Annotated in this window: 56 protein-coding genes (2 of these 56 cut by a window edge); all 56 read left to right on the top strand. The window is 41.5% G+C overall.

What is annotated here, in order from left to right; genetic code table 11:
* Window positions 1-715, top strand: the 3' portion of a protein-coding gene (sucD, locus tag C6W18_RS10030) for a succinate--CoA ligase subunit alpha (RefSeq protein ID WP_003212080.1). Its footprint begins 188 nt before the window's first position; the window shows 715 of its 903 coding nt (coding positions 189-903); its start codon lies beyond the left edge, outside the window; its stop codon occupies window positions 713-715.
* A gap of 63 nt (window positions 716-778) precedes the next feature.
* Complete coding sequence (dprA, locus tag C6W18_RS10025) at window positions 779-1,681, top strand: DNA-processing protein DprA (protein ID WP_105927491.1); 903 nt, start codon at window positions 779-781, stop codon at window positions 1,679-1,681.
* 193 nt (window positions 1,682-1,874) lie between these two features.
* Window positions 1,875-3,950 carry a type I DNA topoisomerase gene (gene topA, locus C6W18_RS10020; RefSeq protein WP_034317776.1) on the top strand — a complete coding sequence of 692 codons (2,076 nt, stop codon included), beginning with the start codon at window positions 1,875-1,877 and terminating at the stop codon, window positions 3,948-3,950.
* A 70-nt stretch (window positions 3,951-4,020) separates the two neighbouring features.
* Window positions 4,021-5,325, top strand: a complete 1,305-nt coding sequence (gene trmFO, locus C6W18_RS10015) for an FADH(2)-oxidizing methylenetetrahydrofolate--tRNA-(uracil(54)-C(5))-methyltransferase TrmFO (protein ID WP_034317774.1) — start codon at window positions 4,021-4,023, stop codon at window positions 5,323-5,325.
* Between the two features lie 62 nt (window positions 5,326-5,387).
* Window positions 5,388-6,305, top strand: a complete 918-nt coding sequence (gene xerC / locus C6W18_RS10010; protein WP_034317771.1) for a tyrosine recombinase XerC — start codon at window positions 5,388-5,390, stop codon at window positions 6,303-6,305.
* Window positions 6,306-6,319: 14 nt separating this feature from the next.
* On the top strand, window positions 6,320-6,865 hold the full coding sequence (gene hslV / locus C6W18_RS10005) for an ATP-dependent protease subunit HslV (protein WP_105927490.1): 546 nt from the start codon (window positions 6,320-6,322) through the stop codon (window positions 6,863-6,865).
* 16 nt (window positions 6,866-6,881) lie between these two features.
* Window positions 6,882-8,282 (top strand): ATP-dependent protease ATPase subunit HslU, encoded by a 1,401-nt coding sequence (gene hslU, locus C6W18_RS10000; protein ID WP_034317768.1) that lies wholly within the window; start codon window positions 6,882-6,884, stop codon window positions 8,280-8,282.
* A 34-nt stretch (window positions 8,283-8,316) separates the two neighbouring features.
* A complete protein-coding gene (codY, locus tag C6W18_RS09995) occupies window positions 8,317-9,096 on the top strand; it encodes a GTP-sensing pleiotropic transcriptional regulator CodY (protein WP_034317765.1) in 780 nt (259 codons plus the stop codon).
* A 287-nt stretch (window positions 9,097-9,383) separates the two neighbouring features.
* Window positions 9,384-9,773, top strand: coding sequence for a flagellar basal body rod protein FlgB (flgB, locus tag C6W18_RS09990; protein ID WP_189318074.1), 390 nt, complete (start codon window positions 9,384-9,386; stop codon window positions 9,771-9,773).
* A complete protein-coding gene (gene flgC, locus C6W18_RS09985; protein ID WP_024424179.1) occupies window positions 9,773-10,225 on the top strand; it encodes a flagellar basal body rod protein FlgC in 453 nt (150 codons plus the stop codon). Before flgB ends, flgC begins: the two co-directional genes overlap by 1 nt.
* A gap of 11 nt (window positions 10,226-10,236) precedes the next feature.
* Window positions 10,237-10,554, top strand: coding sequence for a flagellar hook-basal body complex protein FliE (gene fliE / locus C6W18_RS09980; protein ID WP_105927488.1), 318 nt, complete (start codon window positions 10,237-10,239; stop codon window positions 10,552-10,554).
* Between the two features lie 49 nt (window positions 10,555-10,603).
* Entirely contained in the window at window positions 10,604-12,196 is a 1,593-nt protein-coding gene (fliF, locus tag C6W18_RS09975) for a flagellar basal-body MS-ring/collar protein FliF (RefSeq protein WP_105927487.1), read from the top strand.
* Window positions 12,197-12,207: 11 nt separating this feature from the next.
* Window positions 12,208-13,224, top strand: a complete 1,017-nt coding sequence (fliG, locus tag C6W18_RS09970; protein ID WP_034317753.1) for a flagellar motor switch protein FliG — start codon at window positions 12,208-12,210, stop codon at window positions 13,222-13,224.
* Window positions 13,217-13,981 carry a flagellar assembly protein FliH gene (fliH, locus tag C6W18_RS09965; protein ID WP_105927486.1) on the top strand — a complete coding sequence of 255 codons (765 nt, stop codon included), beginning with the start codon at window positions 13,217-13,219 and terminating at the stop codon, window positions 13,979-13,981. The genes fliG and fliH overlap by 8 nt, the downstream gene beginning before the upstream one ends.
* Window positions 13,978-15,294, top strand: a complete 1,317-nt coding sequence (gene fliI / locus C6W18_RS09960; RefSeq protein WP_034317747.1) for a flagellar protein export ATPase FliI — start codon at window positions 13,978-13,980, stop codon at window positions 15,292-15,294. Before fliH ends, fliI begins: the two co-directional genes overlap by 4 nt.
* A gap of 7 nt (window positions 15,295-15,301) precedes the next feature.
* Window positions 15,302-15,745 carry a flagellar export protein FliJ gene (fliJ, locus tag C6W18_RS09955; protein WP_034317744.1) on the top strand — a complete coding sequence of 148 codons (444 nt, stop codon included), beginning with the start codon at window positions 15,302-15,304 and terminating at the stop codon, window positions 15,743-15,745.
* Window positions 15,746-15,757: 12 nt separating this feature from the next.
* Window positions 15,758-16,444, top strand: a complete 687-nt coding sequence (locus C6W18_RS09950; RefSeq protein WP_105927485.1) for a MotE family protein — start codon at window positions 15,758-15,760, stop codon at window positions 16,442-16,444.
* Window positions 16,445-17,767 (top strand): flagellar hook-length control protein FliK, encoded by a 1,323-nt coding sequence (locus tag C6W18_RS09945; RefSeq protein ID WP_105927484.1) that lies wholly within the window; start codon window positions 16,445-16,447, stop codon window positions 17,765-17,767.
* Window positions 17,767-18,210 carry a flagellar hook assembly protein FlgD gene (gene flgD / locus C6W18_RS09940; protein ID WP_034317736.1) on the top strand — a complete coding sequence of 148 codons (444 nt, stop codon included), beginning with the start codon at window positions 17,767-17,769 and terminating at the stop codon, window positions 18,208-18,210. The genes C6W18_RS09945 and flgD overlap by 1 nt, the downstream gene beginning before the upstream one ends.
* A 21-nt stretch (window positions 18,211-18,231) precedes the next feature.
* Window positions 18,232-19,023, top strand: a complete 792-nt coding sequence (flgG, locus tag C6W18_RS09935; RefSeq protein WP_105927483.1) for a flagellar basal body rod protein FlgG — start codon at window positions 18,232-18,234, stop codon at window positions 19,021-19,023.
* Between the two features lie 37 nt (window positions 19,024-19,060).
* A complete protein-coding gene (gene swrD / locus C6W18_RS09930; RefSeq protein WP_034317730.1) occupies window positions 19,061-19,276 on the top strand; it encodes a swarming motility protein SwrD in 216 nt (71 codons plus the stop codon).
* Window positions 19,273-19,701 carry a flagellar basal body-associated protein FliL gene (gene fliL, locus C6W18_RS09925; protein ID WP_105927482.1) on the top strand — a complete coding sequence of 143 codons (429 nt, stop codon included), beginning with the start codon at window positions 19,273-19,275 and terminating at the stop codon, window positions 19,699-19,701. Before swrD ends, fliL begins: the two co-directional genes overlap by 4 nt.
* 32 nt (window positions 19,702-19,733) lie before the next feature.
* Entirely contained in the window at window positions 19,734-20,732 is a 999-nt protein-coding gene (gene fliM, locus C6W18_RS09920; RefSeq protein ID WP_034317724.1) for a flagellar motor switch protein FliM, read from the top strand.
* Entirely contained in the window at window positions 20,722-21,846 is a 1,125-nt protein-coding gene (gene fliY / locus C6W18_RS09915) for a flagellar motor switch phosphatase FliY (protein ID WP_034317721.1), read from the top strand. The genes fliM and fliY overlap by 11 nt, the downstream gene beginning before the upstream one ends.
* A gap of 27 nt (window positions 21,847-21,873) precedes the next feature.
* The gene (gene cheY / locus C6W18_RS09910; protein ID WP_007499584.1) at window positions 21,874-22,236 is read left to right on the top strand and encodes a chemotaxis protein CheY; all 363 of its coding nucleotides are present in this window, start codon (window positions 21,874-21,876) and stop codon (window positions 22,234-22,236) included.
* An 18-nt stretch (window positions 22,237-22,254) separates the two neighbouring features.
* Complete coding sequence (gene fliZ / locus C6W18_RS09905; RefSeq protein WP_034317719.1) at window positions 22,255-22,914, top strand: flagella biosynthesis regulatory protein FliZ; 660 nt, start codon at window positions 22,255-22,257, stop codon at window positions 22,912-22,914.
* A complete protein-coding gene (gene fliP, locus C6W18_RS09900; RefSeq protein ID WP_007499580.1) occupies window positions 22,907-23,572 on the top strand; it encodes a flagellar type III secretion system pore protein FliP in 666 nt (221 codons plus the stop codon). Before fliZ ends, fliP begins: the two co-directional genes overlap by 8 nt.
* A 16-nt stretch (window positions 23,573-23,588) precedes the next feature.
* Entirely contained in the window at window positions 23,589-23,858 is a 270-nt protein-coding gene (fliQ, locus tag C6W18_RS09895) for a flagellar biosynthesis protein FliQ (RefSeq protein ID WP_003211206.1), read from the top strand.
* A gap of 6 nt (window positions 23,859-23,864) precedes the next feature.
* Window positions 23,865-24,644 (top strand): flagellar biosynthetic protein FliR, encoded by a 780-nt coding sequence (gene fliR, locus C6W18_RS09890; protein ID WP_034317716.1) that lies wholly within the window; start codon window positions 23,865-23,867, stop codon window positions 24,642-24,644.
* On the top strand, window positions 24,641-25,729 hold the full coding sequence (flhB, locus tag C6W18_RS09885; RefSeq protein WP_034317712.1) for a flagellar biosynthesis protein FlhB: 1,089 nt from the start codon (window positions 24,641-24,643) through the stop codon (window positions 25,727-25,729). Before fliR ends, flhB begins: the two co-directional genes overlap by 4 nt.
* A gap of 29 nt (window positions 25,730-25,758) precedes the next feature.
* Entirely contained in the window at window positions 25,759-27,792 is a 2,034-nt protein-coding gene (gene flhA / locus C6W18_RS09880) for a flagellar biosynthesis protein FlhA (RefSeq protein ID WP_034317709.1), read from the top strand.
* The gene (gene flhF / locus C6W18_RS09875; protein ID WP_105927481.1) at window positions 27,792-28,907 is read left to right on the top strand and encodes a flagellar biosynthesis GTPase FlhF; all 1,116 of its coding nucleotides are present in this window, start codon (window positions 27,792-27,794) and stop codon (window positions 28,905-28,907) included. Before flhA ends, flhF begins: the two co-directional genes overlap by 1 nt.
* The gene (locus C6W18_RS09870; RefSeq protein ID WP_105927480.1) at window positions 28,904-29,809 is read left to right on the top strand and encodes a MinD/ParA family protein; all 906 of its coding nucleotides are present in this window, start codon (window positions 28,904-28,906) and stop codon (window positions 29,807-29,809) included. The genes flhF and C6W18_RS09870 overlap by 4 nt, the downstream gene beginning before the upstream one ends.
* Window positions 29,806-30,879: a protein-glutamate methylesterase/protein-glutamine glutaminase gene (locus C6W18_RS09865; protein ID WP_034317702.1), complete on the top strand. Its 1,074-nt coding sequence runs from the start codon at window positions 29,806-29,808 to the stop codon at window positions 30,877-30,879. Before C6W18_RS09870 ends, C6W18_RS09865 begins: the two co-directional genes overlap by 4 nt.
* A 5-nt stretch (window positions 30,880-30,884) precedes the next feature.
* On the top strand, window positions 30,885-32,915 hold the full coding sequence (locus C6W18_RS09860; RefSeq protein WP_105927479.1) for a chemotaxis protein CheA: 2,031 nt from the start codon (window positions 30,885-30,887) through the stop codon (window positions 32,913-32,915).
* 24 nt (window positions 32,916-32,939) lie between these two features.
* Window positions 32,940-33,401, top strand: coding sequence for a chemotaxis protein CheW (locus C6W18_RS09855; RefSeq protein WP_034317693.1), 462 nt, complete (start codon window positions 32,940-32,942; stop codon window positions 33,399-33,401).
* Window positions 33,402-33,413: 12 nt separating this feature from the next.
* On the top strand, window positions 33,414-34,040 hold the full coding sequence (locus tag C6W18_RS09850) for a chemotaxis protein CheC (protein WP_034317690.1): 627 nt from the start codon (window positions 33,414-33,416) through the stop codon (window positions 34,038-34,040).
* Entirely contained in the window at window positions 34,040-34,540 is a 501-nt protein-coding gene (locus C6W18_RS09845) for a chemotaxis protein CheD (RefSeq protein WP_034317688.1), read from the top strand. Before C6W18_RS09850 ends, C6W18_RS09845 begins: the two co-directional genes overlap by 1 nt.
* A 24-nt stretch (window positions 34,541-34,564) precedes the next feature.
* Entirely contained in the window at window positions 34,565-35,332 is a 768-nt protein-coding gene (locus C6W18_RS09840) for a FliA/WhiG family RNA polymerase sigma factor (protein ID WP_105927478.1), read from the top strand.
* 21 nt (window positions 35,333-35,353) lie between these two features.
* The gene (locus C6W18_RS09835) at window positions 35,354-35,893 is read left to right on the top strand and encodes a hypothetical protein (protein WP_034317686.1); all 540 of its coding nucleotides are present in this window, start codon (window positions 35,354-35,356) and stop codon (window positions 35,891-35,893) included.
* A gap of 154 nt (window positions 35,894-36,047) precedes the next feature.
* On the top strand, window positions 36,048-36,782 hold the full coding sequence (gene rpsB, locus C6W18_RS09830) for a 30S ribosomal protein S2 (protein ID WP_034317684.1): 735 nt from the start codon (window positions 36,048-36,050) through the stop codon (window positions 36,780-36,782).
* A gap of 91 nt (window positions 36,783-36,873) precedes the next feature.
* A complete protein-coding gene (gene tsf, locus C6W18_RS09825) occupies window positions 36,874-37,755 on the top strand; it encodes a translation elongation factor Ts (RefSeq protein ID WP_034317682.1) in 882 nt (293 codons plus the stop codon).
* Window positions 37,756-37,889: 134 nt separating this feature from the next.
* Window positions 37,890-38,612, top strand: a complete 723-nt coding sequence (gene pyrH / locus C6W18_RS09820) for a UMP kinase (RefSeq protein WP_003210919.1) — start codon at window positions 37,890-37,892, stop codon at window positions 38,610-38,612.
* A gap of 1 nt (window position 38,613) precedes the next feature.
* Window positions 38,614-39,171 (top strand): ribosome recycling factor, encoded by a 558-nt coding sequence (gene frr, locus C6W18_RS09815; RefSeq protein ID WP_034317679.1) that lies wholly within the window; start codon window positions 38,614-38,616, stop codon window positions 39,169-39,171.
* 129 nt (window positions 39,172-39,300) lie between these two features.
* Entirely contained in the window at window positions 39,301-40,083 is a 783-nt protein-coding gene (uppS, locus tag C6W18_RS09810) for an undecaprenyl pyrophosphate synthase (protein ID WP_034317676.1), read from the top strand.
* 12 nt (window positions 40,084-40,095) lie between these two features.
* Entirely contained in the window at window positions 40,096-40,890 is a 795-nt protein-coding gene (locus tag C6W18_RS09805) for a phosphatidate cytidylyltransferase (RefSeq protein ID WP_034317673.1), read from the top strand.
* A 39-nt stretch (window positions 40,891-40,929) separates the two neighbouring features.
* Window positions 40,930-42,081 carry a 1-deoxy-D-xylulose-5-phosphate reductoisomerase gene (gene dxr / locus C6W18_RS09800; protein WP_105927477.1) on the top strand — a complete coding sequence of 384 codons (1,152 nt, stop codon included), beginning with the start codon at window positions 40,930-40,932 and terminating at the stop codon, window positions 42,079-42,081.
* A 6-nt stretch (window positions 42,082-42,087) separates the two neighbouring features.
* Window positions 42,088-43,353, top strand: a complete 1,266-nt coding sequence (rseP, locus tag C6W18_RS09795; RefSeq protein ID WP_105927476.1) for an RIP metalloprotease RseP — start codon at window positions 42,088-42,090, stop codon at window positions 43,351-43,353.
* 80 nt (window positions 43,354-43,433) lie between these two features.
* Window positions 43,434-45,131, top strand: coding sequence for a proline--tRNA ligase (locus C6W18_RS09790; RefSeq protein ID WP_105927475.1), 1,698 nt, complete (start codon window positions 43,434-43,436; stop codon window positions 45,129-45,131).
* Window positions 45,132-45,204: 73 nt separating this feature from the next.
* Window positions 45,205-49,518 carry a PolC-type DNA polymerase III gene (locus tag C6W18_RS09785; protein ID WP_105927474.1) on the top strand — a complete coding sequence of 1,438 codons (4,314 nt, stop codon included), beginning with the start codon at window positions 45,205-45,207 and terminating at the stop codon, window positions 49,516-49,518.
* A gap of 413 nt (window positions 49,519-49,931) precedes the next feature.
* Window positions 49,932-51,782 carry a glycoside hydrolase family 9 protein gene (locus tag C6W18_RS09780; RefSeq protein ID WP_105927473.1) on the top strand — a complete coding sequence of 617 codons (1,851 nt, stop codon included), beginning with the start codon at window positions 49,932-49,934 and terminating at the stop codon, window positions 51,780-51,782.
* Between the two features lie 33 nt (window positions 51,783-51,815).
* Window positions 51,816-53,924: a glycoside hydrolase family 48 protein gene (locus C6W18_RS09775; protein ID WP_105927472.1), complete on the top strand. Its 2,109-nt coding sequence runs from the start codon at window positions 51,816-51,818 to the stop codon at window positions 53,922-53,924.
* Window positions 53,925-53,998: 74 nt separating this feature from the next.
* Window positions 53,999-55,225: an endo-1,4-beta-xylanase gene (locus C6W18_RS09770; RefSeq protein ID WP_105927471.1), complete on the top strand. Its 1,227-nt coding sequence runs from the start codon at window positions 53,999-54,001 to the stop codon at window positions 55,223-55,225.
* A 21-nt stretch (window positions 55,226-55,246) separates the two neighbouring features.
* On the top strand, window positions 55,247-56,377 hold the full coding sequence (locus tag C6W18_RS09765; protein ID WP_105927470.1) for a glycoside hydrolase 5 family protein: 1,131 nt from the start codon (window positions 55,247-55,249) through the stop codon (window positions 56,375-56,377).
* Between the two features lie 240 nt (window positions 56,378-56,617).
* Window positions 56,618-57,091, top strand: a complete 474-nt coding sequence (gene rimP / locus C6W18_RS09755; protein WP_003211398.1) for a ribosome maturation factor RimP — start codon at window positions 56,618-56,620, stop codon at window positions 57,089-57,091.
* A gap of 32 nt (window positions 57,092-57,123) precedes the next feature.
* On the top strand, window positions 57,124-57,671 hold the 5' portion of the coding sequence (gene nusA, locus C6W18_RS09750; RefSeq protein WP_105927469.1) for a transcription termination factor NusA. The gene runs 568 nt beyond the window's last position; the window shows 548 of its 1,116 coding nt (coding positions 1-548); it begins with the start codon at window positions 57,124-57,126; its stop codon lies off the right edge, out of view.

Here is a 57,671-nt window from a genome sequence, read left to right as displayed (position 1 = left end):
AACTGGAGCAAACGCTTCTGTTATCTATGTACCAGCACCATTTGCAGCAGATGCTATTTTAGAGGCAGTTGATGCAGAGGTGGATCTAGTCATTTGTATTACTGAACATATTCCAGTACTTGATATGGTCAAAGTGAAACGGTATATGGAAGGGAAAAAGACAAGACTTGTTGGGCCAAACTGCCCTGGTGTGATTACACCTGAAGAATGTAAGATTGGCATCATGCCTGGATACATTCATAAAAAAGGTCATGTTGGAGTTGTTTCTCGTTCTGGAACGCTTACATATGAAGCGGTACATCAGCTTTCAGAGGCTGGTGTTGGTCAATCGACAGCTGTAGGAATCGGTGGAGACCCTGTAAATGGGACGAACTTTATTGATGTATTAAAAGCCTTCAATGAAGACCCTGATACGCATGCTGTCATTATGATCGGAGAAATCGGTGGTACGGCTGAAGAAGAAGCAGCTGAGTGGGTAAAAGCAAATATGACCAAACCAGTTGTAGGCTTTATTGGCGGTAAAACGGCGCCTCCAGGAAAACGCATGGGACATGCTGGTGCAATTATTTCCGGTGGTAAAGGGACAGCTGATGAAAAAGTAAAAACAATGCGTGAATGTGGAATTGAAGTGGCAGAGACTCCATCTGTCATGGGAGAAACCTTAATTAAAGTGTTAAAAGAGAAGAATCTCTTCGAAGCTTGTAAAACGCATTAATGACACAAGAAGGCTTGTTCTTTGACAAGTCTTCTTCTTTCTATCTTAAACTGGAGGAATTGTATGCACAACGTGTCCGAAAGAATGATTTTTCACCGCTTAAAAGGCCTCATCTCACCCTCTTTGTTAATAAAATGGTGGAAAGTCGATCCTGAGTTATATATAAATGAAGAAACACATCATTTCAAACAGGATCGATCATTACAAACGATCGACTTTACCCGCTTAAAACAAGCTGAAGAAAATGAATTCCCCATTTTTCAACACATCGTTCAAGCCTATTTAAAGCAAAACATTCACATGATTCCCATCACATCACCCTTATATCCCAGTACACTAAAACATATTTATGATCCTCCCCCTGTGTTATTCCTAAAAGGTAACGTGTCATATTTAAATGAAGAAAAAAGTTTAGGTGTAGTAGGCACGCGTGTTCCATCGTCTTATGGAGAAGCATGTGTGAAGAAAATTGTTGGTGAACTTGTTAAGGAAGATTGGATGATTGTCAGTGGCTTAGCAAAAGGAATCGATGGACTTGCACATAAGGAGTGCATCAGAAGAAAAGGGAAAACCATAGGTGTTGTAGCAGGCGGTTTTCAGCATGTATATCCAAAGGAACATGTGCAAATGGCTCAATATATGGGAGAGCATCATTTGCTTTTGTCAGAGCATCCGCCTTATATCAAACCAGAAAAGTGGCAATTTCCAATGAGAAATCGTTTAATTAGTGCACTGACAAAAGGAACTATCGTGATTCAGTGTAAAGAAAAGAGCGGTTCGCTCATTACAGCCTACCAGGCGCTTGAGCAAGGAAAAGAAGTGTTTGCTGTGGCAGGATCAATCTTTGATCCTAATTCCACTGGTCCAGCTAGACTCATTCAACAGGGAGCAAAGCTTGTTCATTCAACGAAGGATATTTTAGAGGAATTCTCCTTCCGTGGCGTTCAATATACTGAACCCTCATAAAAATATCGTTTGACAAACGACACAGGAATATTTAATAATAGTGAGGATTTAAGTTTACACTTTGTTTTTCGTGTTTATAATGATGTTCATCATAAAGAATTTTTAACGATTGCCTGTTAGATAGGTGCAATTAACATAAATATGAATTGTGAAATGTATAAAGAGAGAACACCTCTTAAGGGGGATTTTGAGTATGGCTGATTATTTAGTCATCGTTGAGTCGCCAGCAAAGGCGAAAACGATTGAGCGTTATTTAGGAAAAAAGTATAAAGTAAAGGCATCAATGGGACATATAAGGGATTTACCGAAAAGTCAGCTAGGTGTTGATACTGAGCATGACTTCGAACCGAGATATATTACGATTCGCGGAAAAGGTCCAGTTTTAAAGGAATTAAAAACAGCGGCGAAAAAAGCAAAGAAAGTCTATCTCGCAGCTGACCCCGATAGAGAGGGAGAAGCAATTGCTTGGCATTTAGCACACAGTCTTGACCTTGACCTCTCTTCAGATTGCCGCGTTGTTTTTAACGAGATTACAAAAGATGCGATTAAAGACTCCTTTAAGCATCCACGCATGATCGATATGGACTTGGTTGATGCGCAGCAAGCCAGACGAATTTTAGATCGTCTAGTTGGGTATAAAATCAGTCCGATTTTATGGAAGAAAGTCAAAAAAGGATTAAGCGCTGGGCGTGTTCAATCTGTTGCACTCCGCCTAATTATTGATCGCGAGAATGAAATTAATGAATTTAAACCAGAAGAATACTGGACAATTGATGGTACATTCCTAAAAGGAAAAGAAACCTTCGAAGCTAGTTTCTTTGGCATCAATGGCAAAAAGCATCCATTGAAAACAAAAGAAGATGTAAAAGAAATCCTTTCTAAACTAAAAGGTAGCAAATTCTCTGTAGAAAAGGTGACGAAAAAAGAGCGTAAACGCAATCCAGCTGTTCCGTTTACGACATCTACCCTACAGCAGGAGGCTGCAAGAAAACTAAACTTCCGTGCGAAAAAGACGATGATGATTGCACAGCAATTATATGAAGGAATTGATCTTGGTAAAGAAGGTACAGTCGGACTCATTACATATATGAGAACGGACTCAACACGTATTTCTAATACGGCGATTGAAGAAGTATCTGCTTTCATTGATCAAACGTATGGCAAGAATTTCTTAAACACAACAAAACGAACCGCCAAAAAGAACGAAAATGCACAAGATGCTCACGAAGCCATCAGGCCGACTTCTACGCTAAGAAAACCGGCAGATGTCAAACACGTGCTAAGCAGAGACCAGCTTCGTCTTTATAAATTGATTTGGGAACGATTTGTGGCAAGCCAAATGGCGCCGGCTGTTCTTGATACAATGAGTGTGGATCTTGAAAATAACGGTCTTACTTTCCGTGCTAATGGAAGTAAGGTGAAATTCCCTGGGTTTATGAAGGTATATGTGGAAGGGAAGGACGACCAGCTAGAAGAAAAGGACAAAATGCTTCCTGATCTAAAAGAGGGAGATACGGTTCTTTCAAAAGATATCGAACCTGAACAGCACTTCACGCAGCCGCCTCCGCGCTACACAGAGGCAAGACTAGTCAAAACGCTTGAAGAGCTTGGTATAGGCCGTCCATCTACGTATGCACCAACACTAGACACGATTCAAAAGCGTGGCTATGTCGCACTTGATAACAAACGGTTTATTCCAACTGAGCTTGGAGAAATTGTACTCAACTTAATTATTGAATTCTTCCCTGAAATCATTAACGTGGAATTCACGGCGAAAATGGAAAAAGAACTTGATAGCGTTGAAGAAGGTACAATTGAATGGGTTCGCATTATCGACAGCTTCTATCAAGATTTTGCCAAACGGGTAGAAAAAGCAGAAGCAGAGATGCAAGAAGTGGAAATTGAGCCTGAATATGCCGGAGTTGATTGTGAAGAGTGTGGACATCCGATGGTGTATAAAATGGGTAGATACGGTAAGTTCATGGCGTGCTCTAACTTTCCTGACTGCCGTAACACGAAACCAATTGTCAAAGATATCGGTGTCAAATGCCCGACATGTCATGAAGGAAACATTGTTGAACGAAAATCTAAGAAACGCCGCATTTTTTATGGATGTGATCGTTTTCCAGAGTGTGAATTCGTCTCTTGGGACAAACCAATTGAAAGAAAGTGTCCAAAATGCGAAAATATGCTTGTAGAGAAAAAGCTCAAAAAAGGCGTTCAAGTTCAATGTGTGAACTGTGATTATAAAGAGGAACAACAAAAATAGCGGTGAGCAACCTTGTTCACCTGCTTTTTTATGTCATCAAACAGAACTTACGAAATAGGAGAGTTGTACAATGAGTCAATTTGTAAATGTGATCGGAGCAGGTTTAGCAGGAAGTGAAGCTGCATGGCAAATTGCCAAGCGTGGAATTAAAGTCAATTTGTATGAGATGAGACCTGTCAAACAAACGCCAGCTCACCACACAGATAAATTTGCGGAGCTCGTATGCAGCAACTCATTACGTGCGAACGCTTTGACAAATGCGGTTGGTGTATTAAAGGAAGAAATGCGTCATTTAGATTCAGCGATTATCGCAGCAGCAGATGAAAGCTCAGTTCCTGCTGGTGGAGCGCTTGCAGTAGACCGTCATGAATTTGCAGCAAACGTCACTGATCGCGTGAAAAACCATCCGAATGTTACGGTCTTTCAAGAAGAAGTACAAAGCATTCCAGAAGGCCCGACAATTATCGCGACTGGTCCACTTACATCTGAAGCACTTTCAAAAGAATTAAAATCACTAACAGGTGAAGAGTATCTATATTTCTACGATGCAGCGGCACCAATTCTAGAGAAAGATAGCATTGATATGGATAAGGTGTACTTGAAATCACGCTATGATAAAGGGGAAGCCGCTTATTTAAACTGTCCAATGACCGAAGAGGAATTCGATCGTTTTTATGAGGCGTTAATTTCTGCTGAAACTGTGCCTTTAAAAGAGTTTGAAAAAGAAATTTTCTTTGAAGGCTGCATGCCAATTGAAGTCATGGCGAAAAGAGGAAAGAAAACGATGCTGTTTGGTCCGATGAAACCAGTAGGACTTGAAGATCCGAAAACAGGAAAAAGACCTTACGCTGTTGTTCAATTAAGACAGGATGATGCAGCAGGTACTTTATATAACATCGTTGGTTTCCAAACCCATTTGAAGTGGGGCGATCAAAAGGAAGTATTCCGTTTGATTCCAGGTCTTGAAGAAGCAGAGATTGTTCGTTATGGCGTGATGCACCGTAATACATTTATTAACTCTCCAAGCCTTTTAAGACCGACTTATCAGTTTAAAAATAGAGATGATCTATTCTTTGCCGGACAAATGACAGGAGTTGAAGGCTATGTCGAGTCTGCGGCTTCGGGACTAGTGGCTGGAATTAATGCGGCTCGTTTTGTCAAAGGAGAAGAGCTTGTCACACTTCCTGAAGAAACGGCGATTGGCAGTATGGCTTACTATATCACGTCGACAAACAAGAAAAGCTTCCAGCCGATGAATGCAAACTTTGGCTTGCTGAAAGATCTTGGCGTTCGGATTAAAAACAAACAAGAGCGGTATGCAGAGTACGCTAAGCGCGCAATCGAAACTATTCAAACTATTTCGAAATCTCTGTAGTAAAACATTGCACGGAAAGCAAGATATGTGATACCATTTAAAAGCCTTAAAGAGGTGTAAAAATGACGAATAAACAGCGTCTTGTCCACTTATTCATTGAATATTTGCAAATTGAAAAAAACTATTCAGCTTTAACGATCTCAGGATATTCAGAAGCCATTGAAGAGTTTGTCAGATTTATGAACATTCAAGGAATAGACGGTTTTGAAGAGGTATCCTATCAAGATACGAGAATTTATTTAACAGAAGCTTATGAAAAAGGCCTGACAAGAAGAACGATTAGTAAGAAAGTCTCTGCGCTTCGCAGCTTTTATAAATTTTTATTAAGAGAACAGCTTGTGAAAGAAAATCCTTTTTTACTCGTTAGCTTACCAAAGCAGGATAAGCGAATTCCTTCATTTTTGTATGAAGAAGAACTAAAAGAGCTTTTTGTAGTTTCTGATGTAAGCACACCACTTGGACAAAGAAATCAAGCCATTTTAGAAATTCTTTATGCAACAGGCATGAGGGTCAGTGAGTTATGTTCATTAAAAGAATCTGATCTTGATTTATCGATGGATACAGTGCTTGTTCATGGGAAAGGCGGCAAACAGCGGTATGTTCCTTTCGGTTCCTATGCACATGAAGCGCTGGTCACTTATTTAGAGGATGGAAGGAAGAAACTGACAGCTAAGGCGAAAGACCGTGCTGATGCGTATGTGTTTTTGAATCAGCGCGGAGCCCCTCTTACAGATCGGGGCGTTCGATTCATTCTCACTGAATTAATGAAAAAGGCGTCAGGTACATTACATATCCATCCTCACATGCTAAGGCACACCTTTGCCACGCATCTTTTAAACGAGGGGGCGGATTTGAGAAGTGTTCAAGAACTTCTCGGTCACTCAAACTTATCATCAACACAGGTGTACACGCATGTATCAAAAGATTCTTTAAGAAAAACGTACATGTCACATCACCCAAGGGCTTTTAAACGATCCTAAAAGGAGGTTTTTTCATGTCATCATTTCATGCAACAACCATCTTTGCCGTTCAACATAAAGGAAAAAGTGCGATGGCTGGAGACGGTCAGGTCACTTTCGGGCAGGCTGTCGTGATGAAACACACAGCAAAAAAAGTGCGCCGTCTTTTCGGAGGCAAGGTGCTCGCAGGTTTTGCAGGTTCAGTAGCAGATGCATTTACACTCTTTGAAAAGTTTGAAACCAAGCTTGAAGAATATGGTGGTAACTTAAAGCGAGCAGCTGTAGAACTAGCGAAAGAATGGCGAAGTGACAAGATGCTCAGACAGCTAGAGGCAATGCTCATCGTCATGAACAAAGAAAGCATCCTGCTCGTATCTGGAACAGGAGAGGTCATCGAGCCAGATGATGGGATTTTGGCGATCGGCTCAGGCGGCAACTATGCGCTTAGCGCCGGGAGAGCACTCAAGACACATGCAGGTGATCATCTATCAGCTAGAGAAATTGCAGAGGCTGCTCTTGAAACGGCCGGAGAAATCTGTGTCTACACGAACGACCAAATCACTTTAGAAGAGCTTGAATAGAAAGGACATGAGACGTATGGAGAAAAAGCCGTTTACCCCAAGAGAGATAGTTGAAAAGCTTGATCAGTACATCATTGGTCAGCTTGATGCGAAAAAAGCAGTGGCGGTGGCTTTAAGAAACCGTTACAGAAGAAGTCTTTTACATGATAAGCTAAAGGATGAAGTCGTTCCTAAAAACATTTTAATGATCGGCCCAACCGGTGTGGGGAAAACAGAGATTGCCCGCAGAATTGCACGTATTTCTGGTGCGCCTTTTATTAAAGTGGAAGCGACGAAGTTTACTGAAGTTGGATATGTCGGCCGTGACGTAGAGTCGATGGTCAGAGATTTAGTTGAGACAGCGATTAGACTTGTCAAAGAAGAAAAGATGAAAGATGTTCAAGAAGAAGCAGAAAAACAAGCGAACAAACGTCTTGTTCATTTGCTTGTTCCTGGTAAGAAAAAAAGCCAGTCTGTGAAAAATCCTTTTGAGATGCTGTTTGGCGGTTCTGATGCAGACGACCGTGATCGAGATGACTCAAATGAAGAAGTAGAGCTTGAATCGACAAGAAAACGCATTGCTCACCAGCTGGCTATGGGTGAACTTGAAGATCATTATGTCACGATCGAAGTGGATGAACAGCAGCCATCCATGTTTGATATGCTTCAAGGCTCGGGTATGGAGCAAATGGGCATGAACATGCAGGATGCGCTCAGCAATCTCATGCCTAAAAAGAAAAAACGCAAAAAGCTGACCGTCAGAGAAGCTAGAAAGGCGTTAACTGCTGAGGAAGCTTCAAAACTGATTGATATGGATGAAGTCAGTCAGGAAGCCGTCCATAAAGCAGAGCAGCAAGGGATTATTTTTATCGATGAAATCGACAAAATTGCCAAAAGCGGTGGTGCATCATCTGCAGATGTTTCTCGTGAAGGGGTTCAACGTGATATTTTACCGATTGTAGAAGGTTCAACTGTGATGACGAAATATGGGGCAGTGAAAACGGATCATGTGCTTTTTGTAGCAGCAGGTGCATTTCATATGGCGAAACCCTCAGATTTGATTCCAGAGCTTCAGGGGCGCTTCCCAATCCGTGTAGAATTAGATAAATTAAGTATAGAAGACTTTGTGAAAATCTTAACGGAACCAGATAACGCGTTATTAAAGCAATATAAAGCTTTACTTGAAACAGAAGGTATATCTCTTGAATTTTCTGACGATGCTATTCATAAGATTGCCGAAGTGGCTTATCACGTCAATCAGGAGACGGATAACATCGGTGCAAGAAGGCTTCATACCATACTTGAGAAGCTGCTTGAAGAGCTCTCATTCGAGGCACCTGATATTACACTGGAGACAGTGACCATTACCCCTCAGTATGTAGAAGAGAAGCTAGGAAAGATTGCAAATAACAAAGACTTAAGTCAATTTATACTTTAACAAATGAATAAAGTAATCTAGGAGGATCATTATTATGGCGTTACTACAAAAAACAAGGATTATTAACTCAATGCTGCAAGATTCAGCGGGGAAACCAGTTAATTTTAAAGAGATGGCGGAAACACTGAGAGATGTCATTGATTCAAACATTTTTGTGTTGAGTAGAAGAGGTAAACTTCTTGGTTACTCAATCAATCAACAGATTGAAAATACACGTATGAAAAAAATGCTTGAAGATCGTCAGTTCCCAGAAGAATATACGAAGAGTCTATTCAACGTACCTGAAACATCTTCAAACCTTGATATTAACAGCGAATATACAGCTTTCCCGATTGAGAACCGTGATTTATTTCAATCTGGTTTGACAACCATTGTTCCGATTATCGGCGGCGGGGATCGTTTAGGAACGTTAATCCTGTCTCGTTTGCAAGATACATTCACTGATGATGATTTAATACTTGCTGAGTACGGAGCAACAGTTGTTGGAATGGAGATCCTTCGTGAAAAAGGAGAAGAAATCGAAGAAGAAGCAAGAAGTAAAGCGGTTGTTCAAATGGCGATTAGTTCTCTTTCATATAGTGAGCTTGAGGCGATTGAACACATCTTTGAAGAACTTGATGGAAATGAAGGCCTCCTTGTGGCAAGTAAAATTGCTGACCGTGTAGGTATCACTCGTTCAGTGATCGTCAACGCCTTACGTAAATTAGAAAGTGCAGGCGTGATCGAATCTCGTTCTCTTGGAATGAAGGGAACGTACATCAAAGTGTTAAACAACAAATTTTTAATTGAACTTGAAAATTTAAAATCTCATTAATCAAAAACCCTTTTTGGCCGAAATAAATGCTGAAAAGGGTTTTTTTGTATGAAAAAGGCGAATTTGTCCGAAAAATGACACTCTTTTTTCCAAGAAACCCCTTACAATTCTGTAGTTCTTTGAATCTAGGCCTTTGTACCTATTCGTAAAATAGATATATATTACGAGTTTTTTTTACAGATACATCATAGACTTTAATCCTATTATTTCTTACAATGAACATATGGTTTTACAAATCTCGACATGATTAAATGGAATGAAATACATATGATTGGAGGTATATGGTTTTGGATATATTTTCTGGAACGATAAGCAACCTTGAGAATGCCTTAGGCAGAGCGAATGTTAAGCAAAAAGTCATAAGCAATAATATCGCGAATATAGATACACCGAACTACAAGTCGAAAAACGTCGCATTCCATGATATGCTAAATGACGCGACATTCAAATTAGATGCTAAAAAAACATACCAAGGTCACATTGATTTTTCTAAAACAGGGTCTAATTATTCAGTTGTTTCAAGTAACCGTACTTCTTATCAAGAAAACGGAAATAATGTCGATATTGATCAAGAGATGAGTGAACTTGCTAAAAACCAAATTCAGTATAATGCATTGGTTGAAAGAATGAGCGGAAAGTTCAATTCTCTTAAAACAGTTTTGACAGGAGGTAAGTGATGTCGATTTTTTCAGGCGTTAACGCTTCGGCCTCAGCATTAACAGCACAGAGGCTCAGAATGGACGTTGTATCCTCTAACCTTGCAAATATGGATACAACAAGAGCTAAACAGGTTGATGGTAACTGGGAGCCTTATAGACGTAAGCTCGTCACATTACAGCCGTCAGGTGAATCGTTTTCATCTATATTGAACTCAAGCATGAATTCAAGCGGCAAATTAGGAAACGGCGTCAAAGTAACGAAGATTACAGAAGACGAAACTCCATTCAACCTTCAATATGACCCTACAAATCCCGATGCCAATGAAAATGGATATGTTCAAACACCAAACGTTGATCCATTAAAGGAAATGGTTGATCTCATCAGCAGCTCAAGGTCATATGAAGCAAACGTGACTGCACTAAATGCGAATAAAAGCATGCTGATGAAAGCTTTAGAAATAGGAAAGTAAGGTGAAAAGAATTGGTTAATGCAATATCTCCTTTCCAGCTTCAAACCGCTCAGCAAGCAAGTGAATTGACGAATGCATCGTCTGTGCAGGCGACTGCACCTAAAAGCCAAACGAATTTCTCTGATGTGCTGAAGAATTCCATTGAAGCATTAAATCAATCACAGCTGAAATCAGACCAGTATACAAATGCTCTTGCACAAGGTAAAGATGTCAATCTCGATGAAGTCATGATTGCTTCGCAAAAAGCAAGTGTGACACTCACAGCAGCGACGGAGTTTCGAAATAAAGCAGTCGAAGCGTACCAAGAGATTATGAGAATGCAGATGTAGGAGGTGCTGACGGACAAAAAAAGACTGAATGGAATGACCGGGGGTTAAGATGAATCGTACTTTAATGCAATTAAGAACAAAAACAGTTGAGTTTTGGCGAAATCGATCAAAATTACAAAAAATACTCATGATTGGCGGCGTTGCTGCCCTAGCAATCATTATTACGGTTGTTAGCATCTTTGCTTCTTCTGAAAAAATGGTTCCGCTATTTAGAGATTTGTCTGAGGCAGAAGCAGGGCAAATTAAGCAGGAACTGGATGGCAAAAACGTCAAATCGGAACTCGCGAATAATGGAACAACGATTTTAGTTCCAGAAAAGCAAGCAGATTCTTTAAAAGTAACTCTCGCATCAGAAGGGCTTCCTAAAACGGGAAATATTGATTATTCCTTCTTTGCGAACAACTCCGGCTTCGGTTTAACAGATAATGAATTTGATGTTCTGAAAGTAGACGCAACTCAGACAGAACTATCCAATCTGATCAACACGATTGATGGGATTAAAGATTCAAAAGTTATGATTAACCTGCCAAAAGATTCCGTTTTTGTTGGAGAAGAGCAAAGTAATGCATCAGCGTCAATTGTGTTGCAAGTTGAGCCTGGCTACACGCTTACTCAGCAACAAGTAAAAGGCCTTTATCATCTTATTTCAAAAAGTGTGCCGAATTTAAAAACTGAAAACATTGTCATTATGGACCAAGATTCCAACTACTACGACTTAAACAGCAGCTCCGATTCCTATGCAAGTGGAATGGATGCACAGCAGCAGAAAAAAGAAGAGATTGAAAAGAACCTTCAAAGAAAAATTCAACAGCTGCTCGGAACGATGATGGGTCAGGAGAAAGTTGCCGTATCGGTCACAACAGACATTGATTTCACTGAAGAAAAAAGAAAAGAAGATTTAGTAGAACCAGTTGATAAAGAAAACATGCAAGGTATCGCTGTCAGCGCTGAAAAGATTGCTGAAACCTATTCAGGTAATGGCGCAGCAGCTGGGGGCACCGCTGGAACAGGTGACGATGATGTCACAAATTATCAAGGTGCCGATGGAGCGAATGGAAGCGGAGATTACGAAAAGAGCGAAGATCGTATCAATTATGAGGTAAACCGCATTCATAAAGATATCAAAGAAAGTCCTTATAAAATTAGAGATGTGGGCATTCAAGCATTGGTTGAACCACCAACTGCAAACGATGCGAACTCTTTAACTGCTGAAAGGCAAGATGATATCAAAAAGATTCTTTCAACGATCATTAGCACATCGATTGATAAAGAATACACAAATGGTCAAGCGCTCACTCAAGCTGACTTAGATAACAAAATCGTTTTATCTGTATCAAAATTAGACGGTAAACAGCAAACTGCAGCAGAAAACCCTTCAAACAATATTCCGATTTGGGTTTATATTGTAGGCGGTGTGCTACTACTTGCAATTATCGCTCTCATTATTCTTCTTGTGCGTAAGCGCAGAAAAGAAGAGGAAGAAGAGTTTGAGCTCGATGAACGTACACCAATCCATGTTCCTGATATCGATACTGAACCAGAAACAGAAGAAATGGTGAGAAAAAATCAGCTTGAAAAAATGGCAAAAGAAAAACCAGAAGACTTTGCTAAATTGCTACGCAGCTGGCTGTCCGAGGATTAGGAGGAATACACATGTCGAGAAAAGATCCAAATCGACTAACAGGCAGACAAAAAGCAGCAATCCTAATGATTTCCTTAGGGCTAGACGTGTCAGCATCTGTATACAAACATCTGTCTGAAGACGAAATAGAAAAATTAACATTAGAAATTTCCAATGTAAGAAGTGTAGATACTGCTAAAAAAGATGAAGTCATCGAAGAGTTTCACAGCATTGCCATCGCGCAGGACTACATATCACAAGGCGGTCTTATGTATGCAAGACAAGTGCTTGAAAAAGCGCTTGGTGAGGACAAAGCGGATAGCATCTTAAACCGATTGACATCCTCTCTTCAAGTGAAACCATTTGATTTTGCTAGAAAGGCTGACCCGGAGCAAATCTTAAACTTTATCCAACACGAGCATCCACAAACCATTGCGCTCATACTTTCCTACTTAGATCCAGTACAGGCTGGGCAAATTTTATCTGAGTTAGGCGAGGATGTACAAACAGAGGTTGCGAGACGAATTGCCTTAATGGACCGCACATCTCCTGAGATCATCAATGAGGTGGAACGCATTCTTGAACAAAAGCTTTCTTCAACCTTTACGCAAGACTATACCCAAACGGGCGGGGTCGAAGCGGTTGTGGAAGTGTTAAATGGTGTAGACCGTGCAACGGAGAAGACCATTTTAGACACACTTGAAATTCAAGATCCTGAGCTTGCTGATGAAATTAAGAAACGTATGTTTGTCTTCGAAGATATTGTCACTCTTGATAGCAGAGCCATCCAGCGCGTCATTAGAGATGTTGAAAATGATGACTTATTGCTCGCCCTCAAAGTGGCAAGCGAAGAGGTCAAAGAAATTGTCTTCCGCAATATGTCCCAGCGGATGGTCGAAACGTTCAAAGAAGAAATGGAGTTTATGGGGCCTGTCCGGCTTAGAGATGTCGAGGAAGCACAAACCCGTATTGTCAGCATCGTAAGACGACTCGAGGAAGCTGGAGAAATCGTCATAGCTCGAGGCGGAGGAGACGATATCATTGTCTAGAATCATCAAACATGAAACATCTGTTATTCCTGCGCAAGGTCGGCAAACGATTCCTTTGCAGCAAGTGGAGTTTAAAAAAGAACATCACGAAGAAGAGCTTGTCAATGAAACGGAAGCATCACAGCTTGTCCTAAGTGATGCAGAAGATCGAGCAAGCCGTATTCTAGAACAAGCAAACAGAGAGCTAGAAAAAACAATGGCTGAAATCAATCAGCGCCGAGCTGATTTTGAAGCTGAAAGAATGCAGCTCATTGAAGAAGCGAAACAAACAGGTTATCAAGAAGGCTTCCAAAAGGGCGAGGCAGATGCGAACATGCAGTACCAATCTATTCTTGATCAAGCAAATGAGATTGTCAGTCTTGCGAAGCAGGACTATGAAGAAAAAATTGAAAGCTCTGCTGAAGAAATTGTGGAACTGGCTTTCGAACTCGCCAAACGAGTTTGGTATGCAGCTGAGGACACGAAAGATCAATTTTTGGCTCTTGTGAAGCAGGTCATTTCAGAAGTGAAAGAATATGATAATATTTCCATCTATGTCGACCCGGAACATTATGAGCATGTCATGGAATATAAAGACGAATTGATCAGAATTCTTCAAAAGGATACACATCTTGCCATTTACTCGGATGAAAAAGCACCAAAAGGGACTTGTTACGTAGAAACAAGCTTTGGAAAAATGGAAGCGAGTGTTGATACACAAATGAATCAGTTAAAAGAAAAACTATTAGAAGTCATTGATTCAGGTGATCACAAATGAACCTAGATGTGTTGAAAGAAACGATTGAAACCGCCGATCCTTATAAACGATTTGGCAAAGTCAATCGAGTTGTTGGGCTGATGATCGAGTCCAAGGGGCCAGAGAGCTCTATCGGAGATGTGTGTCTCATTCACAAAAAAGGAAGTAAACGCCATCCGATCAAAGCAGAGGTCGTTGGTTTTAGAGATGAAAACATTCTGCTCATGCCTTATGTTGAAGCGTCCAATATCTCACCAGGAAGTCTAGTTGAAGCGACTGGTGAGTCGTTAAAGGTCAAAGTAGGTACTGGCTTAATTGGTGAAGTCGTTGACGCCTTCGGTGATCCACTGGACGGCAGTATGCTTCCAAAGGGACTTGCACCTGTTTCGACAGAACAGTCTCCTCCAAACCCGATGGACAGGCCGCCGATTCGAGAAAAGATGGGTGTTGGTGTCAGAGTGATCGATAGTCTGCTCACAGTTGGCACTGGTCAAAGGATCGGGATTTTTGCTGGAAGTGGTGTTGGAAAAAGTACCTTAATGGGAATGATTGCTAAGCAGACGGAAGCGGATCTAAATGTCATTGCTCTTGTTGGAGAGCGTGGCCGTGAAGTTCGTGAGTTTATCGAAAAAGATTTAGGTGCTGAAGGGCTGAAACGTTCAATTGTTGTCGTCGCAACTTCTGACCAGCCAGCGCTGACGAGAATGAAAGCAGCCTATACAGCGACAGCCATCGCGGAATATTTCAGAGACAGAGGCAAAAATGTCATGTTTATGATGGATTCGGTCACGAGGGTCGCCATGGCACAAAGAGAAATAGGTCTTGCAACAGGCGAACCGCCAACTACAAAAGGATATACACCTTCAGTGTTCGCTATACTGCCAAAATTGCTTGAACGAACTGGAACGAATCAGCTTGGTTCCATCACAGCGTTTTACACAGTGCTTGTTGATGGTGACGACATGAATGAGCCGATCGCTGATACAGTCAGGGGAATTTTGGATGGGCACATTGTACTTGATCGTGCTTTAGCAAACAAAGGACAATTTCCCGCTGTCAATATTCTGAAAAGTATCAGCCGTGTCATGAGTAATATAGCAAGTCATGATCACAAGGAAGCGGCCAGTCGGTTCCGTCAGCTTTTATCCACTTATCAAAACGCTGAAGACCTCATTAACATTGGAGCATATAAAAAAGGCTCCTCTAAGGATATTGATGAGGCCATGCAGGCTTATCCTCATCTGATTTCATTTTTGAAACAGGATGTAGAAGAGGCTGTATCTATTGAAGACAGTGTGAATTTATTGCTCAGTTTGATGAATAGAGAGGATTGACAAAAAAGTGAGATATCAATACAAATTTCAAAAGCTCTTGGAACTGAAAGAAAGTGAAAAAGACAAATCACTCGCAGCGTATCAACAATCCGTTTCGGCATTTGAGCAAGTCGCTGAAAAACTCTATGAAAATATGAGTAAAAAAGAGCTAATGGAAAAAAGCAAAGAAGACAAGCTGAGGAGTGGAATGAGTGTCCAAGAAATGCGTCATTACCAGCAATTTGTGACCAACTTAGATAACACTATCCAGCATTATCAGCAACTTGTGATCATGAAACGTCATCAAATGAATGAAAAACAATCTGATTTAACTGAAAAAAACATTGAGTTTAAAAAGTTTGAAAAAATGAAAGAAAAGCAATTTGAAAAGTTTTCCCTTGAACATAAGGCAATTGAAATGAAAGAAATGGATGATATCTCTATCAGCCAATTCATGTTTCAAGGACATTAGGAGTCGAGATGAATGCCTAAGAAGGAAAAAGCGAAGGAATCAAGCGGCGGAAAATTTCAATGGATCTTGTTTATTGTCATCATCCCATTGATTGTGCTTGTCATTGTGAGTGGCACAATCCTTTATATTGCGGGTTATGATCTAAAGAAACCGCTCCAAAACATTCCAGTGATTAGTAGCTTGGTTGGTTCAGATGACAGCTCAAAAACGTCATCTTCACATAATGATCAACGTGATGAAGAGTTGAAAGAATTGAAAAAGACCATTAAAGAGCAAAAGAATGAACTCGAAATTGCACAAAAAGACTTGAAAACAAGTGATGAAGAGATTAAAAGACTGAACCAAAAAATCAGTTCCCTTGAAAAAACAACTGAAAATAATGCAGATAATACGTCAGCAAATGACAGTTCATCAAACAGTACGTCAAGTAATAACTCAGCAGAGACGTCCTCTGATACGGCGGCATCCTCTAATCAACAATCAAAAGGGAAGGTTGCCAGCATTTATGAAAGCATGGATGCAGGGAAATCCGCCAAAATTTTATCAGAATTAAGTGATAAAGAGGCTTTGAAGATCCTTGAAGAGCTGAGTAAAAACAAGCTGACGGACATATTAGCAAAACTGACACCTCAGAAGGCAGCAACGTTTACGAAGGAGCTTGCCAAAAAAGAAGAAAATGAAAATGGGGGTGGACAATAAGTGAAGCTATTGGATATTGGAGCCTTACAGCAATCTTCTCAAGGTCTCTCGGGACTAAAGGGAAGCGGTGCAGCATCTGCACGAGGTTTATTTAAACAATTGCTTAGTGGTGCAGGCATTCAAAGCGGGCCGGTCAATTCTGAGCCGGCGGGAGCCTCTCTTTCCATCGATGATGCAATGCAAGTCATTGAAAAATGGATGCAATCACCTGAAGAGGGGATCGATGGAGATCTTCTTGGGGCGCTTCAAACGCTTCAAGGTCAAAAACTAGATCCAACTGATCTAAAGTCACTTGAAGAGTTATTTCAAAAAATGGAAGCATCTATTTATGGTGATCAAGCTGATAAGCCAGCTGCTGAACATAGTGAAAAGCTCATACAAGTCCACTTTTTCTTATATCAATTGCTAAACCAACAGCCGCTCAGCTTTGATACAAAACTTGTACAGGATATTGGGGAAAAAGGTCAAGACTTCATCCATTTTCTTTCGAAAAACGGTGCCGATGAGAAGCTCATTCAGCAAGTAAAAGAGCAGTTCTTCTCACAGGGGTCAGCGCCAAAGCTGAACTCTATGTCCCAAAGTGAGCTGAAACACTTTAATCAGTTAATCGATCATATGATGGCGAATGCGAAAGGATCAGATAAAGAGTGGAAAATTGCTCTAGGAGAGTTAAAAGAATTGGTCTCTCCAAAACAAGAATCTTCCCTCGCGTCTCCAGCAAAAGGTGCGGCATCACTTGAATGGCTCATCAAAAAAGAAATCGTCAAAGGACAAAGCACCGTCACGCCTGCTTCTGAAAAAACAATGACCCATACGCTTTTGCCAGGTCATAAACAGTTCTTTCAACTGCAATCAACTGCTCCTGTGCAGCAGACACAAACATCTGATGAAAAACCAGGTACGGTTGATGAGCAAATTTTAAACACGTGGAAGCAAATGAAATTCACGCCATTTGGCAACTCAAGTGGACGCTTTACAGTTCGGTTAAATCCAGAAAATCTTGGGTTTATCACCATTCAACTAACGAAACAAAACGGTGTGTATGCGAGTAAAATTACAGCCTCGACGCAAGCAGCAAAAGAGCTGTTAGAGCATCATTTGCCGCAGCTCAAACAGGCACTTCCGAATATGTCGGTTCAAGTGGACCGTTTCCATATACCGCTTCAATCAAATGAACAGCCGTTATTTGGACAGTTTAGTGAAGAAAACAAGCAGCACCAGTCAAAAGGGCAAAATTCTCAGCAGCCTGATGAACAGGAAGCGGAATTCCAGGATGTATTGGACGCTCTTGTTGGGTCAGATGAAGAAGAGGAGGAGATCTAATGGCAACCGTTGATTCTACTAATAGAACAACCGCAACAACAGACACTTCTTCAAGTGCAGCAAAGAAAACAGACACACTCGGCCGAGATCAGTTCTTGAAAATATTACTCACGCAGCTTCAAAACCAAGATCCGACAAATCCAATTGATGACCGTGAGTTTGTCACACAGCTTGCAACATTTTCTTCTTTAGAACAGCAAATGAATATGAACGAATCAATCACTCAGCTCAATCAGGTCATGTCTACATTTGTTGCACACCAAGATCCGTTTACTACGTATGTAGGCTGGATTGGTAAAGAAGTAGCGGGCAAACAAGATGATAAAGATATATCTGGTATTGTGAAGTCTGTTAAAAACATAAACAATGAATATTTCCTATATCTAGAGGATGGAACGAAAATCAGCCCTTGGGACGTTACAACTGTTGGAGAAAAATCGTAAGCAAATCGAGGAGGAAAATTAATGTTACGCTCACTTTACTCAGGAATTAGCGGAATGAAAAACTTCCAAACGAAATTAGATGTTGTAGCCAATAACGTAGCCAACGTCAATACACACGGATACAAAAAGAGCCGTATCACTTTTAAAGATATGGTGAGTCAAACCATTTCAAGTTCTGGTGGACCGACGAACAACTCTGGTTCAATCAACTCAAAACAAGTTGGTTTAGGATCATCTTTATCTTCTATTGATAAAATCATGACACCAGGCTCTTCACAAAATACAGATGAACCGTATGATTTCTATATTAATGGTGATGGCTTCTTCCGTATCGAAAGCCAAGGTGAAGTTCTTTATACCAGAACTGGGAACTTTACTCGGGATTCAGAGGGAAGTTTAACCACTTCTGACGGAAATTACGTGCTTGGAATGAATGGACAAAAGATAACGATTCCAGATGGCATTTCAAGTGTAAGTATTGGTCCAGATGGAACGATTTCGGTTGTTGAAAACAACGTATCTAGAAATGTTGGACAGGTTTCACTCGTATCTTTCAGTAACGCAGGCGGGTTAGACAAAGTTGGTGACAACCTTTACCGCCAAACGTTAAGCTCAGGTGCACCAAGTAACCCTATCGTACCTGGTGAACAAGGAACGGGCGTCATCCAAACAGGTCGACTTGAAATGTCAAACGTTGATTTAACAGACGAGTTTACTGAAATGATAATCGCGCAGCGTGGATTCCAATCGAATGCAAAGACGATCACAACATCTGATGAAATCCTTCAAGAGCTTGTGAATCTGAAACGATAGGAGGTAGGGGGAGCGATTTATCGCTTCTCTGCTTAATATGATTGAAGTGACAAGATTAAATGGCAAAGGATTTATGCTGAACGCTCTCCATATCGAGCAAATCGAAAGCTTTCCAGACACGACCATTACATTAGCCAATGGAAAGAAATTCGTTGTGAAAGAAGATGAGAAGCAGATTCAGGAGAAAATCATTTCTTTCTACAGAAAAATCCAAGTCATTTCATTGAACCAAGGAATAGAGGAATTTGAATGAAGAAGAAATTAGTCGTAGTAATGCTAATCATGATTATTGCCATCGTCGGAATTGGAGCTGGCATCTTTTTTCTACTGAATGGGTCAGACGAAGCAAAAGCAGAAAAAGAGCCGACAGCAGATGAAGTCGCAAAAGCTTCTATTGAAATTCCTGAGATTATTACAAATTTAAAGTCTGAAGGAAATGCCGTCAAACTTGTACTAAACATTGAAACGGATTCTGAAAAAGCAAAAGAAGAGCTAGAAAAAAGAAGTTTCCAAGTGAAGGATGCCGTGATCGACATTTTATCAGACACGAATGCAGATGAACTTGATGGCAAAAAAGGCAGAGAACATTTTAAAACACTAGTCAAAAACAAAGTGAATAACTATTTGCAAGATGGCAAGGTGAAAGAAGTTTATATAACCTCCTTTAATCTGCAATAGAGGCGATTAATTGACACGATGGAGGTGAAGAAATGTCAGGAGAAGTGCTTTCCCAGAATGAGATCGACGCATTATTATCCGCCATATCTACAGGCGAAATGGATGCAGAAGAGCTGAAAAAAGAAGAAACGACGAAAAAAGTGAAGGTGTATGACTTTAAGCGTGCACTTCGCTTTTCAAAAGACCAGATTCGAAGTTTAACAAGGATTCACGATAACTTCGCTAGACTGCTCACCACGCACTTTTCAGCGCAGCTAAGATCATATATTCAAATTTCTGTCAGCTCGGTTGACCAAGTACCATACGAAGAATTTATTCGTTCGATTCCTAATATGACATTATTAAACTTATTTTATGTCAGCCCGCTTGAAGGAAGAATTATGCTTGAAGTGAATCCAACAATCGGCTATGCCATGATGGACAGGCTGATGGGTGGGATTGGCATTAGTCATAATAAGACAGAATCACTGACAGAAATCGAAACAAAGATTATCTCAAACATGTTTGAGGGAGCTTTGGAAAATTACAGAGAAGCGTGGCAGTCCATAACCGACATCGAGCCAGAGATGGCAGATTTCGAGGTAAATCCCCAGTTTGTTCAAATGGTGTCACCAAACGAAACAGTTGTCGTCATTTCTCTTAATACACAAGTTGGTGAGGTGAGCGGGGTTATTAACCTATGTATTCCTCACGTTGTATTAGAGCCTATTATTCCGAAGTTGTCTGTACACTACTGGATGCAGTCTGAACGAAATGAACCGAAACAAGAAGAAACAAAGGCCATTGAAAAACGGATTATGACGGCAAAAATACCGGTAGTCGCAGAGCTTGGACAATCGGAAATGACGGTGGAAGAGTTTTTGAATTTGGAAATTGGTGATTGTATTGCCTTGGACAAACCAGTAAATGCGCCTCTTACTGTTATGGTCGGAAATAAACCGAAATTCTTGGGACAGGCCGGCCGTGTGAATCGGAAACAGGCGATTCAAATTCTAGATCACGACATAAGAGGTGAAGAAGATGGAGAATAACGGAAGTAAATTATCACAAGATGAAATCGATGCGCTCCTTAAAGGAGGCAGCAATGACGATATAGAGCCTGATACACTCCTTTCTGCAATGGAACAAGATGCCATTGGGGAAATCGGAAATATTTCATTTGGTAGCTCTGCAACAGCACTTTCAACCCTATTAAATCAAAAAGTGGAGATTACGACTCCAACTGTCACAGTGATTCAAAAAAGCAAGCTGAATGAGGAGTTTCCTCATCCGTATGTCGCTATTGAAGTGAATTACACGGAAGGTTTTAGTGCAAGTAACCTGCTTGTCATCCAGCAAACAGATGCGGCAGTCATTGCAGACTTAATGATGGGCGGAGATGGAACAAATGCTGACCCGTCTTTAAGTGAAATTCACTTAAGTGCAGTGCAAGAAGCGATGAACCAAATGATGGGTTCTGCAGCGACATCTATGTCGACAGTCTTTAATAAAAAGATTGATATTTCTCCGCCGCGCGTCGAATTACTCGATGTGAAAGAAGGAGAAGGAACAGACAGAATTCCAGCTGAAGAAATGCTTGTCAAAGTGTCCTTTAGATTAACGATAGGTGAACTCATAGATTCAAATATTATGCAGCTTTACCCTATTACATTTGCGAAGGATTTAATCGCAGAATTAACAGTCCCGACGCAAGAAGAAGAGCCTGTTCAAGAAACACCAGTGAGCACACCTGAACCTCAGCAGGCAGCTCCGCAAGCACAGTCTGCTCCTGTGCAGCAAGCGGCACCGCCAAAAAGACAGGCGAAGCCAAAGCCAGCAGCACCTGTAAATGTGGCGCCAGTTGAATTTGAAGCGTTCAGTGAGCCTCAGCATACAACGAGCCAGCTAGGAAATCTCGATATGCTGATGGATATTCCGCTTTCCATTACGGTGGAACTTGGTAGAACCCAGCGCAGTGTGAAAGAAGTACTTGAACTTTCAGCTGGAAGTGTCATTGAACTGGACAAACTTGCGGGTGAGCCAGTCGACATTCTGGTTAACAAACGAATCGTTGCCAAAGGGGAAGTCGTTGTGATCGATGAGAACTTTGGTGTTCGTGTGACTGATATATTAAGTCAGTCAGAAAGACTATCTAATTTAAAATAAACAAACATATAGGGAGAGAATAAGTAAATGGCTACTAAGGTATTAATCGTAGATGATGCAGCATTCATGAGAATGATGATTAAGGATATTCTTGTAAAAAACGGATTTGATGTAGTAGGAGAAGCAGAAAACGGCGCACAAGCTGTTGAAAAATATAAAGAAACATCTCCTGATCTTGTGACAATGGATATCACAATGCCAGAAATGGATGGGATTACTGCGTTAAAAGAAATTAAACAAATTGATGCTTCTGCAAAAATCATTATGTGTTCTGCGATGGGACAACAATCGATGGTTATTGACGCCATTCAAGCAGGTGCAAAAGACTTTATCGTAAAGCCATTCCAAGCAGACCGTGTACTTGAAGCAATTAATAAAACGTTAGGCTAAAAAAGGGTGTAAGACTTGTTGAAAAAACGTTTGATATGTATAGCAATGATCAGTTTTATGCTTTTCTTGACGATGCAGCCTACCTCACTGTTCGCTGAAACGAAAGATCCTGAAAATGGCACAGTGAATGACTGGCTCAAAGATGAGAAAGAAAGCAAAAAGGATACAGAAAAGAAAACCACTGACAATCAAACGAATCCGGCAGAAGAAGTTCCCTCTTCTTCTGTCTCCATTATGGATTTTGTCAAAATGATTGGTGCCTTACTTTTTGTCATCCTGCTCATTTATGGACTGGTGAGATTTGTTGGTAAGCAAAATCGCTTACTCAAACCATTTCGCTATGTTGAAAATATTGGTGGAACCACGGTTGGCCAAAACCGTTCGGTCCAGCTTATCAAAGTGGGCAAGCGAGTACTAGTTGTCGGCGTAGCAGACTCAATCCAGCTGCTAAAAGAAATTGATGATGAACAAGAATGTGAAGCGATTGTGAAACAATACGAAGAAGCGATGGAAAGCAAGACGGATATTCCAAAAATCGTTCAAAAATTCACATCGCAGGTGAAGAAACATGACAAGACAACCACTTCTTCTTTTTCAGCCAATTTAAAGGCGCAGCTAGCAGAATTGAAAAAGACCCAATCAGAAGTCAGAAAGAAAGGCCCGAAACAAGATGAATGAGTTTATCGATTTATTTAATTCCAGCGGTGCAGGGAATATCAGCACGTCTGTCCGTCTTCTTTTACTTTTGACCGTATTTTCGGTTGCACCAGGCATTCTCATTTTAATGACGTGTTTTACACGGATTGTGATTGTCCTTTCATTCGTTAGAACATCACTTGCAACCAACTCAATGCCGCCAAACCAAGTGCTTGTTGGACTTGCTTTGTTTCTCACATTTTTTATTATGGCACCTACGTTCTCAGAGATAAATAAAGAGGCACTTACGCCGCTTTTAAATGATGACATTACGTTAAACCAGGCATATGAAAAAGCCGAAGTGCCAATCAAAGAGTTTATGAGTAAACATACGAGACAGAAAGATTTGGCTTTATTTCTTAGTTACGCAAAAATGGATACACCTGAATCGATTAAAGATATTCCATTAACGGCGATGGTGCCAGCTTTTGCAATTTCAGAATTAAAGACGGCATTTCAGATTGGTTTCATGATCTTTATTCCATTTTTAATTATTGACATGGTGGTCGCAAGTGTCCTGATGTCAATGGGGATGATGATGCTTCCGCCGGTTATGATATCGCTCCCTTTCAAAATATTGTTATTTGTTTTAGTCGATGGATGGTATTTGATTGTAAAATCCTTGCTGCAAAGCTTTTAGAGTAGGTGCTTAAAACATGAGTTCAGAATTTGTCATTACGATGGCTGAAAGATCAGTGTATGTTGTATTGCTTGTCAGCGGGCCGCTTCTAGCGCTCGCACTAATTGTGGGACTGATTGTCAGTGTGTTTCAGGCGACAACCCAAATTCAAGAACAAACGCTTGCGTTCATTCCTAAGATTGTTGCAGTGCTCATTGGGCTTGTTGTGTTTGGTCCGTGGATGCTTTCAACAATTGTGTCCTTTACGACAGAGCTGTTCTCGAATTTAGATCGATTTGCAGGTTAAACAGCGATGTCAATCATAGAATTATTCCCTGCTTTTCTTCTCGTTTTTATTCGGATCACCGCGTTTTTTGTGACAGTACCGCTTTTAGCGCATAGAGCGATACCTGCTGTACACAGAGTTGGCTTCTCACTGTTTTTAGCTGTCATCAGTTTTAGCACGATTAAAGAACCGCCAGCGCTCGACATAGACGGTCTTTATATGATGCTTGCGGTGAAAGAAGCAATGGTCGGACTTCTTCTTGGGCTGATTGCATATATCATGGTGTCCGCTGTTCAAATTGCCGGCTCGTTCATTGACTTTCAAATGGGTTTTGCGATCGCCAATATTATTGATCCGCAAACAGGGGCGCAAACGCCGCTGATGGGGCAGTTTTTTTATACGGTCACACTGCTATTGATGCTTGCGACGAATGCACATCACCTGCTGCTTGATGGGATATATTACAGCTTTCAATATATTGCAGTTGATCAGTATGCGCTGAATTTTGGCAGTGAATCCTTTGCTTACTTTATCGCAAAGAGCTTCAACGAAATGTTCATCATTGCCTTTCAAATCTCGGCACCTGTTGTTGCAAGTTTGTTTTTAGTCGATTTGGCATTAGGGATTGTAGCACGTACGGTTCCACAAATGAACGTATTCGTTGTCGGACTTCCTATTAAAATGGGTGTGAGTTTTATTATGATCATCATCTGTATGGGCGTAATCTTCGGAGTCGTCCAAAATACATTTGAAACGATTGTGCTCACCATGAGGAATTTCTTAGCATTGGTCGGTGGATCGTCATGATGACAAAGCTTAGACTAGACTTGCAATTTTTCGCAGGTGAAAAAACAGAAAAAGCTACACCGAAAAAAAGACGGGATTCGCGTAAAAAAGGGCAGGTTGCCAAAAGTACCGACGTCAATACAGCCATCTCATTTCTACTAATCTTTTTATCATTCTTTTTTATTGGGCCTTTTATGAAAGAGCGTATTATTGCGCTCATTGAACGTTTTTATTCAACAACAATGCTAATGAAGGTTAGCACATCTAATATTCATCAACTATTCTTGGAATTGCTTCAAGAAACAGGACTCCTCCTCATGCCAATTCTTGGTGTTGGTATGCTGGCGGGTATCCTCAGTAACTATTTACAAGTCGGATTTCTCTTTTCGCCAGAAGTAATCAAACCGAAACTAGAAAAGCTCGATCCAATCAAAGGGTTTAAACGAATATACAGTATTCGAGCCCTCGTAGAGCTATTAAAATCCATTCTGAAAATTGGTTTTATTGGTTTTGCGACATTTATTGCACTTTGGATGCACTTTGACGAAATCCTGCGGCTCCCTCTATTAACAGCGGAGGAAACCCTGCATTTCGTCGCAAATATGACCTTGATTATGGGTCTATATGCAGCAGGTGCTCTTCTGGTCTTAGCAGGGCTTGATTATATGTATCAGAAATTTGATTATGAAAAAAACTTACGGATGTCTAAACAAGACATCAAAGATGAGTATAAAAAATCAGAGGGTGACCCTCTCATAAAATCAAAGATTAAACAGCGCCAGCGGGAAATGGCCATGAGACGGATGATGCAGGAAGTCCCAAAAGCGGACGTCATCATTACAAACCCAACCCACTACGCAATTGCCTTGAAATATGACGAAGAAAAGATGGATGCGCCCTTTGTTGTGGCAAAGGGAACAGATATTTTGGCTATGAAAATTAGAACAATTGCGAAAGAGCACGATATCATGACCGTAGAAAACCGGCCGCTAGCTCGTGCACTATATGATCAGGTCGATATTAATCAAGCGGTGCCAGAAGAATACTTTAAGGCCATCGCAGAAATTTTAGCTTACGTATATAAAACGAAACAAAAGATTTTATGAATTTTTGGTTTTAAAAGGAGAGAACAGGCATGTCAGCAAGAGATTTATCTGTTTTATTCAGTGTTATTTTAATTGTGGCGATGCTGGTCATACCGTTTCCGCCCATTCTATTAAGTATTTTAATCATTATTAATATTTCTCTTGCGCTTATCGTGCTTCTCACCACAATGAACATGCAAGAACCACTTCAATTTTCGATTTTTCCATCATTGCTTTTGCTCTTAACGCTGTTTCGCTTAGGGCTTAACATCTCTACAACACGTTCTATCCTATCAACAGGAGATGCTGGAAAGGTTGTAGAAACGTTTGGTTCATTTGTTGTTGGAGGAAATATACTCGTTGGTCTGGTTGTCTTCCTTATCTTGATTATCATTCAGTTTATTGTCATCACAAAAGGGGCTGAGCGTGTATCAGAGGTTGCTGCAAGATTTACACTTGATGCGATGCCAGGTAAACAGATGAGTATTGACGCAGATTTAAATGCAGGAATGCTGACTGAAAGTGAAGCGAGAAATCGCCGTGAAAAAGTATCGAGAGAGGCAGACTTTTATGGTGCGATGGATGGTGCAAGTAAGTTCGTCAAAGGGGATGCCATCGCAGGTATTATCATCGTCATTATCAATATTATTTTTGGAATCATTATTGGGATGCTTCAGCAAGGAATGTCGATTCAAGAATCAGCTTCCCACTTTACGCTATTAACGGTAGGGGACGGGATTGTTTCACAAATTCCTGCACTCCTCATTTCAACAGCGACAGGGATTGTCGTCACGAGGGCTGCTTCTAACGGAAACCTTGGTTCTGACATTACTAGTCAGCTCTTTGCATTCCCAGCTATGCTTTACGTCACAGCAGGCACGATCTTCCTTCTTGGTTTGTTTACTCCTATTGGCATACTTTTGACAGGACCAATCGCAGGTTTACTTGCACTCGGTGCATACATGATGTCGAAAAACAAACAGGATCAAGAAGAAATTGAAGAGGTGCTGGAGGAACAGGCTGAGGTAGAAGAGATGAAAAGTCCAGAAAGCGTCATTCATCTTCTGCAAATGGATGCCATTGAATTTGAATTCGGCTATGGTCTGATTCCGCTCGCTGATGCAAATCAGGGCGGTGACCTGCTAGATCGAATTGTGATGATCCGAAGGCAGCTTGCCCTCGAGCTAGGCCTTGTCATTCCAGTTGTCCGAATTCGAGACAACATTGCACTTAACCCAAATGAATACCGGCTGAAAATTAAAGGGAACGAAGTGGCAAAAGGTGAGCTGCTGCTTGATCACTACTTAGCGATGTCCCCTACGCCTGATGATGATCCGATTGAAGGAATTGAAACGATCGAACCATCCTTTGGCTTGCCGGCTAAATGGATATCAGAAGCAGAAAAAGACCAGGCTGAAATGCTTGGCTATACGGTTGTGGATCCGGCATCTGTTGTATCTACTCACATCACAGAGAAGATTAGACAAAACACACACGAACTGCTCGGACGCCAAGAAACGAAGCAATTAATCGATCATCTTAAAGAAAGTTATCCTGTCTTAGTGGATGAGGTGACACCAAATCCGCTAGCAGTCGGTGATATCCAAAAGGTACTGGCAAAGCTGTTGAAAGAAAAGGTCTCTATTCGAAACCTTGTGACCATTTTTGAGACGCTTGCAGACTATGGAAAATTAACGACTGATACAGATTTGTTAACGGAGTATGTCAGACAGGCACTGGCAAGACAGATTACTGCACAGTATGCAAGAGAGAATGAATCATTGAAAGTCGTGACATGCTCAGGCCGAGTTGAAAAGGTGATTGCTGACAGCGTACAGCAGACAGAGCACGGTAACTACTTATCATTAGATCCGGAGTCCTCTGAAAGTGTGATTCAATCAGTGGCTAGAGAAATTGAACAGCTTTCGCTTCGTCAGGAAACGCCGGTTCTATTATGCTCACCTCCTATAAGAATGTACGTCAAGCAGTTGTTAGAAAGATATTTTCCAGAATTACCGGTACTATCATATAACGAACTAGAAGCAAATGTGGAAGTACAGAGCATCGGAGTGGTGGATATCTAATGAAAATGAAAAAAATCACAGCGAATTCTATGCAGGAGGCAACGATTCAAATTAGGCAGCAGCTTGGGAAAGATGCCGTCATTTTAAATTCGAAAACCGTTGTCAAACGAAAGCTGTTCGGATTAAAAAAACAACAAATGGTCGAAGTGATTGCGGTGCTGGATCAAGATTTTGAAGAAAGAGCTGGTAAAGGCCTAAACCCACCGGCTCCTATCCCGGTGTTACCGAAAAAGGAGCCGGTTCAAAAGCAGCCCGAAGAGCCATCCTTTGCTCCTGAGGCAGTCAAAGCAGTTCCCCCTCATTCTCAGCCTTTAGAATATGCAAGAAACGAGCGGCATGCTGGGATTTTACCTGATTCTCTTATGGCAGTCGATCGAAAACTAAAGGATCAAGGTCTTGATGATGCGATACGAGATGAGTGCTTAAAGGGTCTTTTAACGAAGGGTGCTGTCAAGGAAGATCAAATTAAAAAAGAACTTGAAAAACTGCTCACAGAGATGCTGCCAACTCACACCTCTGATGAGCCGATGATTCGTTCGAAATATATTGTGCTGTTTGGTTCAACGGGCGCTGGTAAAACGACAACGATTGCAAAGCTGGCTGCCAAAACGGCTATTCAACAGCAAAAGAACATCGCTTTTATTACAACGGATACGTACCGAATTGCAGCGATCGAACAACTGAAAACATATGCTGAACTGCTGAATGCGCCGCTTGAGGTTTGCTATTCAAGAGAGGATTTTGTGAAAGCGCAGCAGACCTTTAAAGATTATGATCATATTTTCATAGACACAGCAGGCCGTAACTTTAAAGAAGAAGCGTATATCAAAGAGCTGACAGATATTATTCCTTTTGATGAAAGCATTCAAAGTTTCCTCGTCATGAGTGCGACGTCGAAGTATCAGGACATGAACGCCATGGTCAAACGTTTTGAACATGTTCCAATTCATCAATTCATTTTTACAAAAGTAGATGAAACAGACACGATGGGAACGATCTTTCAAATCATTGCAGAATCCCAAATTGGGCTCGGCTTTTTAACAAATGGTCAAAATGTACCTGAGGATATTCTTGAGGGCTCTCCTCTTGAATTAACAAGGATGGTCTTACAATGATGAAGCCTGACCAAGCGGAAGGTCTAAGAAAACTTGTTCAACAGAGTCAAACGATAACACCGGCCCCTCTTAGCGTAAGCGGACAGGCAAAAACCATTGCAGTCATGAGCGGTAAAGGCGGAGTAGGCAAATCGAATTTGACGCTGAACATGGCACTGTCTATCGCTAGTGCAGGCAAGCGAGTGTTAGTCATCGACCTTGATTTTGGCATGGGGAATATTGATATTTTATTAGGGAAAACATCGACTAGCTCTATATTAGATGTTCTCGTCAGGAAGAAATCTTTCCAAGCGGCCATGACAAAAGGAACTGACAATCTTTATTACATTTCTGGCGGAAGTGGACTTGAACAGCTGTTTTCTTTAGATAAAGACCAATGGTCATTCTTTCTGGAGGAGATGGAGAGAATGATGCGTGATTTCGATTGTATATTCTTTGATATGGGTGCAGGCTTGTCAAAAGATCAACTGCCTTTTGTCTTATCGGCAGGAGAAGTAGTGGTCGTGACAACGCCAGAACCAACATCCATCATGGATGCCTACAGCGCGATTAAACACTTAGCCATTCATCAGTTTGAGCAGTCAGTGCAAATCATTGTTAACCGGTGTAAAACCCCGTCAGAAGGTTCTGAAACCTACCGGAAATTAGCAGGAGTGGTTACATCATTTCTACACAGAAAGCTTGTGTTTGCTGGTGCTGTGCCTGATGATCCTGCGGTTCCTAAAGCAGTAGCGGAACAAATTCCGTTTTATATCAAGCAGCCTCATTCAAGGCTGAGTAAAACAATTAAAATGCTGGCAGAAACACTGTATCATCAGCAGATAAGAGAGGCACGGAGAGAGCAGCATACGTTTATAGATAAGTTGTCCTCTTTTTTTAGAAGGAGGAAGGTGGACTCATGATTAGAGTGCTTGTAGTAGATGACTCGGCCTTTATGCGAAAGCTCATTAGTGATTTCCTAAGTGCCGAGCAAGGAATTGAAGTCGTCGGAACGGCGCGAAATGGGGAAGATGCCTTAAAACGGATCAAGGAATTGAACCCAGATGTTGTCACACTAGATGTGGAAATGCCTGTTTTAAATGGAACAGAAGCATTAAAACAAATTCTGGCTGAACACGACCTTGCCGTGATTATGGTGTCAAGCCAGACAAAGCAAGGGAAGGACTTAACCATCCATTGCTTAGAACTCGGTGCTTTTGACTTCGTGACAAAGCCTTCAGGAAGTATTTCGCTCGATTTACACAAAGTAAGAGGTCAAATTGTAGAGCGGGTACTTGCAGCAGGCCTGTCTAGGAAACGCACTGAGAAACAGGTTTCTCCTAAGCCTGTCATGAAGCCGCCAAGTCCAGTGGCTGTTCCCCGTCTGCAAGAAGTAAAAAGCGGCTCACTTCGAAAGATTATTTCAATCGGAACATCTACGGGAGGACCAAGGGCGCTTCAACGAGTCGTCACGAAGCTGCCAAAGGACATAGAGGCGCCGATTTTGATAGTGCAGCATATGCCGGCAGGATTTACGGCATCACTTGCTACGAGGTTAGACCAGCTATCACAAATTTCGATTAAAGAAGCACAAGATGGAGACATCGCTAAAAATGGAGTGGCTTACATAGCTCCTGGTGGAATGAATATGTCACTTCATGAACAAGGGGCGTCTTTAGTGATCAGGCTGTCCCCAGAAGACACTGACAGCCGGCACAAACCTTCTGTTAACTATTTATTTGAATCCATCAGCAACATAAAAGGTTACGAGAAAATTGCTGTCATTATGACAGGGATGGGTAGTGACGGCACAGAAGGTGTCAAAAAAATGGTCGCAAGCGGTCATACAAAAGTTATTGCAGAAAAAGAAGAATCATGTGTTGTTTTCGGAATGCCTAAATCAGTCATTAAAGCAGGTCTTGCACATGAAACAAGGCATGTGGATGACATCGCACATGCAATTATAAGCTCCATGAAAAAAGAGAGGGCGTGAACACGTTGGATGTAAACCAATACTTAGATATCTTTTTAGATGAAAGCAGAGAACACTTACAAACTTGTAATGAAAAACTTCTCGAATTAGAAAAGAACCCAACCGACCTGCAGTTGGTGAATGATATTTTCAGAGCGGCTCATACATTGAAAGGCATGAGTGCAACGATGGGTTATGCTGATATGGCTCAGCTGACGCATCACTTAGAAAACATGTTTGATGCCATCAGAAATGAACAAATGATTGTTACTCCTGAGTCAATGGATACGATGTTTGAAGCACTAGACCACCTTGAAGCAATGGTTCAATCGATTGCAGAAGGCGGGGACGGGAAACGTGATGTCACAGAGATTAGTAAAAAGCTAGACGTGACAGGAAGCCATGCGGAGGCTGCTTCTAGCGTTGAGACAGCTGATGCATCAGCTCCTGCCGCTAACGACTTAGACTATAATGAATTTGAACGAACAGTTCTTGATGAAGCAAGAGAACAAGGCTTTAAATGCTATGAGCTGACTGTGACATTAAGCGAAGCATGCTTATTAAAAGCAGTTCGTGTCTATATGATTTTTGAAAGACTCAATGAAGCAGGCGAGGTCGTCAAAACGGTTCCGAATGCAGAACTTTTAGAATCAGAAGATTTCGAATCCGAATTCAGTATTTCTTATCTATCTAAACAGCCGATGGACGAAGTGAAGAAAATCGTGATGGCGATCTCAGAGGTTGAAAATGTTGAGATCTCTGAAGGCTCCGCATTTGAAGAAGCTGTCCCAGCTGAAAAACTAGAAGCAAAACCTGAACAGAAAAAAGAAGAAGTATCCGTGCCTGCTGCTAAAGCGTCAGCAAACGATGCGCCAAAAGCAAATGGCAATAACGGTGCAGCTGCCGGCGGCACGAAAACGATTCGTGTCAACATTGATCGTCTGGATTCTCTTATGAATCTATTTGAAGAACTGGTTATTGATAGAGGACGTTTAGAACAGATTGCCAAAGAGCTTGAAAATAACGAACTCACTGATACGGTCGAAAGAATGACACGTATTTCAGGCGACCTGCAATCGATCATCCTGAACATGAGAATGGTACCTGTAGAAACTGTGTTTAACAGGTTCCCGCGTATGATTCGTCAATTGACGAAAGAGCTCAATAAAAAAATTGAACTGATCATTGAAGGCGCTGATACTGAGCTTGATCGAACAGTGATCGACGAGATTGGAGATCCGCTCTTACACTTACTCAGAAACAGTCTAGATCACGGGATTGAATCGCCAGAAGAACGTGTGAAAAAAGGCAAGCCAGAAAAAGGAACCGTTCTATTAAAGGCTTATCATAGTGGAAACCACGTCTTCATTGAAGTAGAAGATGACGGTGGCGGGATTAACCGTAAAAAGGTGCTTGAAAAAGCACTAGAGCGCGGTGTTATTACAGAAAGAGAAGCAGAAACCATTGAAGATCATCAAATTGATTCATTGATCTTTGCAGCAGGATTCTCTACAGCTGATGAGATATCTGACATCTCAGGCCGCGGTGTAGGTCTTGACGTCGTGAAAAACAAGCTGGAATCATTGGGCGGTTCTGTGAGCATCAACTCAACAGAAGGACAGGGCTCATTGTTCTCTATCCAGCTCCCGCTTACATTGTCAATTATTTCCGTTCTTCTTGTGAAACTGGAAGAGGAAACATTTGCGATTCCGATTTCTTCTATTATTGAAACGGCTGTGATTAAGAAAAGCGACATCCTTCAAACGCATGATCGTGAAGTGATTGATTTCCGCGGATTTATCGTACCGGTTGTGTACCTGAAGAAACAATTCCACGTACCAAATGCGAGTGAATTAGAGGAAGAACTGCACATCATCGTTGTTCGTAAAGGAGACAAGCTGACAGCATTTGTGGTCGATTCATTCATTGGTCAGCAAGAGGTTGTATTGAAATCACTAGGAGATTATTTACCAAACGTGTTTGCGATATCGGGCGCAACAATCCTAGGTGACGGTCAGGTTGCACTCATCGTTGACTGTAATGCACTGATCAAGTAAAAAACAATAGAGGAGCGGTCTGAAATGAGTACAGATATCAAAACTGGCGAAAAGATGATTGTGTTTATCGTAAACAAAAAAGAATACGCCATTTCAGTATCAGAAGTAAAGTCCATTGAAAAATGGCAGCAGCCGACAAGAATTCCTGGCGTTGCCCCTTATATATGCGGCGTCATTAATCTACGTGGTGTGGTGACACCTGTCATCGACCTTAGAGTTAGACTTGGATCTACTGACAACGAGATTACAGATGAAACTAGAATGATTATTGTACAGGTTGGTGACATTGAAGTCGGCTGGGTTGTTGATGAAGCAAATGATGTCATTACAGTCCATCAGGAAGAAGTAGAATCTTCTCCTGATTCAGCTGAAAAAGAAGGACAATCATGGGTGATTGGTATCATTAAGCATGATCAGCGTCTATTTAATATCATTCATGCTGGTGCTGTCCTCGATAAGAGCGTTCAAGATGCACCTGTTCATTAAGGGGGATGTGAAATGAACATTTTCAGTGGAATTAAAGATGAACAGTTAGATGTATTAAGAGAGGTTGGGAATATCGGAGCAGGCCATGCAGCGTCTGCTCTTGCCAATCTATTAGATCGCAAAATAGATATGGCTGTTCCTTTTGTCAAAGTTCTCTCGTTTGAAGATCTAATGGATTTCTTTGGCGGTGCAGATCTTCCAGTTGCAAGCATTTTTCTGCGAATGGAAGGAGATTTATCCGGCTCCATCTTTTTCATTATGCCGTTTGAGCAAGCAGAGCAATTTGTAAGAGAGCTTGTACAGGACCCGGCATTTGATATTGATACCATTCATGAACACGTGCTAGGGACGTCAGCACTTCATGAGCTAGGAAATATTTTAGCAGGCTCTTATTTATCAGCCCTTGCCGATCTAACAAAATTGAAGCTTTACCCAAGTGTTCCAGATGTCACTCTCGATATGTTCGGTGCTGTCATTAGTGAAGGGTTAATGCAGTTCAGTCCTCTCGGCGATCAGGCAATTGTGATTGATACATCTATTTTTGATGATCAAAATAAGCAAGAGCTGAAAGGAAATATGTTTCTATTACCAGACTTTGAATCGTTTGACAAACTGTTCAAAGCATTAGGTAACCTATAATGAACGTGAAGATTCCGGCAGTTGTAAAGGTTGGTATAGCGGATGTTCAGCTTGTGAAAACACCGGACCGCATTCGGACATCCGGTCTTGGTTCTTGCGTAGGGCTTGTCCTGTTTGACAAAGAAAAAAAACTGGCAGGTCTTGTCCATGTCATGCTTCCAGACTCATCCCTTGCAAAAGGGGCGGTGGAGAACTTGGCCAAATATGCAGATACAGGTGTCAAGCATACAATTGATCTGCTCCTAAAAGAAGGAGCGCGCAAACATGCGCTAAAAGCGAAACTTGCTGGTGGCGCAGAAATGTTTAAGTTTAAGTCAACCAATGACCTGATGAGAATTGGACCTAGAAACGTATCAGCTGTTAAAGAACATCTGTCTCTTCATCATATCCCGATCATTAGTGAGGACACGGGCGGGAACAATGGGCGTACGATTGAATTCGATCCGCTTACGACAGAGCTTGAGATCCGCACTGTGAAGCATGGCATTATGAAGATATAACTAAGGAAGTATAGGGGGAGAAAGATGCAATCCTTAAATTACGAAGATCAGGCGCTATGGGCTAGATGGAAAGAGTGGAAAGACCCAGCTGCTGGAGATGATCTTATGCGCCGCTATATGCCGCTCGTCACATATCATGTTGGAAGAATTTCCATCGGTCTCCCGAAGTCAGTGCATAAAGAAGACTTGATCAGTCTAGGGATGCTCGGTTTATATGATGCCCTTGAAAAATTTGACCCCGGAAGAGATCTGAAGTTTGATACATATGCATCCTTCAGAATCCGCGGGGCCATCATCGACGGTCTTCGTAAAGAGGACTGGCTGCCTCGTACATCAAGAGAAAAAACAAAAAAAGTAGAAGCGGCAATTGAAAAACTTGAACAGCGTTATTTGCGAAATGTGACACCGACAGAGGTTGCCGAGGAACTCGGCATGAGCGAACAGGATGTTGTCACAACGATGAATGAAGGTTTCTTTGCGAATTTGCTCTCAATCGACGAGAAGCTGCATGATCAAGAAGACGGTGAAAACGTCCAAGTCATGATTCGCGACGAAAAGTCTGTGACACCTGAGGAGAAAATGCTGAAAGATGAATTAATTGAACAGCTTGCTGATAAAATTACTGAGCTTTCGGAAAAAGAAAAGCTTGTGATCAGTCTTTTCTATAAAGAAGAACTGACATTAACAGAAATCGGTCAAGTGCTTAATTTATCCACCTCGCGTATTTCACAAATTCATTCGAAGGCATTGTTCAAGCTTAAGCATCTGCTTGATAAAGCCATTCAATCTTAAAGAGTTAGTGAGTGAAAAAATATGTTATGGCTGATTAGCTTTATGCTTCATGCTGCACTTATTTATTTTGTGATCATTTTATACACAAGAATGAATTCGCTGAAGGCAACTGAACAAAAGCAGCGAGAGCTTTTAGAAGAAACGGAAAATACCCTGGCTGCATTTTTGATGGAAGTCAAAGAAGAGAATGACAAACTATCAAAAGCTGCAGCCGCTTCCCCTGATTTTTTTGCTGAAGAGCTGAAATCGGATCTTCAGACACCAAAGCAACCACAACCACCAACTGAATCCCAGCAATCGGTAGAAAGTGAAGATCCAGTACCAGAGCACCTGTCGGCTCTCCTTAGCGAGGTCGAGGTGCAGGAAGAGAAGGTAAACGAACCCGTTCCAAATCTTGAAACAGAAGCTCCTGAGCCTTCTGAAAATGAAATAGAAGAAACATTCCAAGATCAAGTAAAGGCCTTATATGATCAAGGGCGATCACTAGAAGAAATAGCGAAAGAATTGAAAACTGGTAAGACAGAAATCGAGCTTTTATTAAAATTTAGCGGAAAGCTGTAAAGGATTCTTGATTGTCAGTCCATCATGTGTTATATTATTTCTTGGTGTTAAATACACACGCTTGATGATTCAGATGAAGGTGCTGCATGGCGCAGTTTTATGTGAACATGACTTAAGCGGAGGAAAAAAAACCATTATATTAGGAGGCAACAAAATGTCAGTTATTTCTATGAAACAATTGCTAGAAGCTGGTGTTCACTTCGGTCACCAAACTCGCCGTTGGAACCCAAAAATGAAGCGTTACATCTTTACAGAGCGTAACGGTATCTACATCATCGATCTTCAAAAAACGGTGAAAAAAGTAGAGGAAGCTTACAACTTCACGAAAAACCTTGCTGCTGACGGAGGAAAAATCCTTTTCGTTGGTACGAAAAAACAAGCACAAGATTCAGTGAAAGAAGAAGCAATCCGTTCTGGTATGTTCTATGTAAACCAACGCTGGCTTGGTGGAACTTTAACAAACTTTGAAACAATCCAAAAACGTATCAAGCGTTTGAAAGATATTGAAAAAATGCAAGAAAACGGTACTTTCGAAGTTCTTCCTAAGAAAGAAGTCGTTCAACTGAAAAAAGAATTAGAGCGTCTTGAAAAATTCTTAGGCGGAATCAAAGACATGAAGGGTCTTCCGGATGCACTTTTCATTATCGATCCTCGTAAAGAGCGTATTGCAGTTGCAGAAGCTCGTAAACTGAATATCCCAATCATCGGTATCGTTGACACAAACTGTGATCCAGACGAAATTGATGTTGTGATCCCTGCAAACGATGATGCAATCCGTGCTGTAAAACTTCTAACTGCTAAAATGGCAGATGCGATTCTTGAGTCTAAACAAGGCGAAGAAGAAGCTGTTGTAGAAGAAACGACAGAATCTGAAACAACAACTGCGTAACCTATTCAAAAGGTGATAAGAGGGAAATGCCTTTTATCACCTTTTTTTCACCTAGTAATCCGTGTTTTAACATAGAAGGAGGAAATGTAAAATGGCAATTACTGCTCAATTAGTAAAAGAACTGCGTCAAAAAACTGGTGCAGGTATGATGGATTGTAAAAAAGCGTTAACAGAAACTGATGGTGACATCGAAAAAGCAATTGATCTTCTAAGAGAAAAAGGAATCGCAAAAGCTGCGAAAAAAGCAGACCGTATTGCGGCAGAAGGATTAACTCTTATCAAAACTGACGGCAACACAGGCGTTATCATAGAAGTGAACTCTGAGACTGATTTCGTTGCGAAAAACGAAGGATTCCAAGCACTTCTTAACGAACTTGCTGATCATTTACTTGCTGCTAAACCTGCAACAATTGAAGAAGCTCATGCTTCTAAAATGGAAAACGGTTCAACAGTTGAAGAGCATATCACATCTGCAATTGCGAAAATCGGAGAGAAAATCACTCTACGTCGTTTCTCTGTCATCACGAAAGAAGATAACGCAGCATTCGGTTCTTACTTGCACATGGGCGGACGCATTGGTGTATTAGCGGTTCTTAACGGAACAACTGATGAAGAGCTTGCAAGAGACATTGCAATGCACGTCGCTGCTGTCAATCCTAAATACATTTCTCGTGACCAAGTGTCAGAAGAAGAAGCAAACCGTGAGCGTGAAGTATTAACGCAACAAGCGCTTCAAGAAGGAAAGCCTGAAAACATCGTAGCTAAAATGGTAGAAGGCCGTCTAAACAAATTCTTCGAAGAAATTTGCTTACTTGACCAAGCGTTCGTTAAAAACCCAGATGAAAAAGTGAAACAAGTTGTAGGTGCGAAAAACGCAACTGTTCAAACTTATGTTCGCTATGAAGTGGGCGAAGGTATTGAAAAGCGTCAAGAAAACTTTGCTGAAGAAGTGATGAGCCAAGTGAAAAAATAATGTTTGAAAAGCTCTCTGGGGCTTTTTTAGGGAGCACAAGCACTGTGTTCCCTATTTTTTAGAGGATATTGATTTACAAAAGGCAGTTTCTTACGCATAATAAGAGACGGTATAGTTTACACTTGGAGGTTATCATGAGCAAACCGAAATATAATCGCATTGTACTGAAGCTAAGTGGCGAAGCACTAGCAGGTGATGCTGGAAATGGAATTAACCCAACTGTCATTCATTCAATTGCAAAGCAAGTAAAAGAAATTGCAGAACTTGATGTTGAAGTTGCAGTCGTTGTAGGCGGAGGAAACCTTTGGCGCGGTAAGACAGGCAGTGACTTAGGAATGGACCGGGCAACAGCAGACTACATGGGCATGCTTGCAACAGTGATGAATTCACTGGCATTACAGGACAGCCTAGAAACGCTTGGCATTCAGTCTAGAGTGCAAACCTCTATCGAAATGAGACAGGTTGCAGAGCCATACATAAGAAGAAAAGCGATTCGTCACCTTGAAAAAAAACGTGTCGTGATTTTTGCTGCAGGTACTGGTAACCCTTATTTCTCTACAGATACAACTGCAGCACTTCGTGCAGCAGAAATTGAAGCAGATGTCATTTTAATGGCGAAAAATAATGTAGATGGTGTCTACAGTGCTGATCCTCGTACAGATGCGGATGCAGTAAAATATGATAAGCTTTCATATCTTGATGTACTAAAAGAAGGGCTTGCTGTAATGGATTCTACTGCGTCCTCATTATGTATGGACAATGACATTCCATTAATCGTATTCTCCATTATGGAAGAAGGAAATATTAAACGTGCCGTAAATGGCGAATCAATCGGAACGATCGTGAGGGGGAAATAACGTGTCAAAAGAAGTGTTGAACCAAACAAAAGAAAAAATGGAAAAAGCCGTTCAAGCATACGGACGGGAACTAGCAACTGTTCGCGCTGGTAGAGCAAATGCTTCACTACTAGATAAAGTGACAGTTGATTATTACGGTGCACAAACACCACTCAACCAAATTGCGTCAATTACAGTGCCAGAAGCACGTATGCTGATTATCACACCTTACGATAAAACAGCGATCGGTGATATCGAAAAAGCGATCCAAAAGTCTGATCTTGGCATCACGCCAACAAGTGACGGAAATGTGATCCGCATTGCGATCCCTGCGCTAACAGAAGAAAGACGTAAAGAGCTTGTGAAAGTTGTAAGAAAATACTCAGAAGAAGCAAAAGTAGCTGTTCGTAACGTTCGTCGTGATGCAAACGATGATCTGAAAAAGCTAGAGAAAAATGGGGAGATCACTGAAGATGAATTAAGATCATCTACAGAGGATGTTCAAAAATTGACAGATGAATATGTCGCTAAAATTGATGACGTGACGAAAGATAAAGAAAAAGAAATCATGGAAGTTTAAGAAAAAACTATGTACAATAGATAATAGTGAAAAGACCCTCTTCATGTTTACAGGGGGTTTTTTTGTTAATACTGTTGATGACTATATTATTAGCGGGAACGCAACCTTTTTGGGTGATGGAGGAATCTCATGCTCAATATACTCAAAAATTGGAAGAATCAGCAAACAGCAGCTTCCAACTTAGAAAGCCTGACAAAAGAAGACATAGTAAATGGAGAAATTCCTGAACATATCGCCATTATCATGGATGGGAACGGAAGATGGGCGAAAAAACGCGCTCTTCCACGGGTAGCAGGACATCATGAAGGAATGAAAGTCGTCAAGCGCATGACAAAGCTTGCAAATGAGTTGAATGTCAAAGTGCTGACTTTGTATGCTTTCTCTACGGAAAATTGGAAACGTCCAAAACTAGAAGTAGACTTTTTAATGAAGCTTCCTGAAGAATTTTTAAACATCTATCTGCCTGAACTCATCGAGGAAAATGTTCGTGTGCGTTTAACAGGTGATCCAGACGGCCTCCCGCAGCATACAAAAAGAGCGGTAGAGAACGCAGAGAAGAGTACGGCGAATAACGACGGACTCGTTTTAAACTTTGCGCTCAATTATGGAGGGCGAACAGAAATCGTCTCAGCATGCAGACAAATTTCTGAAAAAGTCAAAGAAGGTAAGCTTAGAGCAGAAGACATCACAGAAGAGATGTTTTCAGCTTATTTAATGACAGAATCTCTTCAAGATCCGGATTTGCTTATTCGCACGAGTGGAGAAATTAGATTAAGCAACTTTATGCTTTGGCAAATTGCGTACAGCGAGTTTGTCTTTACGGATGTGCTTTGGCCTGACTTTTCTGATGAGCATCTTATAGGCGCTATCGGAGAGTACCAGCGCCGCGGCCGGAGGTTCGGTGGAATTTAGAGGGTGGTGCAGATGAAACAAAGAATTTTGACGGGTGTGTTGGCAGCTGCAGTGTTTTTACTTGCTGTTATTTATGGACAGATGCCATTTACCCTGCTGATTTATTTAATGGGAAGTGTCGCTCTCTTTGAGCTTCTGAGAATGAAAAAGATTTCGATTTTCAGCTTTCCTGGTATTGTCAGCTTAATATTGCTTTGGCTTTTAATGGGCGGAGAGAATAGCTTCTTCCCAAACGTAGACGCATCAAAAATGCAGATTGCTTTATTTGCAATCTTAATACTTTTAACTTATACAGTTTTGAGCAAAAACTCTTTCACATTCGATGAGGTTGCTTTTGTTATATTAGCCACATTATATATTGGCGTCAGTTTCTATTATTTTATCCAAATTAGAGGCTTATATGGCATGAGTGCGATTTTCTTCGCAGCCGTGATTATTTGGTCCACTGACTCAGGTGCCTATTTTATTGGGAAATCTATGGGGAAACGAAAGCTTTGGCCTGAGATCAGCCCAAACAAAACAGTAGAAGGATTTATCGGTGGAATCGTCACAGCGGTCGTGTTGTCACTTGTGTTTCAGGCGGTTACAGGATTTTTGCCATCATATCTGCTTGTTATGTTTATTACCCTTTTGTTAAGTATTTTTGGACAACTTGGCGACCTTGTGGAATCTGCTTTAAAGCGTCATTATCATGTGAAGGATTCAGGGACAATACTCCCTGGCCATGGCGGGATTTTAGACAGGTTTGACAGCTTTTTATTCGTTCTGCCGTTTTTATATTTATTGCTGGCCACGTTTGCTAGCTAACCTCATAGAAACTTATTGAACGAGAGAAGGAGTGGCAATTTGAAATATATTTCGCTATTAGGCGCAACAGGATCAATTGGAGAACAAACATTAGATGTGATCAGGCAGCACCAAGACAAATTTAAGCTGAAAGCCATGACGTTTGGCAGAAATGTAGACAAGGCTATTCCCATCATTGAGCATTTTCAGCCTGAATTCGTCGGGTGTTTAGACGAAGAGACCTATCGCACGCTAAAAAGTCATTCATTTGAATACGATGTTAAGATGGCTGCAGGTGATGAAGCCAACATCGAGGCAGCGACCTATGATGCAGTGGACGTTGTGGTCAATGCACTTGTAGGAAGTGTTGGGCTTGTTCCAACATTAAAGGCCATTGAACAAAAAAAGACGATTGCACTCGCAAATAAGGAAACACTTGTGACAGCTGGTCATATAGTAAAAGAGTACGCCAAAAAATATGATGTACCTTTACTTCCTGTCGATAGTGAGCACTCCGCTATTTTCCAATGCCTGCAAGGTGAACAAGCTAAAAACATTGAACGCTTAATCGTGACAGCTTCAGGTGGTAGTTTCCGAGATAAAAAACGAACTGAACTTGAAGATGTTACGGTTGAAGAAGCGCTGAATCATCCAAACTGGTCAATGGGAGCAAAAATTACAATTGATTCAGCGACCATGATGAATAAAGGGCTCGAGGTGATCGAGGCGCATTGGTTGTTTGATATACCATATGATCAAATTGATGTACTGTTACATAAAGAGAGCATCATCCATTCGATGGTGGAATTTCACGACAAAAGCGTCATGGCACAGTTAGGTACACCTGATATGAGAGTGCCCATTCAATATGCACTCACTTACCCTGACAGGGCGCCATTAAAAGAAGCGAAATCATTGAACCTTTGGGAGATTGGACAATTGAATTTCCAAAAAGCGGATTTTGACAGGTATCGCTGCTTACATTTTGCTTATGAATCAGGTAAAATAGGAGGGACAATGCCTGCTGTGCTCAATGCAGCAAATGAAATCGCCGTGGATGCATTTCTAAAAGGCAAAGTGACGTTCCTGCAAATTGAAGAATTGATTGAAAAGGCACTAATGAGACATCATGTGATTTCAAAACCTAGTTTGCAAGATATCCATGAAGTGGACAAAGATACACGAGACTTTGTTCAATCAATCCTCACATAAGGTGGTATGTTCGTGAATACAGTGATTGCGTTTATTATTATTTTTGGAACGCTCGTTTTTTTCCACGAGCTCGGCCATTTAATTATGGCGCAGCGCGCGGGTATTTTATGCCGCGAGTTCGCAATTGGTTTTGGGCCGAAGATTTTCTCCTTTAAACGAAAAGAAACCGTTTATACCATTAGACTTCTACCTATCGGTGGATTTGTCAAAATGGCTGGAGAGGACCCTGAAGTCATTGAAATTAAACCAGGTCATACAGTGGGGCTCTTATTCAATGAGCAAAATGAAGTAGAAAAAATCATTTTAAATGATAAAGAGAAATATCCTGATGCACTTGTCATCGAGGTCGAGCAGATAGATTTAGATCATGCCATGAGAATCTCAGGATATGAAGCTGGAAATGAAGATATTCTGACTGGTTACAATGTAAGTCAAACAAGCTTCTATATTGCAGATGGTGAAGAAATTCAAATCGCACCATACAATCGTCAATTTGGTTCAAAAACGGTATGGCAGCGTATTAAAGCTATCGCAGCTGGACCGATCATGAACTTTATCCTGGCATACGTGATATTAGTCGCTTTAGGTTTTATTCAAGGTGTAACCGTAGATGATCCTGTGCTCGGTAAGCTCACGAAAGATGGCCGAGCGGCACAAGCTGGTCTCATGCAGGGGGATGAAATCGTTTCGATTAATGGGGATAAAATGAATTCTTGGACAGACGTGGTTCAAACGGTTCAAAAAAACCCCGAGAAAAAAATGAATGTCGTCATTGACCGAGACGGCAAAGAAAGCACCGTGCAGGTTGTACCAGAAGCTGTGAAAGCAGACGGGAAAAACATTGGCCGTTTTGGATCATATCCGCCAACAGAAAATGGATTTCTAAAAGTCATTTCATCTTCAGGAACGACTGTGATATCAACGGCAGGTCTGATCTTAACGAACTTGCAAAAAATTGTCACAGGACAATTTTCATTAGATATGCTGGCAGGTCCTGTCGGGATCTATGACATGACAGGAGAAGTAGCCAAACAAGGTGTGTTAACATTAATGCAGTTTGCGGCGTTCCTCAGCATCAACTTAGGAATCGTCAATTTATTACCGATTCCTGCATTAGACGGAGGACGTTTACTTTTCTTATTTGTTGAAGCTATTCGCGGTAAACCAATTAATCGTGAGAAAGAAGCACTTGTTGTCTTCATCGGTGTTGCTTTCCTCATGCTGTTAATGCTAGTGGTTACGTGGAATGACATCCAGCGATTATTTTTATAAAAACCAATGTCTCTTGTTTCTCATCTTGGGAAACAAGAGTTTTTGTGAGAAGTCCTATTTAATAAATGAGGTGTAACGACATGAGACAATCCCTGACTTTCATTCCAACTCTTCGAGAGGTGCCAGCAGATGCTGAAGCAAAAAGTCATCAGCTATTAGTAAGAGCTGGATTCATTAGACAAAATACAAGTGGAATCTATCACTACCTGCCGCTGGCTCATAAAGTCATCCAGCATATTCAAACCATTGTTCGCAAGGAAATGGAAAAGGCAGGAGCAGCTGAGCTGTTAATGCCAGTGTTGCAGCAAGCAGAAATGTGGCAAGAGTCAGGAAGATGGTATACATACGGTCCAGAACTCATGCGTATGAAAGATCGTCATGGCCGCGAGTTCGCGCTAGGCCCAACGCACGAAGAAGTGATCACATCACTAGTACGCAGTGAAGTGAAATCGTATAAGAAGCTTCCTTTGACTCTTTATCAAATTCAATCAAAATTCCGCGATGAACAAAGACCTCGCTTTGGTTTACTGCGAGGACGTGAATTTATTATGAAGGATGCTTACTCATTCCACTCTTCACCAGAAAGTCTTGATGACACATACAACAAAATGTTTACGGCTTACTCTAATGTGTTCTCCAAAGTGGGTCTTAATTTTAGACCAGTCATTGCAGATTCTGGTGCAATGGGAGGAAAAGATACTCATGAGTTCATGGCGCTGTCAGAAGTAGGAGAAGATACAATCGCTTATTCTGATACTTCTTCTTATGCAGCGAACATTGAAATGGCTGAGGCTGTGTATCAAGGAGAAGAAGCAAATCCTGAGGACTTTAAAGAACTTGAAAAAGTACACACGCCGCAAGTAAAAACGATTCAAGACGTGGCTGCATTCTTAGAAGTAGCCCCATCGGCATGTATCAAGTCTGTTTTGTTTAAAGCAGACGAGGCGTATGTTCTTGTCCTCACTAGAGGTGATCACGAAGTAAATGATGTGAAAGTAAAGAACTTGGTAGGAGCACAGCTTGTAGAGCTTGCTTCACGCGAAGAAGTGCTAGAAGTCATTGGAACAGAGCCTGGATTTGTTGGACCTGTTAAGCTAGAAGCAGAAGTCGATATTTATGCAGACCTCGCTGTAAAAGGAATGACAAATGCAGTTGCAGGTGCAAACGAATCTGATTATCACTATGTCAATGTCAACCCTGCACGTGATGTGACAGTGAAAAAATTCACCGACCTTCGCTTAATTCAAGAAGGAGACGTCTCTCCAGATGGAGAAGGCACAATCCAATTTGCAAAAGGAATTGAAGTAGGACAAGTCTTTAAGCTGGGCACACGTTATTCTGAGGCCATGGATGCAACGTACCTCGATGAAAATGGACGCGCGCAGCCAATGATCATGGGCTGCTATGGCATTGGTATCTCTAGAACCCTTTCAGCTATTGTTGAACAGCATCATGATGATAAAGGCATTATCTGGCCGGAAACAGTTGCACCATATGACCTTCATCTCCTTGCATTAAATATGAAAAATGATGCACAAAAAGAACTGGCTGAAACGTTATACGAGCGCTTAGAAGATGAGGGCTTTGACGTACTTTTTGACGACCGTCAAGAGCGTGCAGGAGTGAAATTTGCAGACAGTGACTTAATTGGCCTGCCAGTTCGCATTAGCTGCGGGAAACGTTCAGAAGAAGGTATTGTAGAAGTGAAGTTTAGAAAATCAGGTGAATCACATGAAGTATCTGTTGATGAATTGATTTCATTTATACGCCAAGCATAAAACGAACAAAAAAATGAAGGTACCTCCTGTAGAAAAGAGGTACCTTTCTGATTTACAAAAGGAGGGTCCTGTCTTGGATGAACAATTACCGATCACCCGACGGCAATTTCATATATTACTCAATCAGATTCAAATGACAGATGATGACCTCAGTCGTTACTTTGAAGAAGGTGAAATCGTCAAATTGACGGTGCATAAGGCGACGAAAACGTGGCATTTCCTTTTTAAATTTAAGGCACTTCTGCCTTACAAGGTATATGCAATGTTTCTGAGCAGGCTGACAAATGCATTTTCTCATATTGCACAAGTCACTTGTACGATTGAAGTCAATGATCCGCACATATCTGAGGAGCTCGTGCAATCGTATTGGTCACATTGTGTGGAAGAGCTTCAAGGAATTTCTCCCCCAATCATCAGCTTGCTTCAGCAGCAAAAACCGGCGCTGTCTGGGCATAAAATCATCATCAAAACGAAAAGCGAAACAGAGGCTTTGGCGATCAAGAAGAAGTATAGCCCAATGCTCCAGGCTGCATTTAAACAAGTTGGTTTTCCTGAGCTACAATTTGATACAGAAATTTTCGTATCAGATCAAGAGATTCAGAAGTTCAGAGAACAAAAGCTCGCTGAAGACCAAGAAAGAGCCATGCAAGCCCTCACTGAGATGGAGAAGAAAGAAAGTGAGGATCAGGAGGAAGCGCCATCCGGCCCTCTTATGATTGGATACCAAATCAAAGACAATGAAGAAATTCGTACGCTAGATAGTATTATGGACGAGGAAAGAAGAATCACCGTCCAAGGCTACGTGTTTGATGCAGAAACGCGTGAATTGAAAAGCGGCAGAACGCTTTGTATCTTTAAGATCACCGACTATACAAACAGTATTTTGATCAAAATGTTTGCGAGAGAAAAAGAAGATGCCCAGCTCATGAAATCCTTGAAAAAAGGGATGTGGGTGAAAGCAAGAGGAAGCATTCAAAACGATACGTTTGTCAGAGATCTTGTCATGATCGCCAATGATGTCAATGAAATGAAACCTCAGCTGAAAGAAGATACAGCACCTGAGGGTGAAAAGCGTATCGAGCTTCATTTGCATTCCCCTATGAGTCAAATGGATGCTGTCACTGGTATCGGCAGGCTTGTTGAACAAGCAAAAAAATGGGGACATGAAGCGATTGCCCTGACAGATCACGCCGTTGTGCAGTCCTTTCCAGATGCGTATGCAGCCAGTAAAAAGCATGGCATCAAAATGATGTACGGTGTGGAAATCAACTTAGTCGATGATGGGGTGCCGATTGCATATAACCCAGAGCACCGCTTGTTAGAGGATGCGACGTTTGTCGTATTTGACGTAGAGACAACCGGGCTTTCTGCTGTTTATGACACGATCATTGAGCTTGCAGCAGTGAAAATCCAAGGCGGGGAAATTATTGATCGCTTTGAGGCATTTGCAAATCCTCATCACCCGTTATCAGCGACAACCATTGAGTTAACCGGTATTACCGATGACATGGTCAGAGACGCACCAGATGTTGTCGATGTTGTTCGGGATTTCAAAGAGTGGATTGGACAAGATATCCTTGTTGCGCACAATGCGAGCTTTGATATGGGCTTTTTAAATGCAGCGTATAAACGCCTGTTAAAAACAGATAAAGCATCAAATCCTGTCATTGATACACTTGAACTCGGCCGATTCCTTTACCCGGAATTTAAAAATCACCGGTTGAACACACTTTGTAAAAAGTTTGATATTGAACTTACGCAGCATCACCGCGCCATTTATGATGCAGAAGCGACAGGCTACCTGATGCTGAAGATGCTAAAAGATGCGGCTGAAAAAGAGATTGCCTACCATGATCAACTGAATGAGAACATGGGTCAGTCCAATGCTTACCAGCGCTCACGTCCTTACCATGCGACAGTGATTGCGCAAAATGAGACGGGACTCAAAAATTTATTCAAGCTTGTTTCACTTTCTCATATTCATTATTTCTATAGGGTGCCTCGCATACCGCGCTCACAGCTTGAGAAATATCGAGAAGGTTTGATTGTTGGGTCGGCTTGTGATAAGGGTGAAGTTTTTGAAGGAATGATGCAAAAGTCACCTGATGAGGTGGAAGACATTGCAGCATTTTATGACTATTTAGAGGTTCATCCGCCAGAAGTGTATCAGCATTTACTACAGCTAGAGCTTGTTCGAGATGAACGTGCATTAAAAGAAATTATCACAAATATTGTGAAGCTTGGTGAAAAGCTGAATAAACCAGTCGTGGCGACTGGGAATGTGCACTACCTGCATCCAGAAGACAAAATTTATCGTAAAATTTTAATTTCATCACAGGGTGGTGCGAATCCACTTAATCGTCATGAACTGCCAAAAGTTCATTTTAGAACGACAGATGAAATGCTAGAAGCGTTCTCTTTCCTAGGAGACGAGAAAGCAAAAGAGATCGTCGTGACGAATACGAAAAAAGTATCTGAGATGGTCGAAAGCATTAAACCAATCAAAGATGATCTTTATACACCAAAAATTGAAGGTGCAGATGAAGAAATACGGGAAATGAGCTATCAAATGGCGCGCAGCATCTACGGAGATGAATTACCGAAAATCGTAGAAGACCGTATTGAGAAGGAATTAAAAAGTATTATTGGTCATGGCTTCGCCGTCATTTATTTAATCTCTCATAAGCTCGTAAAGAAATCACTAGATGACGGATATCTAGTTGGTTCAAGGGGATCTGTCGGATCATCCCTTGTTGCGACATTAACAGAAATTACAGAAGTGAACCCACTCGCACCGCATTATGTATGCCCAAGTTGTAAGCACTCTGAGTTCTTTAATGACGGATCTGTTGGTTCAGGTTTTGACCTTCCTGATAAAGACTGTCCAGAATGTGGTGCGCCGTATAAAAAAGACGGACATGATATTCCGTTTGAAACGTTCTTAGGTTTTAAAGGAGATAAAGTCCCTGATATCGACTTGAACTTCTCCGGGGAATATCAGCCGCATGCGCATAACTATACAAAAGAGCTGTTCGGTGAAGAGTATGTATACCGCGCAGGCACAATCGGTACCGTTGCAGAAAAAACGGCATATGGTTACGTGAAAGGCTATGCAGGAGATCATAATCTTCATATGAGAGGCGCAGAAATCGACCGGCTTGTGCAAGGATGTACAGGGGTAAAACGGACAACGGGCCAGCATCCAGGTGGTATTATCGTTGTGCCGGATTATATGGACATTTACGATTTCTCACCTATTCAATATCCAGCTGATGCGACAGGATCCGAATGGAAAACGACGCATTTTGATTTCCATTCGATCCATGATAACTTGCTGAAGTTAGATATACTTGGGCACGATGATCCTACGGTCATTCGTATGCTTCAGGACTTAAGCGGAATCGATCCTAAAACCATTCCGACAGACGACCCTGAAGTCATGAAAATCTTCCAAGGGACGGAGCCTCTTGGTGTAACAGAAGAGCAAATTGGCTGTAAAACAGGAACACTCGGAATCCCAGAGTTTGGGACAAGATTTGTTCGGCAAATGCTTGAGGATACGAAACCAACAACCTTCTCAGAGCTCGTTCAGATCTCTGGTCTATCACACGGTACAGATGTATGGCTCGGAAACGCGCAAGAGCTCATACATAATAAAACGTGTGAACTAAGCGAAGTGATTGGCTGCCGTGACGATATTATGGTCTATCTCATCTATCAAGGGTTAGACCCATCACTTGCCTTTAAAATCATGGAATCTGTTCGTAAAGGGAAGGGACTTCCTCCTGAATGGGAAGAAGAAATGAAGAATAATCATGTACCGAACTGGTATATTGCTTCTTGTAAAAAGATCAAATACATGTTCCCTAAAGCCCACGCGGCTGCCTATGTATTAATGGCTGTTCGGATAGCTTACTTCAAGGTGCATCATGCACTTCTGTACTACGCGGCTTACTTTACCGTTCGTGCGGATGACTTTGATATCGAAACTATGACAAAAGGATCGAATGCGATTCGAGCTGTCATGGACGATATTAACTCAAAAGGTCTAGATGCATCACCGAAAGAAAAGAACCTATTAACTGTACTAGAGCTTGCACTTGAAATGTGCGAAAGAGGCTATCATTTCAAAAAAGTTGACCTCTACCGCTCAAGTGCAACAGAGTTTATCATTGATGGAGACGGATTAATTCCGCCATTCAATTCAATCCCTGGACTTGGAACGAACGTTGCGCTAAATATTGTACGCGCACGTCAAGATGGTGAATTCCTTTCAAAAGAAGATCTACAAAAACGCGGGAAAGTCTCTAAGACCATTCTTGAATATTTGGATCGTCAGGGCTGCTTAGAAGCACTGCCTGATCAAAACCAGCTTTCTTTGTTTTAATGTGATAAATGAAGAGCGCCCTTAAAGGGGCGTTCTTTTTATTATATACGATAATTTTATTATGTTAACTAATAAACATTTTTATCAATTGGAATTATTTTCTTAATCCTTCATATACCTTGATTTAACGTGATGTTTTAAGAGAAGCGATTGTGTGTCATTCTTTCTACCCAAATAGAGCAAAAAAGAGAATTTCGCCGTCTGAAATGTTCTCATCCGACATATGATCATTCTGGGTACAGTCACAAGGAGAATCAAGAGAAAACCTTCGATGAGCGTAAAGCTGATTGCTGTTTACTATGCTTATTTTTGAAACATGTTTGATTCTTTTCAAAACTGTACAGATCACGCACCAAATAAAAAGGAGGTGGTTGTTTCAGTAGCACTAAAAAGAAGGGGTGAGCAATAGGGAAATGTCATCTTATAACTATGTAGAGGTTCTTCAAAAATCAATTTTGTTCTACGAAGCGCAGAGGTCTGGAAGGCTTCCTAATAGCAACCGTCTCAACTGGCGCGGTGATTCTGGACTAGAGGATGGGAAGGATGTTGGCCATGACTTAACAGGCGGCTGGTATGACGCAGGCGATCACGTGAAATTTGGACTTCCGATGGCTTACTCTGCAGCCGTGCTGGCATGGACAGTTTATGAATACCGAGAAGCTTATGAAGAGGCAGACTTACTTGATGATATGTTAGATCAAATCAAGTGGGCGACCGATTATTTTTTGAAAGCACATACAGGTCCGAACGAATTTTGGGCGCAAGTAGGTGATGGGAACGCTGATCATGGCTGGTGGGGACCAGCAGAAGTGATGCCAATGAGCCGGCCAGCTTTTAAAATTGATGAACATTGTCCAGGGACAGAAGTAGCCGCACAAACTGCGGCAGCTTTAGCAGCAGGTTCTATCATTTTTAAAGAGACTGATGCGTCATATGCAGCAAAGCTTCTCACACATGCAAAACAGCTTTATGCATTTGCTGATCAATATCGCGGCGAGTATACAGATTGTGTCACCAATGCTCAGCCCTTTTACAACTCATGGAGCGGCTACATTGACGAGCTCATTTGGGGAGGGATATGGCTGTACTTGGCGACAAATGAACAGTCCTATTTAGATCAAGCGCTAAAGGCGGTAGACGAATGGCCGAAGGATTGGGACTATAAGTTTACCATGTCGTGGGATAACACTTTCTTTGCTTCACAAATCTTACTCGCAAGAATCACGAAGGAGCAAAGGTTTATTGAATCGACTGAACGTAATCTCGATTACTGGTCTACGGGCCTTGTTCAAAATGGGCGAGTAGAAAGAATCACATATACGCCTGGCGGTCTTGCGTGGCTTGATCAATGGGGGTCGCTTCGCTACACAGCAAATGCAGCATTTCTAGCCTTTGTGTACGCTGATTGGATTTCTGATCAAGAAAAAAAGAATCGATACCAATCGTTTGCGATCAAGCAAACGCATTATATGCTAGGAGACAATCCTCAAAATAGGAGCTATGTCGTTGGTTTTGGTCACAATTCGCCAATGCATCCACATCATCGAACTGCACATGGCTCATGGTCCAACCAGCTGACAAACCCTTCATATCATCGGCACACACTTTATGGAGCGCTTGTTGGGGGGCCAAATGCACAGGATCAATATGTCGATGACATCTCTGACTATGTATCAAACGAGGTGGCGACTGACTATAATGCAGCCTTTACTGGAAATATAGCCAAAATGGTGCAACTGTTTGGTAAAGGACAGTCAAAGCTACCGAATTTTCCGCCTAAAGAAAAGGAGGAGGATGAATTTTTTGTAGAGGCTGCTGTAATGAATAACGATACAACATCTACTCAGGTAAAAGCGATTTTATACAACCGATCAGGCTGGCCGGCGAGAAGTAGTCAAACACTTTCTTTTAGATATTACGTCAATCTTAGCGAGGTATTTGCAAAGGGATTCACTGAAAAAGATATTCAGGTGACGTCAGCCTACAATGAAGGCGCTTCCCTATCTCCGTTAACGGTATATGACGCATCATCCCATGTATATTTTACAGAAATCGATTTTACTGGCGTATCTATTTTTCCTGGCGGGGAGTCTGAGCATAAGAAGGAAATACAGTTTCGATTATCCGCGACAAATCAAGCGAATATATGGGATGCCTCAAATGATTATTCCTTTCAAGGGTTAACATCCAGTATGCAAAAAACAGAGAGGATTCCTGTCTTTGATCATGGCGCTTTAGTATTTGGCACGCTTCCAGACAAATAAAAATCAACTATATCAATTTAAAGGGTGAGGGACATGACAAACAAAGAACGGTTTTTAACGCTTTATCATCAATTGAAAAACGATGCCAATGGATATTTTTCAAAAGAGGGTATTCCGTATCACTCCATCGAGACGCTCATTTGTGAGGCACCTGATTATGGGCATATGACGACTTCAGAGGCATATAGCTACTGGTTATGGCTTGAAGTTTTATATGGCTATTACACAGGAGATTGGAGCAAGTTAGAAGCTGCTTGGGACAATATGGAGAAATTCATCATCCCAGTAAATGAAGACGGAAATGACGAACAGCCACATATGAACTCTTACAATCCGTCAAGTCCAGCCACATACGCTTCAGAAAAACCATATCCAGATCAATATCCTAGCCAGCTGAGCGGCGCTCGTCCTGCTGGTCAAGATCCGCTTGATAACGAACTGAAATCAACGTATGGGACGAATGAAACGTATTTAATGCACTGGCTCCTTGATGTAGACAACTGGTATAGCTATGGAAATTTACTCAATCCATCACATACAGCCGCTTATGTAAACACATTTCAGCGAGGTCCTCAGGAATCAGTATGGGAGGCCATCCCTCATCCATCACAAGATGATAAATCGTTGGGGAGACCGAATGAAGGCTTTATGAGCTTATTTACAAAAGAAAATCAAGCGCCAGCAGCCCAGTGGCGCTATACAAATGCGACAGACGCTGATGCGCGTGCTGTACAGGCGATGTATTGGGCGAAGGAGCTTGGCTACAATCAAACAACTTATCTCGATAAAGCGAAAAAAATGGGCGATTTTCTTCGTTATGGCATGTATGATAAATACTTTCAAACGATTGGAAGTGCGAAGCAGGGCAACCCGTCTCCTGGTAATGGAAAGAGTGCCTGTCACTACTTAATGGCATGGTATACCTCATGGGGCGGAGGACTTGGAGATTATGCGAACTGGTCATGGCGTATCGGTGCCAGTCATTGTCACCAGGGGTATCAAAACCCCGTCGCTGCTTATGCTTTATCCTCAGATAAAGGAGGCTTAAAGCCATCGTCAGCTACTGGTGCAAGCGATTGGGAAAAAACGTTAAAGAGACAGCTTGAATTTTACGTATGGCTTCAATCAAAAGAGGGAGCGATTGCAGGAGGCGCAACCAACAGCTGGAATGGCGACTATAGTGCTTATCCTGCAGGAAGAAGCACATTTTACGATATGGCATATGAAGATGCGCCTGTTTACCATGATCCTCCGTCTAATAACTGGTTTGGGATGCAGGCATGGCCGATCGAGCGCGTAGCGGAGCTTTATTATATCTTTGCAAAAGACGGGGATAAAACATCTGAAAATTTCCAAATGGCCAAATCTGTTATGACAAAATGGATCAACTATACATTAGATTACATTTTTATTGACAAACGTCCGGTGACAGATCAAGAGGGTTATTTTTTAAATGGTCAGGGACAACGGATTTTAGGAGGGACGAATGTTTCTGTTGCTACAACGAATGCACCAGGCGAGTTTTGGATTCCTGGAAATATAGCATGGAGCGGCCAGCCTGACACTTGGAACGGTTTCCAGTCCGCAACTGGAAATCCAAACTTAACGGCTGTAACAAAAGATCCAACTCAAGATACTGGCGTACTAGGTAGTCTGGTCAAAGCCTTAACATTCTTTGCTGCTGCCACAAAGAAAGAGACAGGTAACTATACAGCCCTTGGCATAAGAGCAAAAGATACAGCCGCACAGCTTCTTGATGTTGCGTGGAATTACAATGATGGCATTGGAATCGTCACAGAGGAAGAAAGAGAAGACTACCATCGCTTCTTTAAAAAAGAAGTATATTTCCCAAATGGGTGGACCGGAACATTTGGTCAAGGGAATCAAATCCCTGGTGCCAACACCACCCCGTCTGATCCACAGCGGGGAGGGAACGGAGTCTATACGAGTTTTGCAGATCTTCGTCCGAAAATAAAACAAGATCCAGCATGGTCTGCACTTGAGAGTAAATATCAAGCATCGTTTAATGAATCAACAGGTACATGGGATAATGGAGCGCCGGTTTTCACATACCACCGCTTCTGGTCGCAAGTTGATATGGCCACTGCTTATGCAGAATATCATCGTCTGATTAACGAGTAAGCGAATGAAGCTGCCGGCTTTTTTAGCCGGCAGTCTGATAAGAAAACTCAAGTGAAAGTAAAGGTGATTTCATCATGGACAAAAAAAGAGATTTTAGTCACCAGCCATTGAATGGTGGTTCACAAGAACAAGAAAATCAAAGCTGGAGAAAAGAAGCGAATGATCGAATCTTACAACATAGACAAAGAGAGCTTGTGATCAACGTAACGAATGATGAAAAAAAGCCAGTGGCAGGCATAGAGGTTGAAATCAAGCAAATCAGACATGAATTCGCTTTTGGTTCAGCGATGAATGATCAAGTGTTATTGAACAAAACATACGCCGATTTCTTTGTGAAGCATTTTAATTGGGCTGTTTTTGAAAATGAGGCAAAATGGTACGCGAATGAGCCAGAAAGAGGGAAAATCACCTATGAAAAAGCAGATGCCATGCTTCAGTTTGCAGATAGGCATCAACTGCCTGTCAGGGGTCATGCTTTATTTTGGGAAGTAGAGGATGCGAATCCAAGCTGGCTTAGGTCACTACCAAATCATGAAGTATATGAAGCCATGAAAAGACGGCTTGAGCATGCGGGCAATCATTTCAAAGGAAGATTCCGTCATTGGGATGTGAATAACGAAATGATGCACGGTTCATTTTTTAAAGACCGCTTCGGGAAAAATATTTGGAAGTGGATGTATGAAGAAACGAAAAAAATTGACCCTCAAGCGCTGCTGTTTGTGAATGATTATAATGTGATCTCATATGGCGAGCATCATGCTTATAAAGCGCATATCAATGAACTTCGTCAGTTAGGAGCACCAGTTGAGGCAATTGGTGTGCAAGGACACTTTGGAGACCGGGTGGATCCAGTCATTGTAAAAGAAAGACTTGATGTACTAGCTGAGCTTGGTCTCCCCATTTGGGTCACAGAGTACGACTCTGTTCACCCAGATGCTAATAGACGAGCAGATAACTTAGAGGCTTTATATCGCGTTGCTTTCAGTCATCCAGCGGTAAAAGGTGTGCTAATGTGGGGATTTTGGGCAGGTGCCCACTGGCGGGGTGAACATGCAGCCATCGTTAATTATGATTGGTCTTTAAATGAAGCAGGAAAACGGTATGAAAATCTTCTAAAAGAGTGGACGACACAAAGAATTGAAAAAACAGATGCTAGCGGAAAAGTGGCATGTCCAGCGTTTCACGGAACATATGAGGTTCGAATTGGGCAACAAAGTAAGATGTTAAAGCAGCAAACGATTGAACTTGATTCAAATGAACAAACACCGCTTCAACTAAATGTTATCGTTCCTGCAGAATGATAGATTGTGAGGAGAATATGAATGAAAAAATGGGCTCAAACGGTACCTTGTATCATACTCGTGATAGCTGTATGGGCTGGCTGGTTCTCTCTTACTGTAAAGGCCGCTTCTTTTGTGCAAACGTCTGGTACACAATTTTTGTTGAACAATCAACCATTTTACTTTGCTGGCACAAACAACTATTACTTTCATTACAAATCAAAAAAGATGGTAGATGCTGTTTTTGACGATATGAAAGCAATGAATCTAAAGGTCATTCGTATTTGGGGATTTCACGATGGAGCTCCTCAAGAGAACTCAGTTTTGCAATCTAGTCCAGGGGTTTATGAAGAATCGGGTTTTCGAAAACTAGATTATGCGATTCATAAAGCAGGGCAGGAAGGCATAAAACTAGTCATCCCGCTAGTCAACAATTGGGATGATTTTGGCGGAATGAATCAATACGTTAAGTGGTTTCAGGCAGGCTCACACGATGCCTTTTATACAGATACTCGTATCAAAAATGCTTACAAAAATTATGTGCGCTATGTATTAGAGAGAACCAATACGTATACAGGTGTTCAATATAAAGACGATCCTGCTATTATGACATGGGAGCTTGCCAATGAGCCCCGTGTGCAGTCCGATCCTACAGGGAATATATTAGTGAATTGGGCAAATGAAATGAGTACATGGATCAAATCGATAGATCGGCATCATCTTGTCGCAGTAGGAGATGAAGGATTCTTTCGCATAACAGGACATGATGATTGGTTGTATGGAGGCGGAGAAGGCGTGGATTGGGACCGTTTGACTGCTCTGCCCAATATCGATTATGGAACCTATCATTTATACCCAGATCACTGGAACAAGTCAGCCGCTTGGGGAGTGAAATGGATTGAAGACCATATCACCCACGGGGAGGCGATAGGAAAACCTGTTGTGTTAGAAGAGTTTGGTTATCAAAATCAATCAGCGCGTCCTGATGTATACCAAAGCTGGCTATTAACGATTGAGCGACTCGGAGGAGCTGGCAGTCAATTTTGGATATTAACAAGCATTCAAGACGATGACTCGCTCTATCCTGATTATGACGGTTTCCGAATCATAAAGGAGAGCAAAGAGGCAACAGTCATCAGTGAACACGCCAAAAGAATGAACGAAAAGAACTGATGACGAATGCCTGTATATAAGGAACTTCATTTGCATAAAAAAATTGGATATGGTATAGTTTTTATGGAAATGCTAACGATTACCGAGACAAGAGTGGGGAAACCCGCTCTTTTGTATTGAACAGGCAATTTTTGTCTCGACATTATTCATCCGTTTTCTGCTCCCCCTGCTCACATAAAGCAGGGTTTTTATGCAGAATGATTGATAAGAGCGTTTATCGAAAGCACAAGGAGGAAGAGAATGAGCAAAAAAGTAGTGGATGTCGTAAGCGAAATGGTGCAGCCAATTTTAGATGGCTTACAGCTTGAACTCGTTGATGTTGAATTTGTCAAAGAGGGTCAAAACTGGTTCCTTCGCGTGTTTATTGACTCTGATAAAGGCGTCGATATCGAAGAGTGTGCCAAAGTGAGCGAAGCCTTGAGCGAAAAGCTTGATGAGGCAGATCCGATTAGCCAAAACTACTTTCTTGAAGTGTCCTCTCCTGGAGCGGAGCGCCCATTAAAGAAAAAAGCTGATTTTGAAAAAGCACTTGGAAAAAATGTTTTCATGAAAACATATGAACCAATTGATGGTGAAAAAGCGTTTGAAGGTGAGCTTACAAGCTTTGATGGTGAGATTGCAACAGTGACAGTGAAGATCAAGACAAGAAAGAAAGAGATCAATATTCCATACGAAAAAATAGCTAACGCAAGATTAGCAGTTTCGTTCAATTAACCTTTCCATTGATATAAGGGGGAACCATAAAAATGAGTAGTGAGTTGTTAGATGCCCTGACTGTTCTTGAGAAAGAGAAGGGTATTAGTAAAGAAATTATTATTGAAGCGATAGAAGCTGCACTCATTTCTGCATATAAGCGTAATTTTAATCAAGCGCAAAATGTTCGTGTTGATTTAAACCGCGAAACGGGAACGATTCGCGTATTTGCAAGAAAAGATGTGGTAGATGAAGTGTATGATTCTCGCCTTGAAATCTCTGTAGAGGATGCAGTCAGCATCAACCCGAATTACGTGGTAGGTGACGTGGTTGAGATTGAAGTCACACCAAAAGATTTCGGACGTATTGCAGCTCAGACAGCGAAACAAGTTGTAACGCAGCGAGTGAGAGAAGCAGAGCGAGGTGTGATCTACACTGAGTTCATCGATCGCGAGGAAGACATTATGACGGGAATCGTTCAGCGAATTGACAGTAAATTCATTTACGTGTCACTTGGCAAAATCGAAGCCCTTCTTCCGGTCAACGAACAAATGCCAAATGAGGAATACAAACCACATGACCGCATTAAAGTGTTCATTAC

It is taken from the genome of Bacillus sp. LLTC93, from assembly GCF_002993125.1.
Taxonomy (GTDB): domain Bacteria; phylum Bacillota; class Bacilli; order Bacillales; family Bacillaceae; genus Bacillus; species Bacillus zhangzhouensis.
The sequence above is the reverse complement of the archived record's forward strand: the minus strand, read 5'-3'. Positions and strand labels throughout refer to the sequence as shown.

Bases quoted from the DNA above. Each gene is read 5' to 3' on its own strand.
- flhB (WP_034317712.1), top strand. From the start codon at position 24,641: ATGATGACAAAGCTTAGACTAGACTTGCAATTTTTCGCAGGTGAAAAA.
- fliM (WP_034317724.1), top strand. From the start codon at position 19,734: ATGTCAGGAGAAGTGCTTTCCCAGAATGAGATCGACGCATTATTATCC.
- dprA (WP_105927491.1), top strand. From the start codon at position 779: ATGCACAACGTGTCCGAAAGAATGATTTTTCACCGCTTAAAAGGCCTC.
- fliI (WP_034317747.1), top strand. From the start codon at position 13,978: ATGAACCTAGATGTGTTGAAAGAAACGATTGAAACCGCCGATCCTTAT.
- uppS (WP_034317676.1), top strand. From the start codon at position 39,301: ATGCTCAATATACTCAAAAATTGGAAGAATCAGCAAACAGCAGCTTCC.
- xerC (WP_034317771.1), top strand. From the start codon at position 5,388: ATGACGAATAAACAGCGTCTTGTCCACTTATTCATTGAATATTTGCAA.
- pyrH (WP_003210919.1), top strand. From the start codon at position 37,890: ATGAGCAAACCGAAATATAATCGCATTGTACTGAAGCTAAGTGGCGAA.
- rimP (WP_003211398.1), top strand. From the start codon at position 56,618: ATGAGCAAAAAAGTAGTGGATGTCGTAAGCGAAATGGTGCAGCCAATT.
- fliF (WP_105927487.1), top strand. From the start codon at position 10,604: ATGAATCGTACTTTAATGCAATTAAGAACAAAAACAGTTGAGTTTTGG.
- rpsB (WP_034317684.1), top strand. From the start codon at position 36,048: ATGTCAGTTATTTCTATGAAACAATTGCTAGAAGCTGGTGTTCACTTC.
- C6W18_RS09805 (WP_034317673.1), top strand. From the start codon at position 40,096: ATGAAACAAAGAATTTTGACGGGTGTGTTGGCAGCTGCAGTGTTTTTA.
- flgG (WP_105927483.1), top strand. From the start codon at position 18,232: ATGTTACGCTCACTTTACTCAGGAATTAGCGGAATGAAAAACTTCCAA.
- C6W18_RS09790 (WP_105927475.1), top strand. From the start codon at position 43,434: ATGAGACAATCCCTGACTTTCATTCCAACTCTTCGAGAGGTGCCAGCA.
- fliQ (WP_003211206.1), top strand. From the start codon at position 23,589: ATGAGTTCAGAATTTGTCATTACGATGGCTGAAAGATCAGTGTATGTT.
- C6W18_RS09770 (WP_105927471.1), top strand. From the start codon at position 53,999: ATGGACAAAAAAAGAGATTTTAGTCACCAGCCATTGAATGGTGGTTCA.
- C6W18_RS09780 (WP_105927473.1), top strand. From the start codon at position 49,932: ATGTCATCTTATAACTATGTAGAGGTTCTTCAAAAATCAATTTTGTTC.
- fliY (WP_034317721.1), top strand. From the start codon at position 20,722: ATGGAGAATAACGGAAGTAAATTATCACAAGATGAAATCGATGCGCTC.
- C6W18_RS09850 (WP_034317690.1), top strand. From the start codon at position 33,414: ATGAACATTTTCAGTGGAATTAAAGATGAACAGTTAGATGTATTAAGA.
- flhA (WP_034317709.1), top strand. From the start codon at position 25,759: ATGTCAGCAAGAGATTTATCTGTTTTATTCAGTGTTATTTTAATTGTG.
- C6W18_RS09775 (WP_105927472.1), top strand. From the start codon at position 51,816: ATGACAAACAAAGAACGGTTTTTAACGCTTTATCATCAATTGAAAAAC.
- rseP (WP_105927476.1), top strand. From the start codon at position 42,088: ATGTTCGTGAATACAGTGATTGCGTTTATTATTATTTTTGGAACGCTC.
- cheY (WP_007499584.1), top strand. From the start codon at position 21,874: ATGGCTACTAAGGTATTAATCGTAGATGATGCAGCATTCATGAGAATG.
- tsf (WP_034317682.1), top strand. From the start codon at position 36,874: ATGGCAATTACTGCTCAATTAGTAAAAGAACTGCGTCAAAAAACTGGT.
- C6W18_RS09840 (WP_105927478.1), top strand. From the start codon at position 34,565: ATGCAATCCTTAAATTACGAAGATCAGGCGCTATGGGCTAGATGGAAA.
- C6W18_RS09765 (WP_105927470.1), top strand. From the start codon at position 55,247: ATGAAAAAATGGGCTCAAACGGTACCTTGTATCATACTCGTGATAGCT.
- fliR (WP_034317716.1), top strand. From the start codon at position 23,865: ATGTCAATCATAGAATTATTCCCTGCTTTTCTTCTCGTTTTTATTCGG.
- swrD (WP_034317730.1), top strand. From the start codon at position 19,061: ATGATTGAAGTGACAAGATTAAATGGCAAAGGATTTATGCTGAACGCT.
- codY (WP_034317765.1), top strand. From the start codon at position 8,317: ATGGCGTTACTACAAAAAACAAGGATTATTAACTCAATGCTGCAAGAT.
- topA (WP_034317776.1), top strand. From the start codon at position 1,875: ATGGCTGATTATTTAGTCATCGTTGAGTCGCCAGCAAAGGCGAAAACG.
- C6W18_RS09950 (WP_105927485.1), top strand. From the start codon at position 15,758: ATGCCTAAGAAGGAAAAAGCGAAGGAATCAAGCGGCGGAAAATTTCAA.
- fliG (WP_034317753.1), top strand. From the start codon at position 12,208: ATGTCGAGAAAAGATCCAAATCGACTAACAGGCAGACAAAAAGCAGCA.
- C6W18_RS09870 (WP_105927480.1), top strand. From the start codon at position 28,904: ATGATGAAGCCTGACCAAGCGGAAGGTCTAAGAAAACTTGTTCAACAG.
- C6W18_RS09865 (WP_034317702.1), top strand. From the start codon at position 29,806: ATGATTAGAGTGCTTGTAGTAGATGACTCGGCCTTTATGCGAAAGCTC.
- C6W18_RS09845 (WP_034317688.1), top strand. From the start codon at position 34,040: ATGAACGTGAAGATTCCGGCAGTTGTAAAGGTTGGTATAGCGGATGTT.
- trmFO (WP_034317774.1), top strand. From the start codon at position 4,021: ATGAGTCAATTTGTAAATGTGATCGGAGCAGGTTTAGCAGGAAGTGAA.
- flgC (WP_024424179.1), top strand. From the start codon at position 9,773: ATGTCGATTTTTTCAGGCGTTAACGCTTCGGCCTCAGCATTAACAGCA.
- C6W18_RS09835 (WP_034317686.1), top strand. From the start codon at position 35,354: ATGTTATGGCTGATTAGCTTTATGCTTCATGCTGCACTTATTTATTTT.
- hslV (WP_105927490.1), top strand. From the start codon at position 6,320: ATGTCATCATTTCATGCAACAACCATCTTTGCCGTTCAACATAAAGGA.
- flhF (WP_105927481.1), top strand. From the start codon at position 27,792: ATGAAAATGAAAAAAATCACAGCGAATTCTATGCAGGAGGCAACGATT.
- fliL (WP_105927482.1), top strand. From the start codon at position 19,273: ATGAAGAAGAAATTAGTCGTAGTAATGCTAATCATGATTATTGCCATC.
- flgD (WP_034317736.1), top strand. From the start codon at position 17,767: ATGGCAACCGTTGATTCTACTAATAGAACAACCGCAACAACAGACACT.
- fliP (WP_007499580.1), top strand. From the start codon at position 22,907: ATGAATGAGTTTATCGATTTATTTAATTCCAGCGGTGCAGGGAATATC.
- C6W18_RS09855 (WP_034317693.1), top strand. From the start codon at position 32,940: ATGAGTACAGATATCAAAACTGGCGAAAAGATGATTGTGTTTATCGTA.
- hslU (WP_034317768.1), top strand. From the start codon at position 6,882: ATGGAGAAAAAGCCGTTTACCCCAAGAGAGATAGTTGAAAAGCTTGAT.